The sequence below is a fragment of the Rhodococcus sp. MPR-R1B genome, from assembly GCF_058793255.1.
Genome location: NZ_JBXAFO010000008.1, coordinates 57,672 through 109,011, shown reverse-complemented (window position 1 = coordinate 109,011; position 51,340 = coordinate 57,672). Strand labels below are relative to the sequence as shown.

46 protein-coding genes (1 of these 46 running past the window's edge) are annotated in these 51,340 nt (G+C 63.3%); 19 read left to right on the top strand and 27 right to left on the bottom strand.

Annotation, left to right across the window (positions count from 1 at the left end):
• Nucleotides 1–145 precede the first annotated feature (145 nt).
• Nucleotides 146–928: an IclR family transcriptional regulator gene (locus tag AC1Q61_RS13610; RefSeq protein WP_007726735.1), complete on the top strand. Its 783-nt coding sequence runs from the start codon at nt 146–148 to the stop codon at nt 926–928.
• A gap of 1 nt (nt 929) precedes the next feature.
• Here the strand turns inward: AC1Q61_RS13610 and AC1Q61_RS13605 are convergent, their stop codons facing one another.
• The gene (locus AC1Q61_RS13605) at nt 930–1,631 is read right to left on the bottom strand and encodes a PadR family transcriptional regulator (protein WP_003944324.1); all 702 of its coding nucleotides are present in this window, start codon (nt 1,629–1,631) and stop codon (nt 930–932) included.
• A 240-nt stretch (nt 1,632–1,871) separates the two neighbouring features.
• Between AC1Q61_RS13605 and AC1Q61_RS13600 the strand changes: the two genes are divergently transcribed.
• The 3 genes from AC1Q61_RS13600 to AC1Q61_RS13590 all read left to right on the top strand — a co-directional run bounded on the left by AC1Q61_RS13600 (nt 1,872) and on the right by AC1Q61_RS13590 (nt 3,116).
• A complete protein-coding gene (locus AC1Q61_RS13600; protein ID WP_007726733.1) occupies nt 1,872–2,372 on the top strand; it encodes a flavin reductase family protein in 501 nt (166 codons plus the stop codon).
• A 112-nt stretch (nt 2,373–2,484) separates the two neighbouring features.
• Nucleotides 2,485–2,871, top strand: a complete 387-nt coding sequence (locus tag AC1Q61_RS13595; protein WP_003944423.1) for a nuclear transport factor 2 family protein — start codon at nt 2,485–2,487, stop codon at nt 2,869–2,871.
• The gene (locus AC1Q61_RS13590; protein ID WP_003944366.1) at nt 2,871–3,116 is read left to right on the top strand and encodes a hypothetical protein; all 246 of its coding nucleotides are present in this window, start codon (nt 2,871–2,873) and stop codon (nt 3,114–3,116) included. Before AC1Q61_RS13595 ends, AC1Q61_RS13590 begins: the two co-directional genes overlap by 1 nt.
• Here the strand turns inward: AC1Q61_RS13590 and AC1Q61_RS13585 are convergent.
• On the bottom strand, nt 3,089–3,574 hold the full coding sequence (locus AC1Q61_RS13585; RefSeq protein WP_003944338.1) for a flavodoxin family protein: 486 nt from the start codon (nt 3,572–3,574) through the stop codon (nt 3,089–3,091). The two genes, AC1Q61_RS13590 and AC1Q61_RS13585, sit on opposite strands and share 28 nt — an antisense overlap.
• Nucleotides 3,575–3,693: 119 nt before the next feature.
• Between AC1Q61_RS13585 and AC1Q61_RS13580 the strand changes: the two genes are divergently transcribed.
• On the top strand, nt 3,694–4,128 hold the full coding sequence (locus tag AC1Q61_RS13580) for a nucleotidyltransferase domain-containing protein (RefSeq protein WP_039972698.1): 435 nt from the start codon (nt 3,694–3,696) through the stop codon (nt 4,126–4,128).
• Nucleotides 4,125–4,748: a nucleoside/nucleotide kinase family protein gene (locus tag AC1Q61_RS13575; RefSeq protein WP_118602846.1), complete on the top strand. Its 624-nt coding sequence runs from the start codon at nt 4,125–4,127 to the stop codon at nt 4,746–4,748. Before AC1Q61_RS13580 ends, AC1Q61_RS13575 begins: the two co-directional genes overlap by 4 nt.
• Before the next feature lie 31 nt (nt 4,749–4,779).
• Here AC1Q61_RS13575 and AC1Q61_RS13570 read toward each other — a convergent pair whose 3' ends face one another.
• A complete protein-coding gene (locus tag AC1Q61_RS13570) occupies nt 4,780–5,400 on the bottom strand; it encodes a TetR/AcrR family transcriptional regulator (protein WP_042452208.1) in 621 nt (206 codons plus the stop codon).
• 91 nt (nt 5,401–5,491) lie between these two features.
• On the opposite strand from AC1Q61_RS13570, the gene AC1Q61_RS13565 reads away from it, so the two are divergent.
• Together AC1Q61_RS13565 and AC1Q61_RS13560 are read left to right on the top strand one after the other, a co-directional pair.
• Entirely contained in the window at nt 5,492–6,862 is a 1,371-nt protein-coding gene (locus AC1Q61_RS13565; RefSeq protein WP_118602889.1) for a cytochrome P450, read from the top strand.
• Nucleotides 6,863–6,934: 72 nt separating this feature from the next.
• Nucleotides 6,935–7,177 carry a hypothetical protein gene (locus AC1Q61_RS13560; RefSeq protein WP_042452212.1) on the top strand — a complete coding sequence of 81 codons (243 nt, stop codon included), beginning with the start codon at nt 6,935–6,937 and terminating at the stop codon, nt 7,175–7,177.
• 57 nt (nt 7,178–7,234) lie between these two features.
• Here AC1Q61_RS13560 and AC1Q61_RS13555 read toward each other — a convergent pair whose 3' ends face one another.
• Both AC1Q61_RS13555 and AC1Q61_RS13550 read right to left on the bottom strand, forming a co-directional pair.
• On the bottom strand, nt 7,235–8,506 hold the full coding sequence (locus AC1Q61_RS13555; protein ID WP_082900991.1) for an EAL domain-containing protein: 1,272 nt from the start codon (nt 8,504–8,506) through the stop codon (nt 7,235–7,237).
• A gap of 236 nt (nt 8,507–8,742) precedes the next feature.
• Nucleotides 8,743–9,054, bottom strand: a complete 312-nt coding sequence (locus AC1Q61_RS13550) for an STAS domain-containing protein (RefSeq protein ID WP_228401988.1) — start codon at nt 9,052–9,054, stop codon at nt 8,743–8,745.
• 423 nt (nt 9,055–9,477) lie between these two features.
• Between AC1Q61_RS13550 and AC1Q61_RS13545 the strand changes: the two genes are divergently transcribed.
• On the top strand, nt 9,478–10,911 hold the full coding sequence (locus AC1Q61_RS13545; protein ID WP_054187130.1) for an FAD-dependent oxidoreductase: 1,434 nt from the start codon (nt 9,478–9,480) through the stop codon (nt 10,909–10,911).
• 21 nt (nt 10,912–10,932) lie between these two features.
• Here AC1Q61_RS13545 and AC1Q61_RS13540 read toward each other — a convergent pair whose 3' ends face one another.
• The 5 genes from AC1Q61_RS13540 to AC1Q61_RS13520 form a co-directional block, all read right to left on the bottom strand.
• On the bottom strand, nt 10,933–11,400 hold the full coding sequence (locus AC1Q61_RS13540) for a nucleoside/nucleotide kinase family protein (RefSeq protein WP_244993268.1): 468 nt from the start codon (nt 11,398–11,400) through the stop codon (nt 10,933–10,935).
• A 178-nt stretch (nt 11,401–11,578) separates the two neighbouring features.
• On the bottom strand, nt 11,579–11,881 hold the full coding sequence (locus tag AC1Q61_RS13535; RefSeq protein WP_007726715.1) for a hypothetical protein: 303 nt from the start codon (nt 11,879–11,881) through the stop codon (nt 11,579–11,581).
• Nucleotides 11,882–11,980: 99 nt separating this feature from the next.
• Entirely contained in the window at nt 11,981–12,811 is an 831-nt protein-coding gene (locus AC1Q61_RS13530; protein WP_065352070.1) for a mycofactocin-coupled SDR family oxidoreductase, read from the bottom strand.
• A 4-nt stretch (nt 12,812–12,815) separates the two neighbouring features.
• Nucleotides 12,816–13,613, bottom strand: a complete 798-nt coding sequence (locus AC1Q61_RS13525) for a mycofactocin-coupled SDR family oxidoreductase (RefSeq protein ID WP_058038555.1) — start codon at nt 13,611–13,613, stop codon at nt 12,816–12,818.
• The gene (locus AC1Q61_RS13520; RefSeq protein WP_007726712.1) at nt 13,610–15,235 is read right to left on the bottom strand and encodes a flavin-containing monooxygenase; all 1,626 of its coding nucleotides are present in this window, start codon (nt 15,233–15,235) and stop codon (nt 13,610–13,612) included. The genes AC1Q61_RS13525 and AC1Q61_RS13520 overlap by 4 nt, the downstream gene beginning before the upstream one ends.
• 297 nt (nt 15,236–15,532) lie before the next feature.
• Between AC1Q61_RS13520 and AC1Q61_RS13515 the strand changes: the two genes are divergently transcribed.
• Complete coding sequence (locus tag AC1Q61_RS13515; protein WP_042453463.1) at nt 15,533–15,973, top strand: hypothetical protein; 441 nt, start codon at nt 15,533–15,535, stop codon at nt 15,971–15,973.
• 7 nt (nt 15,974–15,980) lie between these two features.
• Here AC1Q61_RS13515 and AC1Q61_RS13510 read toward each other — a convergent pair whose 3' ends face one another.
• On the bottom strand, nt 15,981–16,640 hold the full coding sequence (locus AC1Q61_RS13510) for a response regulator (protein ID WP_063314849.1): 660 nt from the start codon (nt 16,638–16,640) through the stop codon (nt 15,981–15,983).
• A gap of 176 nt (nt 16,641–16,816) precedes the next feature.
• On the opposite strand from AC1Q61_RS13510, the gene AC1Q61_RS13505 reads away from it, so the two are divergent.
• On the top strand, nt 16,817–17,278 hold the full coding sequence (locus AC1Q61_RS13505) for a hypothetical protein (protein ID WP_007726708.1): 462 nt from the start codon (nt 16,817–16,819) through the stop codon (nt 17,276–17,278).
• Nucleotides 17,279–17,369: 91 nt separating this feature from the next.
• On the opposite strand, the gene AC1Q61_RS13500 is transcribed toward AC1Q61_RS13505, so the two are convergent.
• The 9 genes from AC1Q61_RS13500 to dnaK form a co-directional block, all read right to left on the bottom strand.
• The gene (locus tag AC1Q61_RS13500) at nt 17,370–18,545 is read right to left on the bottom strand and encodes an NADH:flavin oxidoreductase (protein ID WP_042452220.1); all 1,176 of its coding nucleotides are present in this window, start codon (nt 18,543–18,545) and stop codon (nt 17,370–17,372) included.
• Between the two features lie 132 nt (nt 18,546–18,677).
• Nucleotides 18,678–19,397 (bottom strand): ABC transporter ATP-binding protein, encoded by a 720-nt coding sequence (locus tag AC1Q61_RS13495; RefSeq protein WP_003944438.1) that lies wholly within the window; start codon nt 19,395–19,397, stop codon nt 18,678–18,680.
• A complete protein-coding gene (locus tag AC1Q61_RS13490; RefSeq protein ID WP_003944379.1) occupies nt 19,397–21,247 on the bottom strand; it encodes a branched-chain amino acid ABC transporter ATP-binding protein/permease in 1,851 nt (616 codons plus the stop codon). Before AC1Q61_RS13490 ends, AC1Q61_RS13495 begins: the two co-directional genes overlap by 1 nt.
• A 1-nt stretch (nt 21,248) precedes the next feature.
• Nucleotides 21,249–22,106, bottom strand: coding sequence for a branched-chain amino acid ABC transporter permease (locus tag AC1Q61_RS13485; protein WP_007726703.1), 858 nt, complete (start codon nt 22,104–22,106; stop codon nt 21,249–21,251).
• A complete protein-coding gene (locus AC1Q61_RS13480; protein ID WP_492651143.1) occupies nt 22,103–23,317 on the bottom strand; it encodes an ABC transporter substrate-binding protein in 1,215 nt (404 codons plus the stop codon). The genes AC1Q61_RS13485 and AC1Q61_RS13480 overlap by 4 nt, the downstream gene beginning before the upstream one ends.
• A gap of 332 nt (nt 23,318–23,649) precedes the next feature.
• The gene (locus tag AC1Q61_RS13475) at nt 23,650–24,060 is read right to left on the bottom strand and encodes a heat shock protein transcriptional repressor HspR (RefSeq protein WP_003944355.1); all 411 of its coding nucleotides are present in this window, start codon (nt 24,058–24,060) and stop codon (nt 23,650–23,652) included.
• A complete protein-coding gene (gene dnaJ, locus AC1Q61_RS13470) occupies nt 24,057–25,229 on the bottom strand; it encodes a molecular chaperone DnaJ (protein ID WP_003944329.1) in 1,173 nt (390 codons plus the stop codon). The genes AC1Q61_RS13475 and dnaJ overlap by 4 nt, the downstream gene beginning before the upstream one ends.
• Before the next feature lie 22 nt (nt 25,230–25,251).
• Nucleotides 25,252–25,848 (bottom strand): nucleotide exchange factor GrpE, encoded by a 597-nt coding sequence (gene grpE, locus AC1Q61_RS13465; protein WP_003944430.1) that lies wholly within the window; start codon nt 25,846–25,848, stop codon nt 25,252–25,254.
• Nucleotides 25,845–27,698, bottom strand: a complete 1,854-nt coding sequence (dnaK, locus tag AC1Q61_RS13460) for a molecular chaperone DnaK (RefSeq protein ID WP_003944365.1) — start codon at nt 27,696–27,698, stop codon at nt 25,845–25,847. Before dnaK ends, grpE begins: the two co-directional genes overlap by 4 nt.
• A gap of 262 nt (nt 27,699–27,960) precedes the next feature.
• Here dnaK and AC1Q61_RS13455 point away from each other — a divergent pair, with 262 nt between their 5' ends.
• Together AC1Q61_RS13455 and AC1Q61_RS13450 are read left to right on the top strand one after the other, a co-directional pair.
• Nucleotides 27,961–28,536, top strand: a complete 576-nt coding sequence (locus tag AC1Q61_RS13455) for a hypothetical protein (protein WP_064114249.1) — start codon at nt 27,961–27,963, stop codon at nt 28,534–28,536.
• Nucleotides 28,533–29,537: a TIGR03617 family F420-dependent LLM class oxidoreductase gene (locus AC1Q61_RS13450; RefSeq protein ID WP_042926298.1), complete on the top strand. Its 1,005-nt coding sequence runs from the start codon at nt 28,533–28,535 to the stop codon at nt 29,535–29,537. Before AC1Q61_RS13455 ends, AC1Q61_RS13450 begins: the two co-directional genes overlap by 4 nt.
• A 19-nt stretch (nt 29,538–29,556) precedes the next feature.
• Here the strand turns inward: AC1Q61_RS13450 and AC1Q61_RS13445 are convergent, their stop codons facing one another.
• The 5 genes from AC1Q61_RS13445 to AC1Q61_RS13425 form a co-directional block, all read right to left on the bottom strand.
• Nucleotides 29,557–30,201, bottom strand: coding sequence for an FMN-dependent NADH-azoreductase (locus AC1Q61_RS13445; protein ID WP_007726694.1), 645 nt, complete (start codon nt 30,199–30,201; stop codon nt 29,557–29,559).
• 23 nt (nt 30,202–30,224) lie between these two features.
• The gene (locus AC1Q61_RS13440) at nt 30,225–31,808 is read right to left on the bottom strand and encodes an MFS transporter (RefSeq protein ID WP_007726692.1); all 1,584 of its coding nucleotides are present in this window, start codon (nt 31,806–31,808) and stop codon (nt 30,225–30,227) included.
• 104 nt (nt 31,809–31,912) lie between these two features.
• Nucleotides 31,913–33,397: a dynamin family protein gene (locus tag AC1Q61_RS13435; protein ID WP_042452229.1), complete on the bottom strand. Its 1,485-nt coding sequence runs from the start codon at nt 33,395–33,397 to the stop codon at nt 31,913–31,915.
• Nucleotides 33,394–35,262 carry a dynamin family protein gene (locus AC1Q61_RS13430; RefSeq protein WP_007726689.1) on the bottom strand — a complete coding sequence of 623 codons (1,869 nt, stop codon included), beginning with the start codon at nt 35,260–35,262 and terminating at the stop codon, nt 33,394–33,396. The genes AC1Q61_RS13435 and AC1Q61_RS13430 overlap by 4 nt, the downstream gene beginning before the upstream one ends.
• Before the next feature lie 123 nt (nt 35,263–35,385).
• Nucleotides 35,386–37,683, bottom strand: coding sequence for an IniB N-terminal domain-containing protein (locus AC1Q61_RS13425; RefSeq protein ID WP_042452232.1), 2,298 nt, complete (start codon nt 37,681–37,683; stop codon nt 35,386–35,388).
• A gap of 335 nt (nt 37,684–38,018) precedes the next feature.
• On the opposite strand from AC1Q61_RS13425, the gene AC1Q61_RS13420 reads away from it, so the two are divergent.
• The 5 genes from AC1Q61_RS13420 to AC1Q61_RS13400 all read left to right on the top strand — a co-directional run bounded on the left by AC1Q61_RS13420 (nt 38,019) and on the right by AC1Q61_RS13400 (nt 46,550).
• Nucleotides 38,019–39,752 (top strand): Hsp70 family protein, encoded by a 1,734-nt coding sequence (locus AC1Q61_RS13420; protein ID WP_212633959.1) that lies wholly within the window; start codon nt 38,019–38,021, stop codon nt 39,750–39,752.
• A 14-nt stretch (nt 39,753–39,766) separates the two neighbouring features.
• A complete protein-coding gene (locus AC1Q61_RS13415; protein ID WP_492651142.1) occupies nt 39,767–42,202 on the top strand; it encodes a LuxR C-terminal-related transcriptional regulator in 2,436 nt (811 codons plus the stop codon).
• A gap of 111 nt (nt 42,203–42,313) precedes the next feature.
• Entirely contained in the window at nt 42,314–43,564 is a 1,251-nt protein-coding gene (locus tag AC1Q61_RS13410; RefSeq protein WP_492651141.1) for a hypothetical protein, read from the top strand.
• A gap of 109 nt (nt 43,565–43,673) precedes the next feature.
• Nucleotides 43,674–45,014, top strand: coding sequence for a S1 family peptidase (locus AC1Q61_RS13405; protein ID WP_492651140.1), 1,341 nt, complete (start codon nt 43,674–43,676; stop codon nt 45,012–45,014).
• Between the two features lie 225 nt (nt 45,015–45,239).
• Nucleotides 45,240–46,550 (top strand): S1 family peptidase, encoded by a 1,311-nt coding sequence (locus AC1Q61_RS13400; RefSeq protein ID WP_007726683.1) that lies wholly within the window; start codon nt 45,240–45,242, stop codon nt 46,548–46,550.
• A 79-nt stretch (nt 46,551–46,629) separates the two neighbouring features.
• Here the strand turns inward: AC1Q61_RS13400 and AC1Q61_RS13395 are convergent, their stop codons facing one another.
• Nucleotides 46,630–47,280 (bottom strand): DUF8020 domain-containing protein, encoded by a 651-nt coding sequence (locus AC1Q61_RS13395; RefSeq protein WP_003943407.1) that lies wholly within the window; start codon nt 47,278–47,280, stop codon nt 46,630–46,632.
• 359 nt (nt 47,281–47,639) lie between these two features.
• Here AC1Q61_RS13395 and AC1Q61_RS13390 point away from each other — a divergent pair, with 359 nt between their 5' ends.
• On the top strand, nt 47,640–50,774 hold the full coding sequence (locus AC1Q61_RS13390; RefSeq protein ID WP_492651139.1) for a heterodisulfide reductase-related iron-sulfur binding cluster: 3,135 nt from the start codon (nt 47,640–47,642) through the stop codon (nt 50,772–50,774).
• A 173-nt stretch (nt 50,775–50,947) separates the two neighbouring features.
• Here the strand turns inward: AC1Q61_RS13390 and AC1Q61_RS13385 are convergent, their stop codons facing one another.
• Nucleotides 50,948–51,340: the 3' portion of a DUF8820 family protein gene (locus AC1Q61_RS13385; protein WP_003943690.1), read on the bottom strand. It continues 63 nt past the right edge of the window; 393 of the gene's 456 nt are visible here — the last part of the coding sequence; the start codon falls outside the window, past its right edge — the gene reads right to left on this strand; its stop codon occupies nt 50,948–50,950.

The window sequence follows — 51,340 nt, the reverse complement described above, 5'->3', positions numbered from 1 at the left end:
CAAAACCCCCGGCGTCGTTTCCACCCGCGACGCGCCCGAAAACAGACCGGTGATCCACTTCACAAATCCGTAACTCTATGACACTATTTCTAATTGAAATAGCCAGTTCACTGGTTGTGGAGCTCTAAGAGAAGTGAGGTACACGATGACACTGCAGGCTGTGGATGCTTTAGGCGCCGATTCGGCCCCGACAGCAATTCTCGATCGCGTCTCGCTGGTTCTCGACGCCTTCGACGGTCCCGGCAGGTTGACGCTCGCTCAAGTCGTTCGGAGCACGGGCCTTCCCCGCTCGTCTGCCCACCGCATGCTCGAACGTCTCGTCTCGATGCGTTGGCTGCGTCGCGACGGCCGTGACTACGAACTCGGTATGCGCCTCGTCGAACTGGGATCGCTCGCGGTTCATCAGGACCGCCTCCACGCTGCAGCCATGCCCCTTCTCCATGAGCTCTACCGAGTCACCGGATTTGTGGTTCACCTCGGCATCCTCGACGGGCCCGATGTGGTCTACATGGAGAAGATCGGCGGACGCCTCGCCGCCGCAGTGCCGACGCGTGTCGGTGGTCGACGCCGCGCCGAGACCACTGCGATCGGTCAGGCACTGCTCGCGTTCGGTTCGCCGAAGTCCTCGGGCTACGCACTGCCCCACCTCGCCAGAATCCGCGAGTCCGGGGTGGCCTTCGAATCCGGAAACGGCCTACCGGGATTCAGCTGTCTTGCGGCACCGATCGGCCCCATCGGCCGCGCCGTCGCCGCGGTATCCATCTGCGCGCCGTCGAAGGCCCTCCGCCTCGACCACGTCAGCGCAGCGCCGGTCCGTATGGCGGCCGCTGCCATTTGGCGAGGCATCGACGGCGGATCGCTGAGCGTCACTCCGACTTTGCAACGTCGTCATCTGCTGCGCAACATGCCGACCGCAGCCGGGGCCTGACTCAGATACTCGAACCGTTGCCGGTGAGCCCGGCTTGCTCGAGCGCCAACACGTACTCCTCGACGTTCTTCCATTTGCCAGGCGTCGAGGGCAACGGTGATCCCAGTCGGTCGTGCTCGGCGACGTTCGCGAACTCGGCGGTCGCACGATCGATGTCGTCGAGCAGTTCGCGAGCAAGTTCGATCTCGGCTCGGAAGTACCGTTCCGACCATCGCAACGTCATGACCGGGAACGACCAGGCCGGCTCGTTCTCGGCATGATCTGCGTGGAGTTTCGCGCGTCGAATCTGCTCTTCGACATTGGCGATGTGGGCTTCCACCAGCGCCTTCAGTCGCTCGGGCTCGTTGAGGTGTCCCATCCACAGACGCAACATCACACCGTGCTTGAGCACCGGAACTTCCACCGGTGCCTCCCGTGACCACGTCCGGACGGCGTCGGTTCCTGACTGAGTAATGGAGTAAAGGCGCTTGCCTCGCACCCCTGGTTCGGAGACGACCCGGGACTCCACGAACCCGATGCTTTCGAGCTTCTTCAGTTCTGCGTACACCTGGCTGATGGACGGGCTCCAATAGAAGAAGCCGACACTCCAGTCAGCCCACTTCTTCAAATCGTTTCCGGTCAGCTCCTCCCCGAACGTCAGCATCCCGAGCACTGCCCAGCTGGTAGCGGGAAGTCCTCGGGACACGTCATCAGGTTCGGACATGCCCGAAGTCTAACAATCACTGGTCATTTGCTGGTTTCGTAGAATCCGAACGGACCGCTGAGCGGGATCAAATTTGCTCGAAACCCCTCCACCTGCCACTCGGTCGGTCCTGACCCGTGCCGAGAAGCCATTGCTGCCATTGAGTGGGACTGCCGCTGGATTACGGCCGCGGCGCCACACATCGTTGCTTCTGAAGCTGTTTGCAGAGTTTTGAACAAAAGATTTGAACAAGGAGACGACATGACCGTGGAAAACGCCGAGCCGCCAGTTCTGGACGGACGCACACTTCGCAACGTGATGAGCAATTTCTGCACCGGCGTCACCGTCATCACCGCTCACGACGGAAATTCACCCCTCGGTTTCACCTGCCAGTCCCTGGTCTCGGTATCGCTTGATCCCCCGTTGCTCTCGTTCTGCCCGGCGAAGACGTCGACAAGTTGGCCGAAGCTTCGCGAGACGGGAACTCTCTGCATCAATGTTCTCGCCCACGATCAGCAGGACATGTGTTCGGCGTTCGCTCGCGGCGGGACGGACAAGTTCCTCGGCGTCGAGTGGGATGCCGCCGGCAACGGTGCTCCGGCGCTGAGCGGCGCGCTCGCCCGCATCGAAGCAACGGTCGAGCAGGAGCACGACGCCGGTGATCACACCATCGTCGTCGCACGCATCACCGATCTGAACGTGCTGCGCCACGACGGTCCGCTTCTGTTCTACCGCGGCGGGTTCGGACGCTTCGACGCCTGAGTGCTCAGGCTGTCCCGCTGCGTGGGAGATGCCGGCGCCGAATCGAGCCCGCACCGATAGCGTCCGAAGTAGTTGTCAGACCCTGAACTTCTCGACTGATCGGACTAACTCGATGACCACTCTCGAACCAGACACCACGGCCGCGATCACGGCGACGGTTACCACCTACCTCGACGCCGTGGCTCGCGGATCGTCAGCGGACATCGCCGCCCTCTACGCCGAGAACGCGACGCTCGAAGACCCGGTCGGCAGCGAACCCCGCGTCGGCAAGGCCGCGATCACCGAGTTCTACGGCGCTCTCGAGGGCGGTTCGCAAGAGACGGAACTGCTTACCTTGCGGGTGAGCGGATCCAGCGCGGCCTTCCACTTCCGCGTCGTCACACCGGTGGGCGATCAGGTCTACGAGGTCGAGCCGATCGACGTCATGACTTTCGACGAGGACGCCAAGATCACGAGCATGCGCGCCTTCTGGTCACCGGCCGATCTGATTGCACGCTGATGCGTCAGGTCAGTTGCCGCAACTGCGGAAATCGCGTCCTCGTCGAGAAGTACAGCGAAGCGCACACCAGCGTCCAATGGCTCGAAGAGTCGCAGGAAGTGTGCCCGGAGTTGGGTCGCGTGAACAGCCGTGCCAACGCTCAACGGACGTGTGGCGCTCTGCGCCAGACGATCAACGACCTTGCCGACGCCGGTGAGCTGGAGATGAGCCTGCGCAGCTACCCGGTGCCGGGCAAGCTGTCCTGAACGCTTCCGCGTAGCATTTCGGCGAACATGCGCGCCGATTCCAAGTCGTCGGCGTTCGGCCGCCCCTTCCGGATACCGCCGAACGGCTTGAACGGGAGATAGGTATCCCACGCACGGGACGAGAAGGCTGCGACCACATCGAAGCCCTTCTGTTCGAGCAACTGAACCAGTGGACGCGAGAAGCGATGAATCCCCTTGTCAGGAAAACCACTGGTGGCGAAGACAAAAGCCTTGGATCGCCGTTCTTCGGGGAGTGCCTCGACGAACGAGCGTAAATCTGCGTGGTACGAGCGTAGGTAGATGCCGGAGCCGAACCCCACGAGGTCGTAGTCGGCGAGCTGCGCGGCGTCGATGTCACCGGGCTCGACCACGCGAGCATCGAGAACTTCTCCGATGACGTCGGCGATCAGCTTCGTATTGCCATGGGAGACAGAGGTACACACGATGATTGCTTTCATCGGCTGAGTTCTCTCATTTTGGACATACGCATCCCTCCGCCTGGTTTGTCACTGACAGTTCCAGGATAGAGGCCCCGGCGAAGCTACGGAGAAGGGTGGCGATGGGGAATGATGCCGGTATGTCAGCAAGGTTGAAGGGACGAAGACGTGCGGTGAACGCGCTGCTCGTCGACGTCGAACGATGGGCCGCTGAGCACGATGACGTCAAAGCTGTAGCGCTGGTCGGGTCCTACGCGCGCGGCGCGGAGCGTATGGCGAGTGATCTTGATCTGATGATCCTGGCCGACGACGCGAACGCGCTCGCAAATGAAGACTGGTTCGACCGGCTCCGCCCCGACGCGCGATTCATCAGAGCCGCCAACTGGGGGCCAGTCCGAGAACGACGCTTCCGCCTACGGTCCGGCCTCCTCGTCGAACTGAATTTCGCGAGCGAGAGCTGGGCCGACCTTCCGCTCGACGCGGGCACTCGACGCGTCCTCGAAGACGGCCACCGAATCCTGTACGACACCGGGCCTCTTCGCGTCGCTACGAGCGAGGGAAGAACTGCTCGATGAGCACCAAGACGGTCTTCGAGACCTTGGCCGCCGAAATAAACGCGCTGCGCGGCTCTCCCGTCGTCGCGATCGACGGCGTCGACGGGAGCGGCAAGACGACATTCACGAAAAGTCTTGCAGCACAGCTGAATGAACGCCCCGCCATTGTGATTCACGTCGACGACTTCCTCAATCCGCCGGAGATTCGCCATCGCAGAGGTCGGCTGTCACCGGAAGGCTTCTGGCTCGACAGCTACGACTACGACGCCCTCGAGCGTCATGTTCTCGCCCCTCTGAGACCGGGAGGTAACCGCGAGTACCGACCACGACGGGACAGCGACGCGTACTTGCATGCAGCCGACGGAGCCGCAGTCCTCGTCGAGGGACTCTTTCTGCATCGGGACGAACTTGCTTCCCGATGGGACTATTCGATCTTTCTCGACGTGCCCTTCGAGATCACCGCCGAGCGAATGAACCTTCGCGACGGAACGAACGCGGATCCGGAACACCCGTCGATGAACCGTTATGTCGGCGGCCAACGTCTGTACTTCGCGGCTGCAGAGCCCTGGACCCGCGCGGACAGTGTCATCGACAATTCAGACCCGAAACTGCCTCGAATCACGACACATGCCGCCCACTAGAGTTGGCAGTCCGCATCGCCGGCCCCGCGTTTCATCGGTGCGCTGTGGATGTGAATTGGAAGGTTGCGGCATCCACGATCTCAGCGGGCGTGATGTCGATTTCGCCGTTGAGCCAGGCCGTCACCAATTCGGCCAGGCCGCCCACGAACAGTAATCCGTTGATCTCACCCTGATGGGGAGGCCAAGCTCGATCGCCGTACAAGAGCGCAGCCTCGTCGGCCACCATCTGCGCGAACCCACGCAGCGCTCCCCGCCGGTGAGTGCGCAGCGGCTCGTAAGCCACCGACTCGACCATCGCGACACGCCCTTTTCGAGGATCGTCCGTCAGGATGTTGACGAACGAAGCAATGGCGCTCCGCACGCGCTCCTCCCGTGTCCCCTCGGTCGTTCGGAGTGCAGCCATTCCGGCCACGCGCACCTCGTCGACGATTCCGTCGAAAACCTGCTGGAGGAGTTCGTCCCTGCTGGTGAAACTCTCGTAGAAATATCGCTCTGTCAGCTTGGCATGCGCACAGATGGCGGTCATGGTGGCACCCTGCCTGCCCGCGGCCGCAAACACGTCCAGTCCTGCTGCGAGCAAGCTTTCACGCCGAAGCGCGGCCCGCTGCTCACCACTCAGACCGGCATATCGACGGGGCGTGGGAGAAGCCATGAGTCGATCTTGACAGACGACGCGACTGTGACGCAGACTACCCCCATCTGACAGGCGCCACTGTCAGATGCAAACGGAAGGCAGGTACGTGATGTCGAAAATCCTGGCCGCTCCACCCATCCGGTCGCAGTTGCGTCCCATCTCAGGCAATTCGGGACTACCCGGAATAGGGCAAACTTTCGAATACATCCGCGACCCTCTCGCTCTGATGCAAAAACGCTGGGATCGTTACGGCGAGGTCTCGTGGTTCTCGATGGCCGGTAGACGGTGGGTCGCAGCCCTCGGGCCCGACGCATGCCAAGAAGTTCTCCAGAACAAAGACCGCGCTTTTGTCAACAGCGACGGTTGGTCAGTGCTCATCGGCCCCTTCTTTCACGGGGGTCTGATGCTTCTCGACTCCGAAGAGCACCTACGACAACGACGCATCATGCAACAAGCCTTCACGAGATCGCGTCTCGAAAAGACCGTGGACGTGCTGAATCCCGCGATCGCCTCCGCGCTCGACGCCTGGACTCCGTCCGATGGGTTCCGCGCCTACACCGCCCTCAAAGCTCTCACACTCAACCTGGCGACCGACATCTTCATGGGCGGCGCGGAGGGGACCACTGAAAGCGAAATCGACTCTGTGAAAAAAGCTTTCGTCGATTGCGTGCAAGCTGCAACCTCGGTGATCCGTTATCGAGTTCCCGGCACCAGATGGAAGCGCGGCCTCGACGGGCGCCGAACCCTCGAAAACTTCTTCCGCCGCTACCTACCTGCGCGCCGTTCACGCGAAACCGACGACCTGTTTTCCGTTCTCTGTCACATCGAATCAGACACCGGACAGCGCTTCAGCGACGGCGAGGTGATCGATCACATGATCTTCCTGCTGATGGCCGCACATGACACCTCCACCATCACCATCTCGACAATGATGCAATATCTCGGCCAGAATTCGCAGTGGCAGAACAGATGTCGGGCGGAATCACTCGCACTGAGTACGTCGACGCCGAGCTATGCCGAACTCGACCAACTCGCCGGCTTGGACCTGGTGATGAAGGAATGCCTCCGACTCGTCGCTCCCGTGCCGGTCATGGCTCGCCGAGCGGTGTGTGACACCCAGATACAGGACCACTTCGTACCCGCTGGGACCTACGTGTCAGTGGTGCCACATTTCACTCACCACATGCCGCAGTACTGGCCCGACCCCGAACATTTCGATCCCGAACGTTTCGCGGACCACCGACGTGAAGACAAGGTGCACCGGTATGCCTGGGAACCGTTCGGTGGAGGCGTGCACAAATGCCTCGGCATGCACTTCGCCGGCGTCGAAATCAAAGCGATCATGCACCACCTGCTCACACGCTTCGATTGGCAGGTCGCGCCCGGCTACACCGCCCCTCTCAACTACATGTCCTTGCCGTTCCCCTCCGACGGACAGCCGATCGATCTGAAACCACTCACGACTTCTCATGACCGGTAGCGACCGAACCGACGTCAGGATCAACTCGCACATGACTACCGGCACAGACGCTTTCGAAATCCAGAGGAAAACATGAGCACTCGGCCTGCCCGAAACCGGCATGCACGCGCTGCTCCGAAACCAGAGGTCGTCGCAGCGGCGGAGTTCCTACTCGCAGAATCCGACGCCCATGTCTTCCGTCGCCGCTATCTCGAACTGCTCACCCACACCACAGCACCGGATGGCGCAACCGTCACGGACTACACGGTCGCCGAAAGGTATCTACTCAACTCTGCAGCAAAGAGACGTGCTGCGCGGCGCCCGGCCACTCCTTAGCCACGATCGCCGGTCGGGCAGCGCTCGCGGCGAACGTCGAGAACCTCGGCACCGGTTTCACGAATTCGTCGTGGGGTAACGACGAAGAATAGAGTGCGCTGCCTGGGTGACGGCGGTGCGATCGTAGGTTTGCACGAAGTCGAAGGTCCGCTCGAGATCTGGACCGTTGTCATGAAGATCTCGCGCCGACAGCATCGCCGCATGGTGCGGTCCCAGAGTGACGACCGTCCACTCGTTGACGAGATCATCACCCGGGTCGAGCGGCGCGTGTTGAACTTTACCGTCGAGCATCACGGACAGTCCGACACCGTAGACACCGGCAAACCCTACGGTGTCGGCGAGGTGACGCCACCGTGCTGTTGTGGATGCGGTGAAATGCTCGGCTTGTTGAAAGGTGCCCAGAACAAGCATCGAGGAACCCGATGTGGCGGCTTGCGCTTCGAGGGACTTGCTCAGTTGGATCAACAGACGCTTGGTACCGCGCCGGATCCGGCTGTGAGCAGACACGATCGAGTAGGGAGTGCCCACCTCGGGGATGGGATCACTCCACACCGGACTGTCGGGCATCGCGACGACCGGTTCGGACAACAGTGAACTCGGATCGTCGACTGCGGGATACAACTCACCCGTTCCGTATGTGGCTCCGATGGTGATTGCGGCAAGACGGGACGATTCCGAGTCGACACCCTCGGCAAGGATAATCGCGTTCGATCGCTCGACGTAGGCGCCGAGCGCGTGCACCGTCGTTCCCACTTCGAAATATGCTGCCTTGGAAAGCAATTCAGCGGAAGTGATAATGATGTCGGGTTCGACCAAAGACAGAAGTGTCGCCGAGTGCCTGTCGATGCCGACACCGTCGAGTGCAATCAGACGCCCGCCCGCGCGGGCTTCTCTGATCACTGCCAGAGAGTTGTGGGGATCGGTAAGCACCGATGCGCTGTCAACCGTGATGACGATCCGTTGCAGATTTCTCGTCGCTCCTTCGATACCAGGAGCGTTCAGAGCTGCTCGGGAAGCCGAGTCGACTGCCACCAGCAACGGCAGGCGATCCGCGACGGTGCATGCGAGTGCAGTACGGGACATGGCCAGTTTGTGACTGTCGAATTCCGAGCGTTGCTGCATCAATTGCGAGGCGCGACGGAGGGCATGCGCCGAACACAGAGAGGAATTGTCAGGCCCACGCAATTGCAACTCGGCGCCTGCAAGTGCGTGGTCGTCGAGGCGGCGTATCGGTGCGAACTGCATGCTTACTTCCAGACCAATCACATCGGAGAACTGGGTGATCGGAGAATTCGACGATGTCGAACCGTTGCTGGTGTCATACGCCATGGTGTGGCTCTTCACTACGAGTCGGGACCACCAAGCGTTCATGCGGCCGGACGCGTCGATGGCAGCGCCGGCTGCTCGACACCGAACGAGACTACCGCAAATCTCGGCGCAACCCGGTGACGACAACCTGATCCCGCGCCGCAAAGTGCACATCGACACGCAGATCAGACCAGATACCAAGTCAACGCGTATCGAGCACTGCTCACTTCACATCGTTCGTGGGAGTTGTTTCCGGCTCAAGCACCGAGAGCATCAGCGGTCGACGTGGCAACGCCCGCAATGAGTTCGGAGGCGCCGAGAGCCTGAAAGATCATGGAGACCGCTCGCGTCGGGGCAAACAAGCGAATGCGGTTGTTGCCACGCCCCGCAGCATCGACAACGGCATTCGCCACTCCGGACGACATGAAGGTCACGCCGGAGAGATCGACGTGAATATCGGTTCCGACCAGGAGAAGTCGGTCGAGCGCGTGCACCAATTCCACCCGCTGACCCATGTCCAATTCTCCGGCAAGTCTCAGTACCGCATACGAAGGGGTGTAGCTTTCCACGTCGATACTGTACCGATGCCCTTCTCGGCCGGCGCTGTCAAAGAGATCGAGAACATTTGCAGCTGAAGAACGTTCGTTGATCGTAGTCATGAAAGCCTCTTGTCTGGACTCGGCGTGCCCCACCGCCCGAATCAGCGATGAATCACTGTGCGTCGGATAACCAACCGTGTCGGTCACTGCGTTCCAGACGAACTCTGCCACCGGCAGGTTTCGCCGACACAACCACATCTATAACGCTAGGGTCTCGAAAACGTCACAGCGCGATATCGCACTTTTGGCGCCACCCCCGACGCACTGAACCGCTACCTCGCCTGGCCCCCGACGTGCCTGCGGGGCGACGTCTCTGCGGCGTCGACCACTGGCTTTCTCGCTCATCGGGAAGGTGGGTTCGCCGCACCACCATTCCGCAATACCTTCTGTGACATGGATAACATTGTCGACGTACTCGTCATCGGATCGGGCGCTGCCGGATCGGCCGCAGCGCTCCAAGCGCACGCCGACGGCGCATCGGTCGTGATTCTGGAAAAGAGCGGACCTGATTCCGCGGGCGGCAACACTCGACTGTCCGGCAGTGGATGGTTCGTCAACCAGGACCCCGCTGCCGCCCGAACCTTCCTGCGTTCGTTGAACGGGGAGTTCCCCGTTGCCGAGGACGTCATCGATGCCTGGGCCGAGAACACTCACGGACTGTCCGACTGGATCCGCAGTCTGGGTGCAACTGTAGCGATGACCGGCGATTTCCATTCCGCGGCAGAGTTCGCCGAACTTGACGGAAGTTCTTGTTACGCAGGGATGGACACCGTCGAAGGGAAGATGGGCAATGAACTTCTCTACCGGTTCCTCGTCTCCGCTCTCGCTGAACGCGGCGTCACAACACTATTCGACACCGAAGCCACCGGACTGCTGACGGATGAATCCGGAGCGGTGACCGGAGTCGAGATCCGTTCGGGTGAAAAGACTTCGCAGATCCAGGCACGCCGGGGCGTCATCCTTGCCACCGGAGGATTCGAAGCAAATCCGACGATGGTGCGCGACTACTTGCGTCTGGAGAATCCGAAGATCTGGGGCTCACCATCGGCAACCGGCGACGGTCACCGCATGGCACAGGCCGTGGGCGCCGATCTGTGGCACATGAACAACATGATGACCATTACGGGAATTCCCGGCGACCTCGAAAATCCGACTGGATTCTTCCTCGCACTGTGGAACGCGCACAACTATGTGTTCCTCAGCCGGGAAGGTAGACGCTTCACCGACGAGTCAGCCGAAATGCGGCATGGTCATGTGTTCAGAGAGGGTTCTTACCAACACTTTCCGGTGCAACCGATGAACGTCGTCTTCGACGAGACGATGAGGTTGGCCGGACAGCTGAGCCCCGGCCGCGACGCACTGCCCGTCGGCCACAGGGTTCTCGACGAAGGGTACGAGTGGAGCTCGGACAATCAAGCCGAGATCGACAAGGGATGGATCCTCAAGGCGGACACGCTCGCCGAACTCGCCGAGAAACTCGGACTGGACCCAACAGTCGTGGAAACGAGCGTGCGACGCTACAACGAGGCGTGCGCGGACGGCATCGACCATTCGTTCGGCCGCAATCCCGAAACTTTGGCCCCGGTGGCTACCGCTCCGTTCTACGCCGTCTCCGGGTCGCCACTGCTGGGATGGAGTAGCGGTGGGCCGCGCCGCGACGGTCATTCCCGCGTACTCGATACTGCCCGCAATCCAATTCCTGGCCTCTACGCCGCGGGCGCGGTCAGTTCCACCTACAGCGCGGCCAAGGACGGCGGATTCCACATTGCCGACGCCTTCGCATTCGGCCGTGTCGCCGGGGCCCATGCCGCCGCGCGTAAAGCTTGATATCGCCGGCCTTTCGACTGACTAGCCACGCACGATTACGTGGCTGGTCAGTTGTGGTCGATCGTCACGCAGATGAATCCTCTGCGCCGGATGAAACCGGGATTCGTACCGGGACGCTATCGCCTCGGCCGTCCCGTAATAGCTCACATCGCGCGGACGTCCCTTCGCACGCCGCAAGGACTCGTCGAAGCTTGCTTCAACCCAGATTCGTAGGTCGAACTGATCTCGCATCAGTCCGCGAAAAAGCAGCACTCCCTCGACGATCACAATGGCGCGATCCGGGACTCGTGGCTTCGACACCACCGATTCGTCTGTCTCCGGATCAGTCGAGACGTAGGAAATTTCGGTAACTTCGGCCAACCGTAGCGGCACCATCACACGGCTACTCAGGTTCGAATAGTCGTACGCATCCTCGAGATACCCACGCACCGTGTCAGGATCTTTGTTCCGTACCGCTTTCGCAGTCGAGAACTCGTCCCCATGGATCATGACGAAGTCATGGCCCGACTTCGAGATACCGGCAGCCAACTCGTCCGCGATCGTCGATTTTCCGGAAGCCTCGATTCCCGAGATCCCGACAAAGTGCGTCCGGCCCGATCTTCGTGGCAGCGCACGACGTGCTCGACTAGAGAACCCGAATCATCCGCGCCGAAGGTCTTCTGCCGATTCACACCCGAGCAGCCTTGACCTCGTCGAAGAACGCGATAACGGCTGCCTCGTTCTCCGGCGGAACAGTCAGCGATGCCCGTGGACCCGCTACCGCGATCGAGTCGTCGGCGAGCCTGTTCCCGATGGTGAGTTTCAGTCCCGACTTCGACGGTTTCGCCTTCACCGCAATGTGTTCGACATGCCAACGAGCCACTTCGCTCGTGCTCGCGGCGGTGCGGTCGAAGACCTCCACCGTGCGGTGGTCGAGGACCATCACGATGTTGGTCCCGACGGTGACTTCCAGATAGCGCCGTTCCGCCACGGTATACGCCTTTCGGTTAGGTGAAACCGACGCTACACACCGTGGCGGAACTCAGCGTGTCAAAACCTCAGCTGTTCAAGATTTCAGCTGTTCGAAACCTCAGCGGGACGAACTTCCTGCATCCACCGGCAGGGCGACCGACGTGATGTAGCGAGCCTCGTCGGAAGACAGGAACAGAGCAGCGTTCGCTACGTCCACCGGTTCGATCCACGGAATGGCGAGCATGTTCATCGTCATCGCTGCGGCAGCAAATTCTTCGCGCGTCGGGTTCTCGAGATCGGGGCGGAACTTGCCGCGCACCAACGAATTTTGAATCATGAGGGTGTCGACGTTGGTGGGATGGACCGTATTGACGCGTACGTTGTGCGGAGCCAGTTCCTTTGCCAGCGAACGCATCAGACCAACGACTCCATGCTTGGCTGCGGTGTAGTGCGCGACTCCGACCAGCCCCCGAAGTCCGGCGATGGAGCTTGTGAGTGTCATCGATCCCCCGCCCCGCGCGATCAAGTGCGGAGCCGCGACGGTCGTGGTGTGCCACACGCCGGTCAGATTGACGTCCACCATGGTCTGCCACATCGTTTCCGACATGGTCAGGGCCCCGTCGGAGGACGTGATACCAGCTGTAGCGCAGACGATGTCGAGACCACCGAGCGTTCCGACGGCCGAGTCCACGGCACTGCGTAGTGCCTCGAGATCCCGAACGTCCACTACCGCAGATTCGACCTTTCGCCCCAGCGCCCGGATCTGCGCCACTGTCTCATCGAGATCGGCCTCCGTCGCGGGCGGCGTGACTGTGGTTTCCACCGAGGTGCACACGTCGACCGCGATGATGTCCGCGCCCTCTTCGGCAAAACGCACGGCCTGAGCCCGCCCGATTCCTCGTGCCGCACCCGTGATCAGCGCGATCTTGCCTTCCAATCGAGAAGTCATCAATTCACACTTTCTGGGTCAGGCCGGCGTCGACAACCAACTGACAGCCGGTCATGTAGCGGGACTCCGCGGATGCGAGGAACAGGACCGCATTACTGACGTCCACCGGATCGACCCAGGGAACGGGCAGCAAGTTGCGAGCGCTGAGCACTGCAGCAGCGTCTGCTTCGGTGGGATTCTCGATGTCCGGGCACAGGTTCGCGAACACTCGCTCGTTGATGATCATCGGGGTACGTACCGAACCCGGATGCACGGAGTTGACGCGGATACTCTGCGCCCCCAACTCGTTGGCCAGCGTTCTGGCCAGGCCCACCACGGCATGCTTGGCTGCGCTGTAATGACTTGCTCCGGCAATACCTTTGATTCCCGCTGTCGAGCTGACCAGAACGACGGATCCACCGTCGCCGAAGTGCGGAACGCAGGCCTTGACGGTGTGCCACGCCCCGGTCAGATTGACGTCCAGCGAGCGGTTCCACACTGCAGGATCGATGGTCCACGACGGTCCCGGCGTGTCGTAGACGCCTGCATTCGCGACCACGACGTCCAACCCGCCGAGTTCGGTAACGCACTCGGCCACGACGGCGGCCAGACCGTCGAAGTCCCGAATATCCGCCACACCGGTGACCGCGACACCGCCTCGATCACGCACTGCCTGAGCGGTTTCCGCCAACCCCGATTGCGCCTGTTCGACATCCAACGCGATCACGGACGCGCCTTCCTCGGCGAGCCGCTCACAGTGTGAGCGTCCCATTCCGCCGGCCGCACCCGTCACGAGTACCCGCTTGCCCTCCAGCCGGCTCATGCGTGCACCGCGCTGTTCAGCTCGAAGCCTCGGTATCCCGCTGCTGCCACGTCTGCACAGATGTCGGAGTAGACACCGAAGCCTCCGATGAAGGGCATGAATATCCTCGGCTTTCCCGGGATGTTGGCTCCCATGTACCAGGAGTTCGCGGATGGGAACAATGTTGCCGACGCCCGGCGTGAGCACTCCTCGAGCCAGTTGTCCACGGCTTCGGCACTCGGCTCGATGGTGTCGATGCCCGCCGAATCGAGGTGGTTGATCGCGTCGGCGATCCAGTCGACGTGCTGTTCGGCAGCGAGAATCATGTTGGACAGCACACTCGGGCTGCCCGGCCCGGTGACGATGAACAGGTTCGGGAAGCCGTGAACTCCCAAACCAAGATAGGTTCTCGGACCCGCATGCCAGTTCTCTCGCAAGGTCTCGCCGTTGCGGCCACGGATCTCGATGCGATCGAGTGCCCCGGTCATCGCATCGAAACCGGTGGCGAACACCAATGCGTCGAGTTCGTAGTGCGAGTCGGTCGTCTTGATCCCGGCCTCGTCGATTGCCTCGATCGGTGCGCTCTTGAGATCGACCAGGCTCACGTTGTCACGGTTGTAGCTCTGGTAGTAGTCGGTGTCCGTCACGATCCGCTTGGTCCCGATGGGGTGGTCGTTCGGGATCAGCAGGTCGGCGATGGCCTGATCTTCGACCACCGATCTGATCTTGGCCTCGGCAAATGCTGCCGCCGTCGCGTTGGCGTCGATGTTGCTGGTCTGGTCTGCGAAGGTTTTGGCGAACAGAACACCGCCGAGCTTCCACCGCTCCTCGTAGGCCGCGTTCCTCTCGGCCTCGGACACCTCGAGCGCGCTGCGAGGATCCGAAACGAACGGAGATCCACCGCCACTGCGCTTGGACAGCGCTCGACGCTCGGCGTAGTCGGCCTTGATCTCTGCGCGTCGTTTGTCATCGAGAGGCGTGTTTCCCGCCGGCACACTGTAATTCGCGGACCGCTGGAACACGAAGAGGTGATCGGCCTGCTCGGCGATCAACGGAACGGACTGGATGCCCGACGATCCGGTGCCGATCACTCCCACTCGCTTGCCGGTGAAATCGACGCCCTCGTGCGGCCAGAAGCCGGTGTGGAAGACCTCACCGCCGAAAGTCTCGCGACCTGCAATGTTCGGAACGTTCGCGGTCGAGAGGCTGCCCGTGGCGCACACCACGAACCGCGAGGTGACGTCATGACCACCGTCGGTGTGCACTCGCCACGTCGACGAGTCCTCGTCGAACTGTGCGCTCAGGACACGGGTATCGAAAGTGAACCCACTGCGTAGGTCGAAGCGATCGGCGACGTGATCGAGGTAGGACAGGATCTCCGGCTGCGCGGCGTACTTCTCGCTCCAGTCCCAATCCTGTTGCAACTCTTCGGAGAACGAGTAGGAGTAGTCGAAACTCTCGACATCGCAGCGTGCGCCCGGGTAGCGGTTGAAGTACCACGTGCCGCCCACTCCGGAGCCCGCCTCGAAGCCGTGGACACGCAGCCCCTGCTCGCGAAGTCGGTGCATGGCGTACATGCCGGCGACGCCGGCGCCGATGACTACGACGTCGAGTGGTGCGGTAGAGAAGTCAGGATCGGTCATGGTGGCCACGCTACGAGTGGGTTGAATGGTAGAGGAACAGGTTCTCCCGCTGGGTGGGCGGAGCCTCCACCCCATGACACTGGGTGGGCGAAGCCTCCACCCCATGACACTGGGTGGGCGAAGCCTCCACCCCATGACACTGGGTGGGCGGAGAGCGCTGTGTCCACCGATCGGGGGACAGCGATGTCGTCCAGCACTCGGACCCGTAGGTGGACAGACCCGAAGGGATTTCGGGGCCATAGTTGTCTCATCACAGAAACACACGGTCACCAAGACCGACAAATCGAGGAGAACATGATGAGCACCAACACAATTCGACCTGAAGCACTTTCCTTCTCCGGCCTCAGCATGGCAGCTCTGGTTGCCCGCTCCGCCGGTGCGAACACGGTGAAGTCGATGACCGACACATCCGTCACGACGGCGATGATCAGCAATTCGGGTCGCGGGGCCCTGTATCTGGTCGACGCATCCAACCCGAACGGCGACTGGGTCGTCCCGCCGGCGGACTACATCCTCCCCAACATGAACGTGAACGTTGTGGCCACGAGCAAGAACCAGAACGACTTCCCCATCGTGCTCACGTACCGCTCCGACGACGGTGGAGTGTTTGTCTTCAGTGCCACCAACTCGAAGACCAGGGCGGATGCCGGAGGTACGCACGCCCCCGACAGCCACGACGTCACGGTGACGATGACCTCGGGTTACCCGGCCATGAACGTCACGTACGTGCTTCGGTGACGCTTGCTCACTCCAACAATCCCTGCCGCATTGCAGCGGCGACGGCGGCGCCTCGATCGTTGACTCCGAGTTTCTCGTAGAGGCGCTGCACGTGAGTTTTGACGGTGGAGGGCGCAAGAAAGAGTTGTGAGGCGATGACCGGGATGCTGGCGCCCTGCGCGATCAATCCGAGAACCTCACGTTCGCGGGCGCTGAGCGTCGGACCGGACGGTTCACTACGACGCCGAACCTCTCCTACCAATCCGGCGGCGATACTGGGCGGCAACACATCTCGTCCCGCAGCACAGTCGAGCACGGCACTCACGATCTCGGCGCGAGTGGATTCCTTCGGCAGGAATCCGGCAGCACCGGCTTGCAGGGCCTGGTACACGACAGACGATTCGTCGTGAGCGCTGAGCAGAAGCACACGCGTCGGAAGCTCGTCTCGAACGACTGCGGCGGCGACCTGAGTTCCATCCAGGTGCGGCATCCGGAAGTCGAGCAGCGCGACCTGCGGGCGTAGTTCGCGGATCATTGCGAGCGCTGCTGCGCCGTCGTCGGCCTCGCCCAGGACGTCGATGCCGTCACTGCCGGTCAGAGCCCGAACCACGCCCTCACGGAACAGTGGGTGATCGTCGCCGACCACCACGGAAACCTTGCCGGCCAGCGGCTTCGTGCCTTCGCGCATTGCTCACTTTCTCACGCCCGTACCAGCAATGCGAGCACTTACGCCTCCCCCGATCGGGGGACAAGAGATTCAACCCCGCCACGGCCCCGTCGGCGGACATACTGCAGCACTCATTCGCGACAAGATTGATTCATCGCCGAGAACGGCAACCACACACCATCCCAGGAGCAGACATCATGCGTACCAACACCACTCGCTTCGTAGCAGTCACCGCAATCGCCCTCGCTGTCGGCGGAACCGCACTGGGAACCGCAGCGATCGCCAACGCCGGCACCATGCCCACCGACGGCCCGACGGTTGCCATGACCATCACCAACAACACCGACAACCCGATGCTGCTGGACAGCGCGTCCAACCCCTACGGACAGTGGATCAACGGCCCCCGCTCCTACCTGGCCCCGCACACCACCGAGATCGTCACCGCCTACAGCAGCGATCCCCGCGGTATCGGTGTCGACGTCACCTACAACGTCGCCGACGGCGTCCAGACGGTCATGGCTGCCAACAACTACGTCGGCAACCCCACCCTCGACGGGACTCGCATCATCGGCGACCCGACGCACGTCATCCTCACCGACTACATGGCCACCGGCTACCCCACGATGAACGCCTCCTACGACGTCTTCACGCAGAACTGAACCAAGCGTTGATGCGACCACGAACTTGATCCGCTACGGCCCACGACCCGGTATCCGCATGGATGTCGGGACGTGGTGTGCGCTGACCAGCTCAGACGCGTTCGACCAACACGCAGCGGGCGCCACTGAAGATCGTGGGCATGCACTTGTTGCAGTGGATGCACAGTGATTGGGTATCGGATTCGGCCGCGATCCGATTGATCAGATCCGGTTCTCTGAGCAGCGCCCGTGCCATGGCGACGAACTCGAACCCTTCCGCCATTGCGGTATCCATGCCCGCTTTGTCCGTGACACCCCCGAGCAGCACGAGCGGCAACTTCACCGCAGCACGAATCTGCCGAGCCTCTTCCAGCATGAACAACGGCTTGTACGGATAGGTATGCAACATGCTCTTCCCCACCAACTGCACACCGAGTCGAACAGGTTGCGGCATCGCGGCGGCGAACTCGCGGATCGGCGCATCGCCCTTGAACAGGTACATCGGGTTGAGCAGTGAACTGCCCATCGTCAACTCGAGCGCGTCGACGCTTCCGGATGCTTCGAGCCACTGCGCCACCTGGATTGCTTCGTCCACCCAGAATCCGCCTGGCACACCGTCGTCCATGTTCAGCTTGGCCAAGATCGCGATCTTGTCACCGACGGCATCGCGCACACTGCGTGCAGTTTCGAGTACGACGCGAGCCCGGTTCTCCAGCGATCCGCCGTAGGAGTCCTTACGACGGTTGAGTTTCGGGCTCAGGAACGAGCTCGCGAAATAGTTGTGACCGAAGTGGATCTCGACGGCGTCGAATCCTGCCTCGACGGCAAGTCGCGCAGCGCTCCCGTGCGCCGCCGCAATTCTGGTGATGTCCGCTGTCGTGGCAGTGCGAATCATCCTCATGCTCAACGGATTGAACGAACTCGACGGTGCCAGCGCGGGCAGTCCGGTCGACTTCTGATTCGCCACGGGACCGGCATGGCCGAGCTGCGCCGACGCAGCAGCACCTTCGGCGTGAATGGCATCGGTGAGCCGCCGAAGCCCGGGGAGGGCATCGGGCCGCATCCAGAGCTGGCCGTATTCGGTGCGCCCTTCCGGTGCGACGGCGCAATACGCGACGGTGGACATCCCGACTCCGCCGGCGGCTGGGCGACGATGGAACTCGATCAGCTCGTCGGTGACCAGGGCGTCGGGAGTTTTGCCTTCGAATGTCGCGGACTTGATGATTCGATTTCGAAGGGTCACCGGGCCGAGCTTCGCCGGGGCGAGCACGTCGGGAGCAGTGGTCATCGAGTTTGCCTCTCGCGGGAGTTGTTTGCAGGACGGTAGATCGATGGCCCCGAGCCGGCTAGGGCCCGTGCCACGGAGCGGGAAACGGCTTCAGCCCGGCCGAGGAGGCCGGGCTGAAGTCGTCATTGCCGTTCAGACGCGTCCGAAGTACGCATCCTTGAGCACTGCCAGGTCGTCGATGTCCTTGGCATCGGCGTCGAGAACCACCTTGCCGATGTCGAGGACCGTGACATGATCGGCGACGCTCATCGCGGCCTCGACTGCCTGCTCGACCAGTAGAACAGCCAGGCCGGTTTCCTTGAGTTGTTGGACGCGGTCCATCACCTCACCGACGATCACGGGAGCGAGACCGCCCGAAGGTTCGTCGAGAAGGAGCAACCTAGGCTGCGCCATCAGCGCTGCGCCGATCGCGAGCATCTGCTGCTGACCGCCCGACATGGAACCGGCGGGAAGCGAACGCTTCTCCCCCAGGATCGGGAACATCTCGTACATCGATTCGACGGATTCCATAAGCTCGCCGCGCTTTGCCTTGCGGGTGTACCCGCCCAGCAGGAGGTTCTGCTCGACGGTCTGCTTGTGGAAGACCCGCTTGCCCTCCTGCACGTACGCCATCCCCTGTCGTACCCGTTTGTGCGCGGGGACTCCGGTGATGTCGGCGCCGTCCATCTCGACGGTTCCGGAGGCCACCTTGTTGAGGCCGGACAGGGCACGGAGCGTGCTCGTCTTGCCTGCGCCGTTGCGTCCGAGCAGGGCGGTCACCTGACCGGGATAGACGTCGAACGAGACATCCCAGACGACGCGCAGATCGCCGTACCCGGTCTGCAAGTTTCGGACCTTCAGAATCGGTTCCATCACTTCACCTCACTGGTCTGATGGTCTACCGCGCCGATTTCTTCGAGAAGTGCTTCTTCGTCACCGGACTTGACTCCGAGGTACTCGCTCAAGACGCGTGGGTGATGTTCGATGGTTGCCGCATCGCCGGTGGCGATCACCTGCCCTTGCGCCAGCACGACTATCTCGTCGGCCAGCGAGAGGACGAGGCGGAAGTTGTGCTCCACCAACACCACTGTCGCCCCGGCATCTCGCAGTACCCGGATCAGATCTGCCAGGCGTTCGAGTTCGTCCTCGTCGAGTCCGGATGCCACCTCGTCGAAGAGGACGACCCTCGGTTCGGCGATGACGGCGCGAGCAACCTCGAGCATGCGACGCATCCCCAGGGGCAGCGACGTCGCGATCTCGTTGCGCAAGTGCGACATCCCCACGAGTTCGAGGACACGCTCGGCCTCGACGATGTCGGCCTTCGCGATCCTGCGGAAGCTGGGCAGGCGAAGCACAGCCGACGCCATCGACGCTCGGTGCACCGAATAACGTCCGGATGCAACAGCTTCCAGAACCGTGATGTTTTCCGGAATCGTCGGAGTTTGGAACGTGCGCGCCACACCCACGCGCGCCACCTTGTGCGGCGACGACTGCGAGACCACCGTGTCACCGATCGTGATCACGCCCGCATCTGCGGTGTAGAAGCCGCAGATCATGTTGAGCATGGTCGTCTTACCCGAACCGTTGGGCCCGATCAACGCGGTGACCTTACCGGCCTCTGCGGTCAGGGTTGCCGCATTGAGCGCCTGGTTGCCACCGAACGCTTTGGACACTCCGTCGACCACCAACCGTGCTCCGTTGATCGGCGCCAGTTCCGGTGTCCCACCGCTGTTTTCCTTTGCGGTGACTACGCCCAGGCCGGCCTTGCGATCGAGTTTCGAGACGATCGCTCGCCCGACCTTGGTCAAACCCCCGGAGAGCAGCACACCGCCGATGATCAGGAAGCCGCCGTAGAAGATCAGCGAATACTCCTGGAACGCCGTCGACTGGTTGGGACCGAGCTGCATGATCGCGGCACCGACCACGGCGCCGTACACACTTGCCGCACCGCCGAGGATCGACGCCGCCAGAACTGCTGTGGCAAAGGTGAACCCGAAGGCTTCCGGCGAGATGAACAGGTCGGTGTTGGCGAACAGCGCACCCGCCAGACCGGCGGGGAACGCACCGATGGCATAACCGAGCAGCTTCATCCGGAACACCGATACACCCTGCGACGACGCCAGAACCGGCGACTGCTTGAGCGTGCGGAACGCGATGCCGTGCCGCGAGACCACCAGGTTACGCATCACCGCGAACCAGAGCACGGTCACGACGACGACCACCATGTAGTACTGCTGGGTGTCGAGTTCGGAACCGAAGAACGTCGGCGGCTCCATACCGGTGAGGCCGTTTCGGCCGCCGGTCTTGCCACCGAAGATCGCCAGTACGTCCGGTACCAGCAGAACCAGGAAGAACGACGTCATCGCCAGGGACCAGTTGCCCAGGCGCAGACCGGGAACACCGGTCAGGATTCCGACCGCCAGTGCCACTGCTCCGGAGGCAGCAAGCTGAAGCAGAATGTCGGTGTGACCTGCCTGGGACATCAGACCCGCGGTGTAGGCACCGGCCGCGTACATCGCTGCCTGGCCGAGTGCCAGTTCACCGGCAAAGCCGAGGCTCAAGTTCAGGCCACTGACCACAAGTGCCAGGATGCAGGCCAATTGAATCTGACGTGATGTCGACAGGTCGAGTCCCATCACGGGCAGCAGCAGGATCACCACGGCCAGGACGAGTGGGATGATCCAGCTCGGTAGGGAACGGAAAGTCCGCCACGCACTTACCATCTCACACCACCCGTTCTCGGACATTGCCGAACAGTCCAGCCGGTTTGACCATCAAGATGACGATCAGCACCGTGAAGACGGCGATATTGCTGTACTGACTTCCCGCCCACAGGGCGGTGAACGATTCCACCAGGCCGACGGTCAGACCGCCGATCAAAGCGCCAGGCAGAGAGCCGAACCCGCCGATCGCCAACGCCACAAATCCCTTGAGGGCCAACGCTGCACCCAACGTCGCAACTGCAAACGTCTTGGGGCCGACGAAGAGTCCGAGGACACCGGCCAAGGCACCCGAGAAGGCAAACGCTCCCAGTGCCAACCGTCGTACGTTGACTCCTCGCAGCATCGCCGCTTCACGATCCTCGGAGATGCCGATCAGAGCCAGACCCGTCATCGTTTTCTTCGAGACGTAACTCAACCCGACGACCAGTGCGATCGCCGCAACCAGCAGAGCGATCTCGACCGGGTAGGTACGGCCGCCGAGCAGGGTGATCGGTTCGTTCGATCCGAAGAACGGAACCGTGAGAGGTTCACTACCCCAGATCAATTGAGTGGCGCCGTTGAGCAGAGTTGCGACACCCAACGTCGTGACCAACTGGTTCTGGTGATCGGCCACCGGTCTGATCGCGACGATCTCCTCGACCGAGGCGAGGAGCATCACGGTCACGGTAGCCATGACGGCCACCACGAGAACGGGGAGTTTCAGGGTCACCAGACCCGTGTAGGCGACAAAGGTGCCCACCATCATCAGCTGAGCTTGAGCGAAGTTGAATGTGTTGGAGGAAACGAAAACGATGTTGTACCCGATGGCAACCAGCACGTAAACCGCGCCGAGCGCCAATCCGGACCACAGAATGGTCATGACGCAGCCGGGTTTCCGAACTGACCGTTGAGGATCTTCGTCGGGCTGATGAACTTCAGCTCGCTGGTGTCCGGGTTCGGGCCGTGGTTGTCGGAGCTGAAGTTGTAGCGCGAGAGGAATGCGGTCTTGGCATTCTCCTGGACCTCAGTGGTTTCCAGTGCTTCGGCGAGCTTCTTCGGATCGGTCGAACTGCCGACCTTCTCCGCTGCCGCCGCGACGAGGGGGAAAGCGTCGTAGTTGTCCGCGAGGATCAGCGTCGACGGGATGGAGCCCAGCGAAGCCATCGTGTCCACCATCGTGTTGACGAGTGCGTTGTTCGGATCGAACACCGTGCTGCTGAACACCTGCGTCACCAGGTTCTTCACCTGCGGGGTGCCGAGCACACCGGCCGGCGGATCATTCGCGATCAGGTTGGTGGCAGACACCGAGGTGTTTCCGACCAGCGGCACGTCCCAGCCGAGTCGCTCGAGGCTTTGCAACACGTATCCGAGAGGAGCGCCGTACGCATCCAAGGCGATTGCCGCGGCACCCGAATTCTTGAGCGACTGCAACTGCGCCGTCATGTCCAAAGCGGCGGCGTCGTACTCCTCGTTACCGGCGGCCTTCAGACCTGCGGATTGCAAAGCACTGGTCATTTCTTCGCCGAACAGCTCACCGTAAGCGGTGCTGCCGTGCAAGACTCCGACGCTGCTGTAACCCTTGGACTTCGCGTACTCGGAAATTCCGCGAGCGGTATCGGTCGCACCCGGAGCCAGATCGAAGTTGAGCGGGAACTTCGAGGGGTCCGTCGAATCGGGCGAGGGAGCCATGCTCATCGAGAGAATGTTGTTCTGCTTGAGGATCGGCAGAACCGCAGCCGCGATCGACGACGGACCCGAGTTCAGGTAGAGGTCAGGCTTGTTCCCCGAATTGATGGTTTCGCGCAGCTTGGTGACGGCGATGGTTGCGTCACCCGCGTCGTCCACAGTGGTGAGCTCGATCTGACGGCCACCGATCCCCCCGGCTTCGTTCTGGACCTGAACGCCCGCCTTGGTGGCGAGCAGCGAGGTCTGCGAATTAGCCGCGAGGACTCCCTGTGCACTGATCCCGCCGGTCAGCAGCACACGGTAGGGCGAGTCCGCACCTCCGTCGGACTCCGAAGAACCACTGCACCCTGCAAGAGCCAGAGCCGTCACGGCAACTGCCGCAACAAGAATGGGCCGACGATTCATGTCTGCACTCCTAGAACACATGTATGCACCGAACGTCAGGCGAATACCTGACGAAAGAATGATCGGCCGGTGGACGTGCCTGATTTCGAGCACCAGCCAACCAAGCACCCGCTTGATGATCTAGCAAGCAGTTGCTTGGGATGGAGCATAGAATGTGATCTGGATAACGTCAAACGCTGAAAAGTGGAGTCATGGAAGCGGACGCTATGCACATTGAGGCGGCGTCGACAGATCTCTTCCCGCTGGGTGGAAACGCCGAAACGGCTCCACGCCCTGGCGGATTCGACGAAATGAATCCGACAGGGCGTGGAGCCGTTTGCGTAAAGGTCCGACTATCGCTGGTTGCGGGGCTTCCAGACCACCAACGCGTTGTTGCGCGGAATCGGCACGAGATCCCGGCGATAGCCCGCATGGACTTTCGCGATCTCCTCGGCCAATTCGCGGACGCGATGCTGCAGAGCCTCGACCTGGTTGGTCAGTTCGATGATTCGTTTGATTCCGGCAAGGTTGACTCCCTCGTCCTGCGAAAGCCGTTGTACTTCACGAAGAAGCGCAACATCGCGCGGGGAGTAGCGTCGTCCGCCACCGGTGGTTCGATGCGGGGTGACCAACCCGAGTCGGTCGTAGTTACGCAAAGTCTGCGCGTGCATTCCGGCCAACTCGGCTGCCACCGAGATCACGAAGATCTGAGCGTCAGGATCGACCGTCGCATCCCATTGATTCTGCGGTCGCTCTGTCATCATGCACCGGCCCACCCGGCCCGTGGATCGAACCCGCTCGCCTTCTCGGCTTCGAGATAGGTTTTCAGCGCTTCGATCGCCGGGTCGTCCAACTTCTGCGGAACGGATACCTTGACCGTGACCAGAAGGTCACCGGCACCGTCCGGCCGCTTGGGGATACCGCGTCCGCGAACTCGCAGAATGCGTCCGTCCACCGTTCCAGCCGGAACCTTCACTCCGACACGGCCTTCCAAAGTCGGCACGGACAGTGTCGTTCCCAGCACCAGCTCGCCGTAGCTCACCGGAACCGTCAGTGTCAGGTCGTCGCCGTTGCGTCCGAAGACACTGTCCGGCTTGACGCGGATGTTGACGAACAGGTCGCCGGCCGGAGCGCCGCGGAGTCCCGCTTCGCCCTTGCCCTTGAGTCTGATCTTCTGACCGTCGCTCACACCGGCAGGCACGCGAACCGTGATGGTCCGTGTGCGATTGGTGACTCCGCTACCGTGGCAGTCTTCACACGGCGAGTCGATGATCGAGCCGGTTCCCCGGCAATCGTCACACGGCTCACTGAATCCGAAGGCGCCCTGGTTCCGGCTGACCACGCCGGTTCCGTTGCAATGTGGGCACACTCGCGGGCTGGTGCCTGGCTTTGCGCCGCTGCCGTGACACGTGGTGCACGACGTAGGGCTGGTCAGACGAAGAGGGACGGTGACACCGAGCGCTGCTTCACGAAAGGCGAGCGTCGTCTCGGTCTCGAGATCCTTGCCTCGACGCGGGCGGTTGGGCGCAGCTGTTCGCTGGCCCGCTCCCCCGCGGTTGAACAATCCGCCGAAGATGTCTCCGAGACCCGAGTCCTGCCCACCGGCCCCGCCGCCGAACAGGTCGTTGATGTCGAAACCACCAGCGCCGGGGTTGAATCCGCCGCCGCCCTGCGCGCGGGGGCCGAAGCCGCCGCTGGCAAAGAGGCGCCGAGCCTCGTCGTACTCCTTGCGCTTGTCCGGATCAGACAGAACGGCATGAGCTTCACTGACGGACTTGAAACGCTCTTCGGCCTTCGCATCGTCAGGGTTGGCGTCGGGATGAAGATCCCGAGCCAGCTTGCGATACGCCTTCTTGATTTCGTCGGCCGTCGCGGTGGACGAGACGCCCAGCTCCTTGTAGAAGTCCTTCTCGATCCACTCCCGTTGACTCACTGGGCGTCTCCTCCTCTCACTCTTACTTCGCTTCTTGTTCTGAACCGTCTGCAGGCTTGTCGCCTACCCGGTCCGTCACGGCCACCATTGCGGTCCGAAGGACCCGGTCGCCGAGCTTGTATCCCTTGCGCATGACCGTCCCGAGTACGGGGTCGTGGCCTTCGCCTTCATGTTGCACCGCTTCGTGGAGTGCGGGATCGAAATCGTCACCCTCGCTGCCGAAGTCGGTCAAACCCAGACCCGTCAGGGTCGTGTTGAGTTTGTCTGCGAGTGCACGCAGTGGACCCGATTCGAGGTCACCGTGTGCCCGAGCGCGATCCAGGTCGTCGAGAATTCCGATGAGCTCGGTGATGACCGAAGCCCGCGCGGTTTCCTTGATGACCTGCTTGTCACGCTCGACGCGACGACGGTAGTTGGTGAACTCCGCCTGAAGTCGCTGCAGATCCGCAGTCCGTTCGGCGAGCTGATCGGTGGCGGATGCTTCCTCCACGATCGACTCTGCTTCCTGAACTACCCCTGTGTCTTCCGAGTCGAGCGGCGGCAGGGATTCCCCCGCCGCCTCTCCCTGTGCACCGGTCTCGGGGTCGACCGGGTTGTTCTCGGGGTTGTCCGAGGTCACTTCTTGTCCGAGTCGGTGGGCTCGTCGACAACCTCGGCGTCGACGACGTCGTCGTCATTGCCTGCGCCGTCGGTGTTTCCGGCCTCGTTTGCAGCGGAAGCCTCGTAGATGGCCTGGCCCAGAGCCTGCGACTCGGTGCCCAGCTTCTCCACTGCGGTCTTCACTGCAGCGATGTCGGTGCCTGCCAGGGCGTCGTTGACGTCCTTGACCGCTGCCTCGACCTTGGTCAGGATCTCCTCGGAGACCTTGCCCGCGTTCTCACCTTCACGCTGCTCCTTGACGAACTTCTCCGTCTGGTGGACCAGCGACTCGGCCTGGTTGCGAACCTCTGCCTCTTCGCGACGGGCCTTGTCTTCCTCGGCGTGAGCCTCGGCGTCCTTGACCATGCGCTCGATCTCTTCCTTGGACAGACCGGAGCCGTCCTGGATCTTGATCGTGTTTTCCTTGCCGGTGCCCTTGTCCTTCGCCGTCACGTGCACGATGCCGTTGGCGTCGATGTCGAAGGTGACCTCGATCTGCGGAACGCCACGCGGGGCGGGCGGCAGATCGGTGAGCTCGAAGGAGCCGAGCAGCTTGTTGTGCGAAGCGATTTCGCGCTCACCCTGGAAGACCTGGATCTGCACCGAAGGCTGGTTGTCGTCAGCGGTGGTGAAGGTCTCGGAACGCTTCGTGGGGATCGTGGTGTTGCGCTCGATGAGCTTGGTCATCACGCCACCCTTGGTTTCGATGCCGAGGGAAAGCGGCGTGACGTCGAGGAGCAGAACGTCCTTGACCTCACCCTTGAGCACACCGGCCTGGAGTGCGGCGCCGACGGCGACGACCTCGTCCGGGTTGACGCCCTTGTTGGGCTCACGGCCACCGGTCAGTTCACGAACCAGATCGGAGACGGCCGGCATACGGGTGGAGCCACCGACGAGCACGACATGGTCGATGTCCTTGACGGCGATTCCGCTGTCCTTGATCACTGCCTGGAACGGCGCACGAGTGCGATCGAGCAGGTCCGAGGTGATCTTCTGGAACTCGCTGCGGGTGAGCTGCTCGTCCAGGAAGAGCGGGTTCTTGTCCGCGTCGACCGTGATGTACGGGAGGTTGATGGAGGTGCTCTGCGAGCTGGAGAGCTCGATCTTCGCCTTCTCCGCAGCCTCACGCAGACGCTGCAGGGCCATCTTGTCCTTGGTCAGATCGATGCCGTTCTGAGCCTTGAACTTGTCGACCAGCCAAGCGACGACGCGCTCGTCCCAGTCGTCGCCACCGAGGTGGTTGTCACCGGAGGTTGCGCGAACCTCGACGACACCGTCGCCGATTTCGAGCAGGGAGACGTCGAAGGTGCCGCCACCGAGGTCGAAGACCAGAATGGTCTGCTCGGTGTCACCCTTGTCGAGTCCGTATGCCAGTGCAGCCGCGGTGGGCTCGTTGACGATACGAAGGACGTTGAGGCCGGCGATCTGGCCGGCTTCCTTGGTTGCCTGACGCTGTGCGTCCTCGAAGTACGCGGGGACGGTGATGACGGCGTCGGTGATGTCTTCGCCGAGGTAAGCCTCCGCGTCACGCTTGAGCTTCATGAGCGTGCGGGCGCTGATTTCCTGCGGCGTGTACTTCTTGCCGTCGATTTCCACGTTCCAGTCAGTGCCGATGTGGCGCTTGACGGAGCGGAGGGTGCGGTCGACGTTCGTGACTGCCTGGTTCTTCGCGGGCTGACCGACGAGAACCTCGCCGTTCTTGGCAAATGCGACCACCGAGGGGGTGGTACGTGAGCCTTCGGCGTTGGCGACCACTACGGGCTCGCCGCCCTCCAGCACTGCAACTACCGAGTTGGTCGTACCGAGATCGATACCGACTGCACGAGCCATAGTGTTCCTACCTTTCGTTCTGCGGTTCTCTGCCCGAGTGGTTGATCTCGAACATGACCGCGAGTTTTTCGCTTGGTGAGCGTCCTCCGCTCAAGTTTGCCTCCGACCGTGGCCGGGAGTCAACTTGAAGTTGAGCCGAGGGCGCTCAAGCTTGTCGAAATGGTCAACTACAGCCCACGTAGATTTGTTCCCGCCTTCCCCGAAAAGCCGGAAAAGTGCGCCACATCACTTCCGTATCTCTCCGAATGGCTACGATCGGCCGGTGACCGATCCCGACAATTCTCCCGCGCGACCTCCTCGCCCGTCACCTCCACGCCCGGCACCCGAGCGACCCGACGTCTCGGTTCGGCCGCTCCGACCTGCAGCGAGCGACGAGACACCCAAAGCCGTGACATTGTCCACCTCTGCCTGGATCGGCTCGTTCGTCGTCCTGACCGGAATCGCCGGAGTGGTAGTCACCAGCCTCGACGACGTCCGGTCGGCTCTCGAAGAATCGACTGCGCGCGACAATCCCGGATACTCGTCCACCGACATCTCCGATGCCGTGACCGTCGTACTCGCGGGCAGCGGCGGCGGCGCTCTCGTCCTGGTCCTGCTCGCACTCATGAGCCTTCAACTCCTCCGCGCACGCAAGAACGCCGGGCGGGTGATGACGGCGATCGTGGGAGTCGTGAGCATCGCGGCCGGACTCGGCTTCATGTCTCTGGTCGACGGCGCAGCAGACATCGGCGCCGGAGTTCTGAGATGGGGTCCGATTCTCTACTGCGCCCTGGTCGCGGTGGCGGCGATCGCTCCGTTCGCTCCCGGTGTCAGCACCTGGCTGCGGGGACGCCGATGAAGGTTCACGTACAACTGGACTCCGCGCCGGGCGCGGGCGCTGCTCGTAGCCGTGAACTCGCGGAGACCGGCGCCGGTGGCCTGTTCACGTTCGAGGGACCACACGACGTGTTCTTCCCGCTCGTCGAAGCAGCATCGGCCGTCGACCTCGACCTGATGACCAACGTCGCCATCGCATTCCCCCGCAGTCCCATGCATCTGGCGCATTCGGCCAACGACCTGCAGTTGCTCAGTCGCGGCCACTTTCGACTTGGCCTCGGATCGCAGATCAAACCGCACATCGAAAAACGCTACAGCGCAACGTGGTCGCGTCCGGCGGCCCGCATGAAGGAGACTGTCGCAGCGGTCAAGGCGATCTTCACTGCGTGGGAGAACACCTCGACGCTGAACTTCCGCGGCGAGTTCTTCACCCACACGTTGATGCCTCCGACGTTCGATCCAGGCCCCAACCCCTATGGGCCGCCGCCCATCCTGATGGGTGCGCTCGGACCGGTGATGACCAGGACAGCTGCCGAGGTGGCCGACGGACTACTGGTCATGCCGTTCCACACGCAACGTCATTTCCTCGAACGAACACTTCCGGCCGTCGGTGCCGGTCTTCGCGAATCCGGCCGCACCCGAGACGAATTCACGATCATCCCGCAGGTCATCGTCGGCGTCGGCCGCGGCGACGATCAACTTGCCGCGGCCGCCAGAGGCGTCCGAGCCCTGCTCTCGTTCTACGGTTCGACGCCCGCATACCGTCCGGTGCTCGACGTCGAAGGGTGGGGCGAGGTCCAACCGGAACTCAATGCCCTGTCGAAGCGAGGTGGCTACACCGAGATGGCGTCGCTGATCACCGATCCGATGCTGACCACACTCGCCGTCGTCGGCACTCCCGAAGAGTGCGCCACCGAGATTCGGCGGCGGTTCGGCGAACATGCCGACGAAGTGTGCTGCTATTTCCCCGGTTACGACGTAGAACCGTCAGACGTGGCGTCGATGATCTCGTCTCTCACCTGAACCCGGTCGAACTTCTTGATCAGGCCCCCAAGGTACGGGCCAGCTCGGTCAACGACTCCCGGGCAGCACGCAGGCTCGCGTCACCCTGCTCGATCAGAGGTGCCATCGCCGGAATACGTTGCGCCAAAGTCAGTTCCGCGGTGATGACGGAGACATCCATTCCCATCGACACCCCGAGCACCTGAACGAGTGGCGGGACGGTGTGATCGTTGGCCTCGTTTCCCGAACCCGGCGCATAGGTGTTTCCGCGGCTGGAGACGATCACCACCGGCTTACCTGCCAGAGGCTGAGTACGCGTGTCGAAAGGCACCGTAGTCCCCAGGACGTGTACGTAGTCGATCCACGCCTTCAACGTGGACGGGATCGACCAGTTGTACATCGGCGCACCGATCACGACGACGTCTGCAGCGGTAAGTTGCTCGATGACCCGAGCCTGGAGTGCTTCCGCGGCGGGATCCGGAATCTCGCCCTCGACTCGCAAGCGTGGTGCATAGTGCAGGGCCGCGTCCGCGAGGTGCGGCAAGGGATCCCGGTGCAGGTCCAACGTCACCGTCGTGTGATCCGGACTGTTCTTCGACCACTGCTGAGCGAACAGTGCGGTCAGATCACGTGAGGTCGAGTGGTGGAGTTCGGCGGACGAATCGATGTGAAGTAGCTGTGGCATCCCTCATCACTACCAGAGCGCGCTCAACTCTTCTCCGCGGCTAGATCGGATTCCGCCGCGTACTGCGCCAGCAGGACTCGTTCGCGCTCGCGACGCGGATAGAAGAACGTCACCACCGCGGCACCGGCACACACGATGATGATCGCCGCGATGTAGGCGTTTGTATCCCCGTCCAGGAAGGCGTTTTTGGCGGCGGTCATGATTTGGTCCGCGTATTGCGGGTAGCGTTCCGCGAGAACTTCGGCGCTGGAGAAGGATTTGGTGAGCGCGGCCTGAGTTTCGGGAGTCACTTCGGATGCGTTCGGCGAGGACGAGATCGCATTTCCCAACGATTTTGCGTACCCGGCCGTGAGTATTCCGCCGAGAATCGACTGCATGATGGCGCCGCCCAGGTCGCGTTGCAGGTCCGAGGTTCCCGACGCCATACCAGCGCGGTGCACGGGAACGGATCCGGTCAGCGAACGCGATGCCGGTGTGCCGGCCAGACCGACGCCGATGCCGACAAGCGCATAGGCCAGCGCGACCTGCCAATACTGTGTGCTTTCGTTCCACAGGAACAGCGCGACGAACAACCCGAGAACCACGAACAGGTAGCCGGCGAGCAGCGTGACGCGGGCGCCGTACCTTTCGATCATGGTCGCCGAGCGCGGCGCAACGATCACCATCGCCAGCGCAGCCGGAATGATCGCCGCACCGGCTGCCAGCGTCGAGTACCCGAGGACGTTCTGCAGGAACTGCTGGCCGATGAACATCGCGCCCATGAGCGAACCGAACACGACCAACCCACCCACCGCCGCGACCCAGAAGGTCGGGCGCGCAGCTACGTGAAGATCGAACAGCGGATTGGCCGCGCGTCGCTGTTGCAGGAAGAACCCGATACCCGCGACAACTGCTATCGCCCCGAGCACCAGAGCCAACGTGCCCGAACCCTTCACCGGCGCAAAGTTGATGGACAACACCAGAGCCCCGATGAAGACGATCGACACTATGCCGCCGAGGTGATCGACTCGCTCGGTCGTCTCGTTGACGTGAGCGGGAACCAACACCAGGGAACAGATCAGTGCCACAAGGGCCAAGGGAAGGGTGACGAAGAAGACCGAACCCCAGTGAAACTGCTCGAGCAGCGCCCCCGAGACGATCGGACCGAGTGCTGAAATCGCGCCACCGATTGCCGACCACATGGCAATCGCCTTGGTTCGTGCCGGTCCGGCCCACAACGCCGTGATGATTGCCAGCGTGGTCGGGAACGCCAGACCTGCCGAGACGCCTCCGACTATCCGAGCGAGGAACAGCACTTCGAAGTTCCCGGCGAATCCCGCCACGATCGACGCCGGAATGGACAGCGCCATGCCGGTGACCAGCAACATCTTGCGGCCGTATCGGTCTCCCAAGGCCCCCAGGTAGAGCACCGTTCCGGCCAGGCCCAGCGAGTAGCCGACCGCGATCAGGTTCAGTTGCGTCTGACTGGCGTCGAAAGCCCGCCCGATATCGGGCAAAGCGACATTCGCGACCGAGAGATTGAGGTTCGCGACCGCAGCGACCAGGATGAGCGTCCCCAGGACGAGGGTGGCTCGATCCGGTGAAGCGGACTTGATGTCACTCGCCATGCGCGTGCTCCCATCGAGGTGGGACCCGAACCTGGGAGTTATGTCCGGATCATCCCGAACTCAAGATAGAACCCTCGTCCGGCGCTCGCATAGTGAACGGGTCCCTATTCGGGCACAATTTCAGCCAGGACGCCCTCGGCGCTGCGGGCGGCGACCAGGCAGGCGCGCGAGGTGAACCTGTCGAAGAGCGGATGTCTGGACAACTCGCGCCATCTGCGGACAGCCGCCGTGGCCCGCGCACGCTGCACCTCCGGCGATTCTTCCGGTTCGCAGCCCAACCGGTCACTTGCCCGGATTCCGTAGCCGCCGATCAGTCTTTGCAGTTGTGCCAGGTCGTCGGGTGGCAGATCCGTGTGTACCGAACGAAGACGCCCGAGCAGGCGAAGTTCGTGAAAGCCGTGAACATCGGCAAGCAACCGTTGCGCCTCCGCCGCGATCTGATCGCCTTCCTCGCTCGGATCGGCTTCGAGGATTCTTCCCAGCGTCACCAGCGCCGTGTGCGATTTGAGCTGATCTGCCCGCTGCCCGAATTGAACGTCGATCACCTGACGCAGTTCGTCCAGGCCGCTGCGCTCCAACAATTCGGCCGCCAGGGACGGTGAATCGGTCGCCCCCAACTTGATCGACGTCACGGCGAGGCGAATTCCGAAGAGCCCGAACCGATCGGCCAATTGCGCCCGCATCGCCGCGTCGACCGGCAGCGGACTGTCCTGCCTGGCAAAGCGATCCGCGGAGAGCAGTGCAAGGCTCAGATCCTCGGCCGGAACCTGCGCGAGCGCCGAGAAGGCCGCGAACTCGCTCTGCCTCATCGTCCGAGCAGCGAGCGCGAGTAGACCTGCCACCGGAACCACCGACTGGCACAGGCCGGTTCGCTCCAACTCCTCGGCGAATCGCGCCGCGACGTCCTTCGCCGAAGACAACGCGTCGAGCCTGCCTGCGCCGACCTCATCGGCACGCGAGAGCACTCCGATCACTCCGAGTGGCCCGGATTCTCCGCCCACGTGATCCGCGATCTTCCCGAGGAACTGCATGTCACTGGCGTTGAGAGCCCGCAAGAGGTAGACCACTGCATCCGCGCCCGGTGCCTCACCGTCGGGAACGAGCATGTCCCAGGTGCGGGCCGAGACCTCGGTCGAGAGCGACGAGGTGCCCGGTGTGTCGATGATCGTCGTACGAGCCAATGCCGAAGACGGCCAGTCGACGTCGATGCGGTCCACCGAGTCTGCGGTGTACTCGCCCAGATCGAACGTGAGCCTGCCGTCGCGGCGCGTCACCGGCACGTTGAACTCGGCACCGTTCTCGGCCGTCGCGGTCACCTGCGGCGTCGTCCCGTTCCGATACCAGGTGACGACGCGTGTGCATTCCGTCGCGTCGGTAGGCGCTATATCCTGTCCGACAAGCGAATTGAGCAGCGTCGACTTACCCGCTTTGAGGGAGCCGGCGAGCGCCACCCGGAGTGGCTCGTCGAGCCTGGCCGCACATTCTTCCAACTGGGCGCGCGTCTGCGGCTGATCGGCGTAGGCACGTCTGGCGTGGTCGATCAGGGCGTGTGCCGACTCCACTGCGGTCACGGTGGTCGTGGCATTCATGCGTTGGTCACCTTTGCCGAGGCAGGAGCGGGAGTTTCGCCGATCAGCGTTCCGGCAACGGCGTCGAGCTCCGCGACGACGCGCATGTCGGTCTCCAGACGCTTGATCCGAGCGGCATGTTCACTCGATTCCAACTGCGCGGCTTCCTGAGTGGCGCGGAGGGATTCGTTGATCGAGCGCAACGCCTGCTCGGCGATGTCGGTGAAGTGATCACGCAACAGCCGCTGCACCAGGCGCAGGCGGTCCTTCGACTCCTTGCCCACCTGGAAGCTGACGTCGTCGGCAAACCGTCGGATAGCCGCTTTCGCCTCAGCGCGACGCTTGAGCACCTGAGCCTGCTTGTCTTCACGATAAGCCTTGGTGCCCAGCAGAACCCCGGCGCCGATGGAGATCGGGTTGACCAGAGCCATGCCCATCATCGTGGTGATCAAGCCGAACATGAGCACGCCGCCGTACGAGCCGCGCATGCCGACCAGGACTTTCTGAGTGATGCCGATTCGGCCGGATTCGAGGTCCGCCAATGCACCGACCGGTTCCAGGAAACCGTCGGTGTCGGCGACGTCGAGATGCGGGAGCGCGACGTCACCGGTCTCCGCAAAGTGCTGCGCCACAACTTCTGCCAGCCACTGTGCGCGATCATGCGCCCACACGAAGTTGTCACCGATCGCGGTGGCGATCTCCTGTTCGAGCCACTCCCCCACGACGTCCCAGTCCTTACCGGGATCGCCTTCGTCGACCGTCTCCTCGGCCTGGCGGGTCACCCGGCGCAACCGGTCCCGGAGGTCGTGATCGATGTCGGCGGCGAGGTCTGCGATGCCGTCACCGAGGCTCTGCTGCCACAGTGAGGTCTTCTTGTGCAGTTCCTCGGCCGCTGCCCGGGCACGCTGCAGTCCCGCGACCGCTGCCTGAGCGGTCGACGGATCCTTCAGCGCCGCAAGCTCACTGCCCATCTCCAACGTCAGATGCGCTGCCGCAGAACGCACATCCATCGCAACTGCGCGTCGAGTATTCGATTCGGCACGCGCAACGACGTTGTCCCGCAAGAACTGATAGAGGTCCAAGAATCCGGATTCCGCTTCGAGTTCCTTGTCCCCCAGCCTCAGCGCGTGCGAGCGCAGTACCGAGGAGATCGGAATGAGCGGCAGATCCAACCCGGCACGCTGGAGATGTCCGCGATCGGCGTCGAGGATCTGCCGCCAGTGCGGGTACAGATCGGTCTTGCTGATCAGCCCGGCTACCGCAGGACACAGATTGACGACCTGGCGGATGAATCCCAGCTCCGGTTCGGTGAACTCCTGGCTGGAGTCCGACAGCACCAACACTGCATCGGCCGCAGTAATCAATCCCAATGTTCCTGCAGCATGAGGATTTCCGTGACCGCCGACACCGGGGGTGTCGATCAGAACCAAACCGTCGGCCAACAGCGGACTGGGAACACCCACTTCCACACGCAGAACTTCACGCCCTTCGGCGCGAGGCGTGGCCGGGGTGATCCCCATCAGTTCCTCGAGCGGGAGGGGCACCCGAATGGGCGCCGCACCCGGATCGGCGAGAATCAGTTCGGCGACCGCGGTCTCCGCGTACTGAACTACCGTCGCCACGGCCGTGGTCTCGTCGTCACCGACCGAGCACACGTCGATGCCTAGCAGAGAATTGACGAACTGGCTCTTGCCCTGCTTGAGGGGTCCGACCACCACGATGCGAATACGCGGGTCGTTGACTCTCACCTGAGCGTTCTCGAGTCGGCGCACCAGATCCGTGCGCCCGAAATCCTTCGCCACGACGGCTGTTCGTTCGAGCAACGACGCCGTCGACGACGCGACGCGCGCCTTCCGGCTGCTTACCTGACTCGCTGAATCACTCATGAGCTACGTTGACCCGCAATTCTTCCCGACTCGAATATCCGGCCCTGCGAACGCATAGCGCACGCAGGGCCGGATTTGTTACATCAGGTCATTTTGACCGATTTCAGTTCCTGCGTCAGCAGATCAGGGATGCAGGTGATCGACAACCGCAACCGGGTCGATGTGATCGACCGGCGCTGCAACCGAATCCTCGGCGAAGAGCGAGTGTTCGGTATCGGCGCTCAGACCCGAAGTGGAACCCGAACCGAAAGCATCGGTCGCATCGATCGACGACCACGGGTTCAGCGCACCGGTCAACGAACTCGTCAGGTCGGACACTCCGCTCACTGCTCCACCGAGGGATCCGCCCAGGTCAGCGACTCCGCCGCCGCCAACGGTACCGCCGCCGTCGACTGTGCCACCGGCAGCTGCGGCTGCGTCGGCACCGATCGAACCCGTCACGTCGGTGACTGCTCCGACAGCCCCGCCGAGCGATCCACCGAGATCGGTGACGCCGTTCAGTGCGCCGCCGAGCGACCCACCCAAACCAGCCGCAGCGTTCGTGGCCGCGTCGAGACCTGCTGTTGCGTCGAGACCTGCGGTTGCGTCCAGCGCGCCGCCCACAGTTGCTCCGAGGTCGCCGGTCACACCGCCGAGGTTCAGGCCTTCTGCCGCGATGCTTCCGAGGTCGACGGAAGGCAGTTCAGCGGAGATCGGGCCGAGGTTCACAGCGCCGAGGTCGACGGAGGGCAAGTCGGCACCGATCGAACCGGTGTCGATTCCGCCGAGGTTCAGTGCCGTGTCCAGCGCTCCACCGAGTGCACCTTCGGCACCGAGAACGCTGTCGAGAGAGCCCCCCAGCCCGAGGCCCGCGCCCAGCGCACCGTCCAGCGCGCCGGTCAGGTCCGTGCCCACGGAACCGACAGCACCCAAGCCGCCTGCACCTGCGAGGGCGGTGTCGAGAGCCGCAGCGACACCGGCTGCCAAGCCTGCTTCACCGCCCAGACCGAGTGCACCACCGAGGTCGATTCCGGTAAGTCCGCCTGCGCCCAGCGCTGCGTCGAGAGCGCCGCCGAGACCGCCCGCGAGCCCGGCATCGACGCCGAGTGCCGAACCGAGAACACCCTCGAGGGCCGTCGACAGATTCGCGCCTCCGCCCAGAGCTGCCGCGAGGTCTGCGCCGAGACCACCTTCGAGGTCGAGTGCTCCCCCGAGCAGTCCACCGAGTGCGCCACCCAGGTCGGCTCCGACCGTTCCGCCGGCACCGAGGGCGCCGGAGAGTGCCGCGCTGAGCTGCGCGCCGAGGTCTGCGCCGCCGCCGAGTACGGCGTCGAGGTCGAGTCCGCCGCCGAGACCCAGTGCTGCGTCGAGTGCGCCGCCCAATGCAGTTTCCAGACCGCCGCCGACGCCGAGTGCTCCGCCGAGGGCGCCACTCAGGGCAGCACCGAGATCGAGGCCGCCCGCGATATCGGTGAGAACGCTGACATCCGTGATCGCGCCGAGGACGCCGCCGAGCGATGCACCCAGATCGGCGCCGATCGTGCCGCCGGCTCCCAGGACGCCCGAGAGCGCGCCGGACAATGCCGTGCTGAGGTCGCCTGTCAGAGCGCCGGCGAGATCCAGGCCGCCGCCGAGTGCAAGAGCGGATTCCAGTGCGCCGGTCAGGCTCGCGCCCAGTTCGCCGCCGATGTCAAGGAGACCGCTGAGGTCTGCTGCGCCGCCGAGGAGTCCACCGAGAGCCAGGCCGAGATCGGCTCCGAGGTCACCACCGATGGCGAAGACGGGTGCGAGAGCTCCGCTGAGCCCTGCCGTCAGGTCGAGTCCGCCGACTGCGCCGATCGCGGCGTCGAGGGCTGCTCCCAGCTCCGCAGTCAGGCCGCCGGTCACACCGAGGGCGCCGCCCAGAGCCGCGCTGAGCTGTGCGCCCAGATCGAGAGCTCCTTCGAGATCGAGTGCGCCGCCCAAACCGAGACCGGCTTCGATCACAGCGCCGAAGGCTGCGCCGAGTTCGGCACTGATCTCGCCACCGATGGCAAGCGCAGCGCTGAGGGCTGCTGCGAAGTCGCCGACCAGGTCGAACTGGCCGCCGAGGGCGCCTCCGACTCCGATTCCTGCACCTGCGCCGAGACCCAGGCTGCCGCCGAGGCCACCACCGAGACCACCGGTGAGTCCACCACCGAGACCACCGCCGAGTCCGAGACCGCCGCCGATTGCACCGGCAGCGGACGCACCGGCGTTGACGATCGCGGACAGGTCGGCGCCGCCACCGGCAAAGAGTCCGGACTCGGCGACCAGCGGAGCGACCGCGACGATGTCGGCGGGGCTGACGTCGCACAGACCGGCAGCATCGAGTGCCGCGGTCGGGTTGGCGCAGTAGTTGGCAGCTGCCTCGTCGTCACGAAGTAGCCCGAGGATGAATTCGAGTACGGCGTTCGTTGCCATGGCGGGTTCTCCTGAAGTTCGTTGACCGGGTTGTTGCCGGTGGGTAGTTGCCGGTGGTCCGGAAACTGGTGCGCTGCCAGAGGTAGCGAGTGGAATCAACGCTAAGAACTTTTGCGACTGGGGCCAACGGGGAGCACCCCCCTCTTCTCCAGGGACAGGTGGGGAAGCCCCCCATTGGGCTACGCCCGGTCGGAATAGGGGATTTGCCCCGATTAGGGGATCGGTCCCCTACTTCGTCGCGACGCCTCCGATCCGGTAACGATCTAGGTCCTGAAACCGACATCGCAGACAACCGCGACAGTCCTTCTGTCGCCCACGACCAGGGGAGTTCGTTCATGGCGGCAGGGCTCGGCATCAGCATCGGTTCGGCCACTCTCGTAGCTGTCACCGACGGCTCGACCGGTGAAACGCAACAGGTCCGCTTACCCAGTGCGCTGCAATTGGACGACGGATCCGTCATCACCGGATTTGTCGAGCGCGTCGGGGACCCGATTCCGATACTTGCCGCCGACGGTACCGAGTACCGCGGCGAGGCTCTCGCGGCGACAGCGGTCGGCGCACTGGTAGACCAGGCAGGCGGTAACGAAGGGCCAACTGTCGTCCTGGCTCACCCGGTGGGGTGGAACCGCCACACAGCACGCACCATGGAGTCCGCTCTGGACGACGCCGGAATTCACGGGGCGACTCTCGTCGCCGAACCCGCAGCCGTCATGGCGTGGCTCGCCGCTTCCGGAACTGTCGTCAGCGACGGTCTGACCGTCGTCTACGACCTCGGTGCTCGCTCGCTCGACGTCACGATGATGTCCACGACCGACGGACGAAGCGAGATCTTCGGTAAGCCGCTGCGCAGCGAGGACATCGGCGGCGACGAATTCGATCACCTCGTCACCGTTCACCTGCTCGATGCGGTTTCCGACCAGTTCGCAACCCTTGATCCCTTTGCACCCGAGACGATTGCAGCGCTGGAAACTCTGCGCGAGCATGCCCGCGCAGCCAAGGAGGAACTTTCCACCGAGACAGAAACCGTTGCCCGCGTGGCCCTTCCCGGTGCCGTCAGCGACGTTCGACTCGTTCGTTCCGAACTCGAAGATCTGATCCGGCCCGCCCTCACCGAATCGGTGGCATTGGTTCGCGAAAGCCTGCGATCTGCCGGCGTCGAGTCCAGTGACGTCAATCAGGTTGTCCTGGCCGGCGGAAGCTCGTCCATTCCCCTTGTCGCCGAACTACTGTCGGCGGAGCTTCGTGTCCCGGTGATCGCCGACGCCGATCCAGCGTCGTGCGCGGCGTCCGGCGCCGCGGCCCTCGCACTCGACGCCAGAGACTCGCAAGTACCGGCCGCCGCCACTGCAGTGATTCCCGCCGAGCCGTCTCGCAAGCCCGCACCAGTTCCCGCCTTCTCCACTCCGTTGCTTGCCGAGCCGACCGAAGAAGAGAACACGGCGACTCGACGCTCGTCGAGGGTCGGCGTCGTTGCTGCAGTGGTGGGAGCATTCATCGTGCTCGCCGCAGGCGGGCTCGGAATCGGAACTGCCATGGACAAGATCAACGTTCCGTCCAGTTCGGCGAACACCACCAGCGAGTCCACCTCCTCGACCGCTTCGACCACCGCGGGCTCTACTCCCGGCAGCACCACGGCAGCGGAAGCGGCAGGCACCGGATCCACGACTGCGAACAACGGCACTCAAAGCAATCAGCCCGGTTCTCCTGCTGCCGCAGGCGGCTCGACGACGGCGCCGGGGGCAGTTCCGGTTGCCGGCGCACCGGCGGGATCCTCGCCCGCACCGGGCGAGACCGCTCCGTCGGCGCCTGCACCTGCCGCACCCGGCGCCCCGGCGCCCGCACCTGCTCCCGCCCCGGCACCAGCACCCGCACCCGCACCCGCGCCTGGAGCCGGCGTCGGGACCGGTGTCGGTGACGCTGCGACCGGCATCGGAAACGGAGTCGGCGGTCTGGTCGACGGTGTCGGCAACGGAGTCGGCGGCGTGGTCGGAGGTCTCGGTAACGTCGTCGGTGGTGTCGGAAACGTGGTCGGTGGTGTCGTCGGCGGCGTCACCGCACCGATCCGCTGACCGGCGGTCTTTCGATGAACCGTGACAACGGCACCGAATCGTCGTTCATCGCAGGACTTTTGCGCGACGTCGACCTGACTGCATCGCCACTGCGCCTGTTCGTCACCGGGACCGATGCCAGCGCTCGGCCCCAAGTGACGAGGGTTGTACGGAAGCGAATCGAATCGGGTGACAAGCCCGTGGTCACCGCAGTCACGCATGACGTCCCCGCCGACGCGATTGTGGTGATCGCGGACGCGCAAGCTCTGACCTCCGATGAAATCCGTGCCCTGAAAGAGCTTGTCCAACGTGACGACCTCGGAGTTGTCGTAGCCTCCGATCGGATCGATCCACCACTCGCACCGATCTACTCGAACATCTCGAGTTTCGGCACCGTGTTGCATCTGAACCCGTTGAACCGAAACGATATTCGGAAGATCGCGGCCGAGCGAAGAGTCCCGCTCGACGACCGCGCCGTGGTGGCGCTCGAGCATCTGTCCGGTGGTTCCTTCGGGGCGATCGAAGCGTACTTCGCCGCCGCCTCGGCAGGCCGCCTGGAAATGCCGAACGCCATACGCACACACATCCTCCACCAGGTCACCGCTCTGCATCCGATCGAGCGCGAGATCCTCGAAGTTTCACTCGCCGTCCCGGACATCGACGCCTTCGAGCTCGATCTGGGACAGGAGAAGTTCAGCCTCACAGCTGCATTCGACCGGGCACTGGCGACCGGACTGTTCGGTTCGCGATCACCACTCGTCGCGAGCGTGCTCGCCGAGTCGACGAGCACCGGGCGTATCCGCAGCGAGCTGATCAGAATCGTCGAATCACGCGCACACACGAGAACCCTCGATATCGACACAGCACGAAGACTTTTCGACTCCGGAATCCGCCACCGCGATCTCACGGGTGTACTACGAGACGCCGTCGAGGCGAGCACGCCGGCGGTCGCGGCAGATCTCTTTCGCCGCGTGAATTCGATCGAGCCTCTCGGCGTGGCCGACACGCTGCTGTACGCCCAGGTCTCGGCTCGCAGTGGTGACCTCGACACTGCCTGCCGTCTGGCCGATTCCGTCATCGCCGCACCCGATCTCGACGACGCGAGATTGGCTGCGGCGGTGCGAATCCGCGCAGCTTCGTCCGCAGCATGCGGCCAACTCGGCGCCGCTGCAGATCTCTACACCTGGCTGGGGCCAGGGCGCACCGGAAACGAATCCCCCTTCGCCGCAATCACTTTCCTCGGCATCGGCAAGGTCGATGACGCGAACGCCGCGCTCACCGGACACACCGGATCACCGTCGAGCTCGACGGTCGGCGCTACCACACTGGCCAACGGACTGATGCAATCGGTCACCGGGAGCGCGCCGAGTGCGCTCAACACGATGTCGCGCGCACTCTCGCTCCCCGGCGGAGCCGACACATCTGAATTCCAGCCTGATTCCGCCCCGGCGCTGGTAGCTCTCGCACTCCTGCACAACGGCGCCCATGAACGGGCCGCCGCTGTCGTCACGGCCGCGATCGCCGCCGACGACGCAAGCAGCCACACGTGGGCGCGACTTCACCTTCTCGGCGCCTGGATCGCGATGGTCCGCGGGCAGGACGCGATTCTCGAAGACCTACCGCAGGAGGTAGTCCGCGGCCCCCTCCGTGAGCGTGACGCACTGTTTCTGCATGCTCTGATCGTGGGTCTCGCTCGGCGTTCCGGCGATCTCGCCCAGCTGCGTCGAGCTTGGTCGGGCGCGGCAGGCACCCTCTCGTCCTGCAGCGTTGATCTGTTCAATCTGCTTCCCATCGGCGAACTGTGGCTTGCGGCAGTACGGCTCGAGGAGACCGAGCAGGTCGAGCATCTCGTCGACGACGCGCGCTCACTCCTCCGCGCGCTCGGCGAGCCGCCGCTGTGGTCGTCGCCGCTGCATTGGTACGGCGTCCAGGCGTCGATCCTCTCGCAGTCGCCGGCCGATCTCCTCCCACACGCCCATACACTCGCCGAATCAGCCAAAACTCACACTTACGCAGCCGGTTTGGCGGTCGCCGGACGCCAGTGGCTCCTACTCATGCAAGGCAACGTCGACGCAGACGATGTCGAAGCCGCCGCACGAACGCTCAGTCGGATCGGACTCCCGTGGGACGCCGCTCGCCTCGCCGGCGAAGCAGCGCTGCGCACCCCGGACACCAAATCGGCCACGGCACTGCTCCACGTTGCGCGCTCGCTACGCACAACGTCGACGGCCGAGACAAGTGCAACCGATACCGCCACAAGTGCGGCGCCACCGTCGGTGTTGACCGAGCGCGAACAAGAAGTTGCCGAACTCGTCGTCGTCGGCCTGACGTATCGGGAAATCGGCGAACGCCTCTACATCTCCGCTAAAACCGTCGAGCACCATGTCGCACGGATCAAGCGGCGCGTCGGGGCGCAGTCTCGTTCGGAACTGCTCACCATCCTTCGCAGCATGACACCGCCGAACAAGTAGTTAGCTGCATATTGTCCAGAGGGTTGCGTATATCCGTTTAAGTGATAGTTTTCACAGGAATAAGGACATGCCTGCCGAGCAAAGTTCGGTAACTGTGAAACGGGGATCGCTATGAAGTGGGGAGTCGGACTCGCCGTCGGCAACAAACGAAGCATTGCTGCGATCGCGAGACCTGACTCGGAGCTGGTGACCCTCGAACGCGAATCGGTTCTGCACCACGCCCCCGACGGCACCGTGCAGCTAGGCGGAACCGCGGCGGGGTCCACCGGGTTGCGCGGGTTCCTCGACAGGGTCGGCACCGACGATACCGACAACTTCTCCGAGCACATGACGCGAGGGGAGGAACTGGTAGCGACAGCAATGTATTGCCTGGTCAAGGAAGTCCGATCACTCACCGATCAGAACCTGAACGTCTCTGCGGTGATCCCCGCGGGTTGGTCGAGCGATTCCGTCGACGTACTGCGCGGCGCACTCGACAGCATGAATCTCGACGGCGTCGAACTGATTTCAGAAGATGAAGCCTCTGCGGCCTGGCTCGCGGATCCTGACGCCGACGACCGTGCTGCTCGCGGAGCCGCAGCGTTGGCCGCACCCTTCTCGATCACCTCTACCTGTCCCGAACCCCAGCCAACCGATTTTGCCGAGCCAGAGGACACCCCCGAAGAGTTTCCGCCGTTCGTTCTGATCGAACCGGAGCCGGAATCCGGCGTGGAGGCACCGGTCACGAAAGAACCGAGCATCGACGGTTGGCTGAATCGCCAGTGGCGGTCGGAGCGCCGACCGATCATCGCCGCAGCAGCCGCCGCAGTCTTTCTGACGGTGTCGGGTTGCGCGGCAGCGGTCATCATCGGACACACTCCGACCATTTCAGCACCCAGGATTCTCGACGCACAATCTTCCCTGTCCCCCGGGACGGACACAGCTGCCACCCCGACGAGTTCATCCGGGACAGGCACGCAATCAGCGACCTCACCCCCACCGGAAGTACCCGCTCTCGCCGCGCAGCCGACGGCGCAGTCGTGGGCATCCGAAGCGGAATCGACCTCATCCGAATCCCAGCCCATCCCGGTGAGTCCGGGCACCGGTACAGAGAAATCCACTACGGCGAACGTCCCCGCGCAACAGGGATCGCCGATCACCATCCAGATCGATCCCCTTCGGATCGAGAACCTGCCGCCGGTCGTCGGACCGCTGGATCCGGTCGATCCGGATACCCCGGACACTCCCGCCGTGACCGCCCCCACTGATACACAGACAACGCCGACGCAGCCGTCCAACCCGACCGACACAACCGATCCGGTGGTTCCGAATCCCGACATGCCCGTCATGCCATTGGCCCCGAGACCCGGAATGCCAAGTTAGACAGAATAATTCGACTTGCCGACAACAGGCACATATTCCTCGTCGAAACTTTTCCCCTATGGTGGGTGCGGTACCTACCGGCTCGGTGCCGGGGACTTGAAGGGATTTCATGCGTAACTCGTTGGCGATCCGCACCGCTGTGGTCGGCGCCTCGGCACTACTGCTCGCAGCTCCATTCACCACGACGGCATCGGCAGAGCCCGCCTCCGACACGCATGTCGAACAGCTCGGGGCAGATCAGCTTCCGGCTGAGCTGGTCGAGGCGATCACACGCGATCTGAAGATCTCCCCACAGGAGTATCTGAACCGCGCTGCCAAAGCTCAGGAACTCGGTGCATACGCCCAGGAATTCAAGTCCGAGCGCCCTGGCGACTACGCCGGCTCGTGGATGGGACTCGACGGTCAACCCGTCGTAGCCGTCACCACCACCGAAGCTGCACGCATCGCGGCCGACGACGGTTACCGCACGCACGTCGCCCCCGTCTCCGCCGACACTCTCGAGAAGACGCTGGCCGACGTCAACGGATGGATTGCCGGGCTGCCCAAGGAAATCTCACGCGCAGTCAATTCGGCGACTATCGACGTCCTGAACAACCAGGTCGTCATCGACGTCGCGAACAGCCCCGTCGGGCAGGCGCTCAATCTTCCGACCCTGCTCGAGAACACCAAGATCGTTCTCAGCCCGGACGGTGGCGGATCGGTTGATCCCGGAGCACTCGGCGGCGACACCTACATCACGTCGACAGGCCCCATTCGCGAGACACCGACCGAGAACATCTCGGTCTGCTCGTTCGGGTTCAACGCCGTCGACGATCAGAACAATGCTCTCAATATCAGTGCCGGACACTGCAATCCGGCCGAGGGTTCGAAGTCGCCCGTCTACCTGCCGAATCACGCGAACGTCGACGACAGTCAGTTGATCGGAGCATTCTCACAGTCTTCCGTCGGCAACAACGCCGGCGATCTCGATTACTCGGTCATCAAGTTCGACCAGTCCGGCATCGACGCGGGCCTCGACCGTGCTGCCGTCCGCGGTGCCAACGGGACCACCCTCGCGATCACGGGAACAGCACGTCCCGTGATCGGCGCTCCCATCTGCAAGTCCGGCCAGACGTCGTCCTTCACCTGTGGTGTCGTGGCAGCCGATCGCGTCGAAACTCAACTGGTCATGGCGGACGGTGATTCACGAACCGTTCGCGGATTCGCCGGTACCGCGTGCACCCTCGCCGGGGACAGCGGCGGCGCCATCGTCTCCGGAACCTTGGCTCTGGGCATCACCAGCGGCTCCAACAGCAGCGGAGCACCCAGTTGCAACGAAGCGAACCTGGTACTGGCGACCTCCGGTGGAACCTCGAATCTGGGTATTCCGGTCGGAGACATCCTCGACGCGGCGGATCGCGCTTCCGGTGGCGGTGTCGGTGCCGGAATCCGCGTCCGCACTGCAGGTTGACCAACCACTGATTCACGCACTGTGCCCGCCGATCCGTTTCGCGATCGGCGGGCACAGTGCTGTTGTCGGTCGGGGTCAGCGCTGTCTGCTCATGTAACGGGTGGGAATAGCGCGTTCGAACCCATATAGTCATGGTCGACTGTGATCGGCTCACCACAAGTCCGTGAGCCGTATCCGTGTGCTCCCAGGGGGGTGGTACGCGGTCAACGAAGTGGAAAGGCCCACATGCGAAGCTCCATCGCACGTCGCGCCGCAGTGTTCGGTTCGGCCGCGCTGCTGCTCCTCGGACCGATCACCGCGGTCGCGAACGCAGAACCGAACGAATCCGGGGTATCCGATCAGGCAGCCCATCTGCCCGTCGAACTCGCCGAAGCCCTACAGCACGACTTGGCGCTGACGCCCGACCAGTTCGTCTCGCGTTCCGAACTCGCGCAGAAGCTCGCGGAGTTCGCCGCCATCGCGCGCGTCCAGTTTCCCGACTCTTTTGCCGGAGTGTGGCTCGACGACCTCGGTAAGGGCGTAGTCGCTCTCGCTGACGGTCGAGACAAGGATGCTGCCCGCGAGGCCGCCGAGAAGGCCGGTTTCGAGGTCAAGGACGTCGCGCAGAGCGAGCAGGCTCTGCAAAGTCAACTCTCGGCACTCAACACCTGGCTCGATTCGCAGCCTGCCGAGGTCGCAGACCTCGTGCGTGGCATTGCCGTCGACGTCGTCGGCAACGGAGTCGCCCTCACCGCCGATCCTGCCGCCGGCATCGAATTGCCTGAGTTCCTGAAGCGGACCGTCGTCCATACCGCTGCTCCGCTACTGGTTCCCCCGATCGTCGCGGACCTCATCCCCGCAACCGGATCCGCAACCGGCGACGCCGCACTGGGCGGAGACGCCTTCGGCGCAACCTCCGGTAACACTGGACTGCGTTGTTCGTTCGGCTTCAACGGCACCGACGGTTCAGGGCGCACGGTCAACATCAGCGCCGGTCACTGTGATCCCAATCGCGCCGCTGCCGGCACCTCGAACTCCAGCCAGGTCTTCCCGATGGTGAACAACCAGACCGGGCCCCGCGTCGGGTACTTCGCCAAGAGCAGCTTCGACGGGCGCGACTACTCGATCATCAACATCGACGACAACGCGAAGTACCGCTTCGAGAACAACAGCGTGCGGGTCCCGTTCAACCGCTCGGTCAACATCACCGGTACCGCCGATCCTGTCGTGGGCGCCCCGGTCTGCAAGGCAGGATCGACCACGGGCTTCAGCTGCGGCGTCGTCACCGGCGTCAACCGCGTCGCAAAGGTTTTGGATCACACCCTCGACAACGGCTTCACCACCAACATCTGCGTCTTGCAGGGTGACAGCGGTGGCCCGATCGTCTCCGGAACGTTGGCAGTGGGCATCACGAGTGCGTCCAACGTCGCCACCTCTCCCCTGTGCGAGATCGCTCAGGCAGAGACACTGTTCGGGCAAGAAGCCCCGACCCAGTACGCGACGCCGATCAACGACATCCTCGCCGCCAACCCAGGCCTGAAGGTTCGCGACTACTGATCACACGCATTCCTCGAGACAGCAAAACGGGCGCCACACCTTCTGAAGGTGTGGCGCCCGTTTCGGCGTTCGTGACGTTCTACTGGAAGAGAGTTGTTCCAGCCGGAGCGTTCAGAACCTTGATCAGGTCCAAGCCCGCGACGACGGCAGTTCCGCCGCCGGCGAGGATGGTACCGGCGACTCCACCGATACCGGCCCCTGTGACCATGCCGGGCAGGCAGCCGACGACCAGGCCGGGCAGACCCACGATGCAACCGATGACCGCCCCGACGATCGTGCCGGTGAGGCTACCGATCTGCGTGGCAAGCCCGAGCTGTGACTGGAACTTCTCGATTGCCTTCTGATCCTCGTCAGGCGAAGCAACCGGGGTGAACTCGGCAGCGACCGGCTTCGGCTTGGAGCTGGCCGGGTCCAGGTTCGGCTTGAGGGTGAGGGTCTTGCCGTCCTCACTGACGGTCTCGTCGAACGGGAACTGAACGTCGCCGAGGTTGAACGCGAGCGGAAGGCTCACGAGAGTTGCGCCCTGGCTGTTCTGCAAGTCGACGTGAGTTCCGTCGCCCGAGACCCGGAATGCTCCGGCGTCGATGGTGGTGACAACGGCCTGGTCGACGACCTCGGCGGTGTACGAAACGTCGGGTGACGTCTCCGGAGCTGCGTAAGAAGTACCTGCAGCGATGCCCGTAGCGGCAATGGTCATCGCTGCGACGGCCGCAGCTTTTCGAATGAACATTTTTGATCCTCCCCGGGATCGGGCGGGCGTCAGTCGATGACTCACACCACCCGTTTCCCCTGTGCGTGACGGGCGTAACGATAACAGCCGGTCGGTTGTTCTCACCTGCTCGGAACCCGACTTAGGGCTGCCTGACAGATGGACACCTGACGGGCACCGCCTAACGTGACGACCAGACATGTCTGCGTCTGGCCCAGCCCGTCCGACGCAGAAGATCGATCTCTCCAGGCCACGAGCGGTTACCAGCCGGTACCTACAGGCTGGTAATGCTAGTTACTGGCGGGTAACATAACGCAGGTTAGTATCAGTGGGCTGTCCCGAGGTGGCCGACGCGTCGCCCTGAAACGAAAGGCCGCGACATGAATGCCCTGACGATTACGTTGGGCACGATTGGTGCTCTGCTGAGCTTGGTGTGTTGGTACATCTTCCTCTCAGGCGCGCTGAGGATGTTCAACACCGTGCGCATCGGCCAGTCGGCACCCGATCGATGGCGCCCGTTCTTCCCTCGCTTCAAGCAGATGATCATCGAGTTCATCGCGCACACGCGCATGAACAAGTTCCGCAGCGTCGGCTGGGCCCACTGGCTCGTCATGGTCGGCTTCCTCGGTGGGTTCCTGCTGTGGTTCGAGGCCTACGGCCAGACGTTCAACCCCGAGTTCCACTGGCCCATCTTCGGTAACACGTGGGCGTGGCACCTGTGGGACGAGATCCTCGGCCTGGGCACCGTCATCGGTATCACCACGCTGATCGTGATCCGTCAGCTCAACCACCCGCGTCTGCCCGCGCGCCTGTCCCGTTTCGGCGGCTCCAACTTCAAGGCTGCCTACGTCATCGAAGGCATCGTCCTGCTCGAGGGCCTGGGCATGATCATGGTCAAGGCAGGCAAGATCGCGACCTACGGTCACGCCAACCCGTGGACCGACTTCTTCACCATGCAGGTCGCGAAACTGCTTCCCGCCAGCCCCGTCATGATCTCGGTGTTCGCATTCGTGAAGCTGATGACCGGCATGATCTGGCTCGCGATCGTGGGCCGCAACATCACCTGGGGCGTCGCGTGGCACCGCTTCTCGGCGTTCTTCAACATCTACTTCAAGCGTGAAGACGACGGCACCGTCGCCCTCGGCGCGGCAAAGCCCATGATGTCCAAGGGCAAAGTCCTGACGATGGAGAACGTCGACCCCGACACCGACACTCTCGGCGCCGGAAACATCGAAGACTTCTCCTGGAAGGGCTGGCTCGACTTCACCACCTGCACCGAGTGCGGTCGTTGCCAGTCCCAGTGCCCCGCGTGGAACACCGGAAAGCCGCTCTCGCCCAAGCTGCTCATCATGTCGCTGCGTGACCACGGCTACGCCAAGGCCCCGTACCTGCTCGCTGGTGGACGCAAGGACATGGGCGGCGACGAGATCGGTCTCGTCGACAGCGAAGGCAATGTCAAGGAAGGCGCCCTCGCAGCCATCCCCGAGGCGGCACGCCTCGAGGCCGACCGCAAGCTCGTCGGTGAAACCGTCGAAGGCGAGATGGCCCCGGTCATCGACGCCGAAACCTTGTGGAGCTGCACCAACTGCGGCGCCTGCGTCGAACAGTGCCCCGTCGACATCGAACACGTCGACCACATCATCGACATGCGTCGCTACCAGGTCCTGATCGAATCGGAGTTCCCCTCCGAGCTCGCCGGCCTGTTCAAGAACCTCGAGAACAAGGGCAATCCCTGGGGTCAGAACTCCAAGGATCGCCTCAACTGGATCAACGAGATGGACTTCGAGATCCCCGTCTTCGGCAAGGACGCCGACAGCTTCGAGGACTACGAGTACCTCTTCTGGGTCGGCTGCGCCGGCGCCTACGAAGACCGTGCCAAGAAGACCACCAAGGCCGTTGCCGAACTCCTCGCCACCGCGGGAGTGAAGTTCATGGTCCTCGGCGCCGACGAAACCTGCACCGGCGACTCCGCACGTCGTGCCGGCAACGAGTTCTTGTTCCAGCAGCTCGCGATGCAGAACATCGAGATGCTCAATTCGGTCTTCGACGGTATCGAGCAGAAGAAGCGCAAGATCGTCGTCACCTGTGCGCACTGCTTCAACGCCCTCGGCAACGAGTACCCGGAGGTGGGCGGCGACTACGAGGTCGTGCACCACACTCAGCTGCTCAACCGTCTGGTGCGCCAGAAGAAGCTGATCCCGGTTGCGTCCGTGAGCGAAGACGTCACCTACCACGACCCGTGCTTCCTCGGACGCCACAACAAGGTTTACGACGCTCCCCGTGAACTCATGGAAGCCTCAGGCTCCAAGCTCGTCGAAATGCCGCGTCACGGCGAACGTTCCATGTGCTGTGGTGCCGGTGGTGCTCGCATGTGGATGGAAGAGAACATCGGCAAGCGCATCAACGTCGACCGCGTCGACGAAGCGCTCTCCACCAATCCCAAGAAGATCGCCACGGGTTGCCCGTTCTGCCGCGTCATGCTCACCGACGGCGTCACTGCCCGCCAGGAGCAAGGCCAGGGCGAAGGCGTCGAGGTCGTCGACGTCGCGCAGCTGATGCTGAACTCCGTCACCCGCCTCGATCCCGCCCAGCTCGGCGAGAACATCAAGGTGATCCCGCGCGAGAAGGCACCGGTCGCTGCTGAGGCAAAGGCTGAGACCGTCGAGCAGGATCGGGTCGCCGAAGTCGAGGAAGCTGCCGCGACTCCGGAAGCCAAGGCTGCACCGGCAGGCAAGGGTCTGGCCATGAAGGGACTCGCCAAAGCACCAGGTGCGAAAGCTCCCGGCGCCAAGCCACCCGGCAAGGGGCTCGGAATGGCCGGCGGGGCAAAGGCTCCCGGCGCCAAGAAGGCGGCTCCCGCCGCAAGCGCGGAAGCTCCCGCTGACGAAGCTGCTGCACCGGCAGCACCTGTCGCAAAGCCCAAGGGTCTCGGCTTGGCAGGCGGGGCCAAGGCACCCGGCGGCAAGGGACTGCAGATGAAGGGCGCCGCCAAGGCACCCGGAGCAAAGGCCGCTGCCGCGCCGGCAGCGGAAGCTCCGGCTGCTGAGGCTGCTGCACCCGAAGCTGCTGCACCCGTCGCCAAGCCGAAGGGTCTGGGCCTGGCGTCCGGCGCCAAGGCACCCGGCGGCAAGGGACTGCAGATGAAGGGCGGGGCCAAGGCTCCTGGAGCAAAGGCTGCTCCTGCTTCTGAAGCACCTGCTGCTGCTCCGGCAGAGGCTCCGGCCGCCGAGGCGGAAGCCCCGAAGGCTCCGCCTGCCGCCAAGGCCGGCGGACTCGGATTCAAATCGGGCGCAAAGGCTCCCGGCGCTCGGAAGGCAGCTCCCGCTGCGGCCCCGGCGCCGGCTGCTGAGGCCCCGGCTCCCGAGGCCGAACCTGTGAAGGCAGAACCCGCTGAAGCGCCTGCTGAGGCGTCCGCACCCGCGGAAGCTCCGGCGCCTGCTGCCGCGCCGCCCGCCCCCAAGGCAGGCGGACTCGGATTCAAGGCCGGCGCGAAGGCTCCTGGCCGCAAGAAGTAAGCGCACCACACGCGAATGCCCTCACCGTCACGGTGAGGGCATTCGTGTTTGTGCGGGAGCCTTTGCCGACCGAGCACCCTTTCCCTCGACCCAACACACCGTCCAGCACACGGAAACCGGTGCTCGCCCTATGCAAGTGGTGCTCACTCCCCCGCCAACTCGAGGCCGGCGTGTCAATCGGCGACAAGCATCACCGCACCGCGCGCACGCCCGACGCCCCTTTCCTGCTGCCGGCCGATGACGTATCGTCCCGGAGCGATGCCGGTCGCGCCGTGCTCCGGGTGGATGAGGTACGCGGTCACTCGGGTGTCGAGCATGCCGAGTGCAAGGCCCCGAGCATCTTTCACCGGCGTCGACCACGTGCACTCCCCTTCGTCTGCAACCAGACTGTGGGGGTTCCCTCCCGCCGCACTTCGCAGCAGTTCCACGCCGGAGAGCGGCACTCTCACAGAGCGTGTCCATGGCAGAGGCGCCACGATATTTGCGAGCAGCGAAAACGGGATCACGATGAGATCGCCTTGCGCCTGAAGTCCGTCGATCACAGGAATGGACACTTCCTGGTCCAG

Excerpts from the sequence above, each read along its gene's own strand:
- AC1Q61_RS13480 (WP_492651143.1), bottom strand. The coding sequence starts at position 23,317 with ATGAATCGTCGGCCCATTCTTGTTGCGGCAGTTGCCGTGACGGCTCTG.
- AC1Q61_RS13565 (WP_118602889.1), top strand. The coding sequence starts at position 5,492 with ATGTCGAAAATCCTGGCCGCTCCACCCATCCGGTCGCAGTTGCGTCCC.
- AC1Q61_RS13595 (WP_003944423.1), top strand. The coding sequence starts at position 2,485 with ATGACCACTCTCGAACCAGACACCACGGCCGCGATCACGGCGACGGTT.
- AC1Q61_RS13590 (WP_003944366.1), top strand. The coding sequence starts at position 2,871 with ATGCGTCAGGTCAGTTGCCGCAACTGCGGAAATCGCGTCCTCGTCGAG.
- AC1Q61_RS13400 (WP_007726683.1), top strand. The coding sequence starts at position 45,240 with ATGCGAAGCTCCATCGCACGTCGCGCCGCAGTGTTCGGTTCGGCCGCG.
- AC1Q61_RS13495 (WP_003944438.1), bottom strand. The coding sequence starts at position 19,397 with ATGGAACCGATTCTGAAGGTCCGAAACTTGCAGACCGGGTACGGCGAT.
- AC1Q61_RS13610 (WP_007726735.1), top strand. The coding sequence starts at position 146 with ATGACACTGCAGGCTGTGGATGCTTTAGGCGCCGATTCGGCCCCGACA.
- AC1Q61_RS13405 (WP_492651140.1), top strand. The coding sequence starts at position 43,674 with ATGCGTAACTCGTTGGCGATCCGCACCGCTGTGGTCGGCGCCTCGGCA.
- AC1Q61_RS13570 (WP_042452208.1), bottom strand. The coding sequence starts at position 5,400 with ATGGCTTCTCCCACGCCCCGTCGATATGCCGGTCTGAGTGGTGAGCAG.
- AC1Q61_RS13555 (WP_082900991.1), bottom strand. The coding sequence starts at position 8,506 with ATGGCGTATGACACCAGCAACGGTTCGACATCGTCGAATTCTCCGATC.
- AC1Q61_RS13515 (WP_042453463.1), top strand. The coding sequence starts at position 15,533 with ATGAGCACCAACACAATTCGACCTGAAGCACTTTCCTTCTCCGGCCTC.
- AC1Q61_RS13540 (WP_244993268.1), bottom strand. The coding sequence starts at position 11,400 with ATGATCCATGGGGACGAGTTCTCGACTGCGAAAGCGGTACGGAACAAA.
- AC1Q61_RS13440 (WP_007726692.1), bottom strand. The coding sequence starts at position 31,808 with ATGGCGAGTGACATCAAGTCCGCTTCACCGGATCGAGCCACCCTCGTC.
- AC1Q61_RS13560 (WP_042452212.1), top strand. The coding sequence starts at position 6,935 with ATGAGCACTCGGCCTGCCCGAAACCGGCATGCACGCGCTGCTCCGAAA.
- AC1Q61_RS13575 (WP_118602846.1), top strand. The coding sequence starts at position 4,125 with ATGAGCACCAAGACGGTCTTCGAGACCTTGGCCGCCGAAATAAACGCG.
- AC1Q61_RS13520 (WP_007726712.1), bottom strand. The coding sequence starts at position 15,235 with ATGACCGATCCTGACTTCTCTACCGCACCACTCGACGTCGTAGTCATC.
- AC1Q61_RS13430 (WP_007726689.1), bottom strand. The coding sequence starts at position 35,262 with ATGAGTGATTCAGCGAGTCAGGTAAGCAGCCGGAAGGCGCGCGTCGCG.
- dnaK (WP_003944365.1), bottom strand. The coding sequence starts at position 27,698 with ATGGCTCGTGCAGTCGGTATCGATCTCGGTACGACCAACTCGGTAGTT.
- AC1Q61_RS13395 (WP_003943407.1), bottom strand. The coding sequence starts at position 47,280 with ATGTTCATTCGAAAAGCTGCGGCCGTCGCAGCGATGACCATTGCCGCT.
- AC1Q61_RS13410 (WP_492651141.1), top strand. The coding sequence starts at position 42,314 with ATGAAGTGGGGAGTCGGACTCGCCGTCGGCAACAAACGAAGCATTGCT.
- AC1Q61_RS13420 (WP_212633959.1), top strand. The coding sequence starts at position 38,019 with ATGGCGGCAGGGCTCGGCATCAGCATCGGTTCGGCCACTCTCGTAGCT.
- AC1Q61_RS13500 (WP_042452220.1), bottom strand. The coding sequence starts at position 18,545 with ATGACCACTGCTCCCGACGTGCTCGCCCCGGCGAAGCTCGGCCCGGTG.
- AC1Q61_RS13425 (WP_042452232.1), bottom strand. The coding sequence starts at position 37,683 with ATGGCAACGAACGCCGTACTCGAATTCATCCTCGGGCTACTTCGTGAC.
- AC1Q61_RS13585 (WP_003944338.1), bottom strand. The coding sequence starts at position 3,574 with ATGAAAGCAATCATCGTGTGTACCTCTGTCTCCCATGGCAATACGAAG.
- AC1Q61_RS13485 (WP_007726703.1), bottom strand. The coding sequence starts at position 22,106 with ATGACCATTCTGTGGTCCGGATTGGCGCTCGGCGCGGTTTACGTGCTG.
- AC1Q61_RS13435 (WP_042452229.1), bottom strand. The coding sequence starts at position 33,397 with ATGAATGCCACGACCACCGTGACCGCAGTGGAGTCGGCACACGCCCTG.
- AC1Q61_RS13505 (WP_007726708.1), top strand. The coding sequence starts at position 16,817 with ATGCGTACCAACACCACTCGCTTCGTAGCAGTCACCGCAATCGCCCTC.
- AC1Q61_RS13490 (WP_003944379.1), bottom strand. The coding sequence starts at position 21,247 with ATGGTAAGTGCGTGGCGGACTTTCCGTTCCCTACCGAGCTGGATCATC.
- AC1Q61_RS13415 (WP_492651142.1), top strand. The coding sequence starts at position 39,767 with ATGAACCGTGACAACGGCACCGAATCGTCGTTCATCGCAGGACTTTTG.
- AC1Q61_RS13450 (WP_042926298.1), top strand. The coding sequence starts at position 28,533 with ATGAAGGTTCACGTACAACTGGACTCCGCGCCGGGCGCGGGCGCTGCT.
- AC1Q61_RS13475 (WP_003944355.1), bottom strand. The coding sequence starts at position 24,060 with ATGATGACAGAGCGACCGCAGAATCAATGGGATGCGACGGTCGATCCT.
- AC1Q61_RS13600 (WP_007726733.1), top strand. The coding sequence starts at position 1,872 with ATGACCGTGGAAAACGCCGAGCCGCCAGTTCTGGACGGACGCACACTT.
- AC1Q61_RS13530 (WP_065352070.1), bottom strand. The coding sequence starts at position 12,811 with ATGACTTCTCGATTGGAAGGCAAGATCGCGCTGATCACGGGTGCGGCA.
- AC1Q61_RS13580 (WP_039972698.1), top strand. The coding sequence starts at position 3,694 with ATGTCAGCAAGGTTGAAGGGACGAAGACGTGCGGTGAACGCGCTGCTC.
- AC1Q61_RS13605 (WP_003944324.1), bottom strand. The coding sequence starts at position 1,631 with ATGTCCGAACCTGATGACGTGTCCCGAGGACTTCCCGCTACCAGCTGG.
- AC1Q61_RS13525 (WP_058038555.1), bottom strand. The coding sequence starts at position 13,613 with ATGAGCCGGCTGGAGGGCAAGCGGGTACTCGTGACGGGTGCGGCCGGC.
- AC1Q61_RS13545 (WP_054187130.1), top strand. The coding sequence starts at position 9,478 with ATGGATAACATTGTCGACGTACTCGTCATCGGATCGGGCGCTGCCGGA.
- AC1Q61_RS13510 (WP_063314849.1), bottom strand. The coding sequence starts at position 16,640 with ATGCGCGAAGGCACGAAGCCGCTGGCCGGCAAGGTTTCCGTGGTGGTC.
- AC1Q61_RS13445 (WP_007726694.1), bottom strand. The coding sequence starts at position 30,201 with ATGCCACAGCTACTTCACATCGATTCGTCCGCCGAACTCCACCACTCG.
- AC1Q61_RS13390 (WP_492651139.1), top strand. The coding sequence starts at position 47,640 with ATGAATGCCCTGACGATTACGTTGGGCACGATTGGTGCTCTGCTGAGC.